The 57671-nt window shown below is 72.1% G+C and carries 46 protein-coding genes, 1 tRNA gene and 2 pseudogenes (2 of these 49 cut by a window edge); 19 read left to right on the top strand and 30 right to left on the bottom strand.

What is annotated here, in order from left to right:
* The 8 genes from ABH925_RS08330 to ABH925_RS08295 form a co-directional block, all read right to left on the bottom strand.
* Positions 1-181: the beginning of an LCP family protein gene (locus ABH925_RS08330; protein ID WP_370146496.1), read on the bottom strand. 938 nt of this gene lie to the left of the window's left edge; only the first 181 of its 1119 coding nucleotides appear in the window; it begins with the start codon at positions 179-181; its stop codon lies off the left edge, out of view.
* 183 nt (positions 182-364) lie between these two features.
* Entirely contained in the window at positions 365-2518 is a 2154-nt protein-coding gene (gene rho, locus ABH925_RS08325) for a transcription termination factor Rho (protein WP_370146495.1), read from the bottom strand.
* 604 nt (positions 2519-3122) lie between these two features.
* Positions 3123-4064 (bottom strand): homoserine kinase, encoded by a 942-nt coding sequence (gene thrB, locus ABH925_RS08320; protein ID WP_370146492.1) that lies wholly within the window; start codon positions 4062-4064, stop codon positions 3123-3125.
* A gap of 272 nt (positions 4065-4336) precedes the next feature.
* A complete protein-coding gene (thrC, locus tag ABH925_RS08315) occupies positions 4337-5467 on the bottom strand; it encodes a threonine synthase (protein ID WP_370146491.1) in 1131 nt (376 codons plus the stop codon).
* Positions 5468-5472: 5 nt separating this feature from the next.
* Positions 5473-6756 (bottom strand): homoserine dehydrogenase, encoded by a 1284-nt coding sequence (locus ABH925_RS08310; RefSeq protein WP_370146490.1) that lies wholly within the window; start codon positions 6754-6756, stop codon positions 5473-5475.
* A 151-nt stretch (positions 6757-6907) separates the two neighbouring features.
* Complete coding sequence (lysA, locus tag ABH925_RS08305; RefSeq protein ID WP_370146489.1) at positions 6908-8299, bottom strand: diaminopimelate decarboxylase; 1392 nt, start codon at positions 8297-8299, stop codon at positions 6908-6910.
* An 82-nt stretch (positions 8300-8381) separates the two neighbouring features.
* Positions 8382-10043 carry an arginine--tRNA ligase gene (gene argS, locus ABH925_RS08300; RefSeq protein ID WP_370146487.1) on the bottom strand — a complete coding sequence of 554 codons (1662 nt, stop codon included), beginning with the start codon at positions 10041-10043 and terminating at the stop codon, positions 8382-8384.
* Between the two features lie 247 nt (positions 10044-10290).
* Positions 10291-10716 carry a response regulator gene (locus tag ABH925_RS08295; RefSeq protein WP_370146485.1) on the bottom strand — a complete coding sequence of 142 codons (426 nt, stop codon included), beginning with the start codon at positions 10714-10716 and terminating at the stop codon, positions 10291-10293.
* Positions 10717-10907: 191 nt separating this feature from the next.
* On the opposite strand from ABH925_RS08295, the gene ABH925_RS08290 reads away from it, so the two are divergent.
* Positions 10908-10979, top strand: a tRNA-Arg gene (locus ABH925_RS08290).
* Positions 10980-11175: 196 nt separating this feature from the next.
* Here ABH925_RS08290 and ABH925_RS08285 read toward each other — a convergent pair.
* The 5 genes and pseudogenes from ABH925_RS08285 to ABH925_RS08265 all read right to left on the bottom strand — a co-directional run bounded on the left by ABH925_RS08285 (position 11176) and on the right by ABH925_RS08265 (position 14294).
* Positions 11176-11328: a hypothetical protein gene (locus ABH925_RS08285; protein ID WP_370146484.1), complete on the bottom strand. Its 153-nt coding sequence runs from the start codon at positions 11326-11328 to the stop codon at positions 11176-11178.
* A gap of 147 nt (positions 11329-11475) precedes the next feature.
* Positions 11476-11679 (bottom strand): annotated as a pseudogene (locus ABH925_RS08280) (SDR family oxidoreductase); the annotation flags it as partial.
* 24 nt (positions 11680-11703) lie between these two features.
* Positions 11704-12096, bottom strand: coding sequence for a large conductance mechanosensitive channel protein MscL (gene mscL / locus ABH925_RS08275; RefSeq protein ID WP_370146482.1), 393 nt, complete (start codon positions 12094-12096; stop codon positions 11704-11706).
* Positions 12097-12241: 145 nt separating this feature from the next.
* Complete coding sequence (locus ABH925_RS08270) at positions 12242-13009, bottom strand: SDR family NAD(P)-dependent oxidoreductase (RefSeq protein WP_370146481.1); 768 nt, start codon at positions 13007-13009, stop codon at positions 12242-12244.
* A gap of 94 nt (positions 13010-13103) precedes the next feature.
* A complete protein-coding gene (locus ABH925_RS08265) occupies positions 13104-14294 on the bottom strand; it encodes a fatty acid desaturase (RefSeq protein WP_370146479.1) in 1191 nt (396 codons plus the stop codon).
* A 195-nt stretch (positions 14295-14489) separates the two neighbouring features.
* Between ABH925_RS08265 and ABH925_RS08260 the strand changes: the two genes are divergently transcribed.
* Complete coding sequence (locus ABH925_RS08260) at positions 14490-15257, top strand: GntR family transcriptional regulator (RefSeq protein WP_370146478.1); 768 nt, start codon at positions 14490-14492, stop codon at positions 15255-15257.
* On the opposite strand, the gene ABH925_RS08255 is transcribed toward ABH925_RS08260, so the two are convergent.
* A complete protein-coding gene (locus tag ABH925_RS08255) occupies positions 15252-15839 on the bottom strand; it encodes a phosphonate degradation HD-domain oxygenase (protein ID WP_370146477.1) in 588 nt (195 codons plus the stop codon). The two genes, ABH925_RS08260 and ABH925_RS08255, sit on opposite strands and share 6 nt — an antisense overlap.
* Positions 15836-17065 (bottom strand): TauD/TfdA family dioxygenase, encoded by a 1230-nt coding sequence (locus ABH925_RS08250; RefSeq protein WP_370146476.1) that lies wholly within the window; start codon positions 17063-17065, stop codon positions 15836-15838. Before ABH925_RS08250 ends, ABH925_RS08255 begins: the two co-directional genes overlap by 4 nt.
* Before the next feature lie 188 nt (positions 17066-17253).
* Between ABH925_RS08250 and ABH925_RS08245 the strand changes: the two genes are divergently transcribed.
* From ABH925_RS08245 to ABH925_RS08235, 3 genes are all read left to right on the top strand, one after another.
* Entirely contained in the window at positions 17254-18018 is a 765-nt protein-coding gene (locus tag ABH925_RS08245; protein WP_370146475.1) for a protein phosphatase 2C domain-containing protein, read from the top strand.
* A 166-nt stretch (positions 18019-18184) separates the two neighbouring features.
* Positions 18185-19315 (top strand): hypothetical protein, encoded by a 1131-nt coding sequence (locus tag ABH925_RS08240; RefSeq protein ID WP_370146806.1) that lies wholly within the window; start codon positions 18185-18187, stop codon positions 19313-19315.
* Between the two features lie 83 nt (positions 19316-19398).
* On the top strand, positions 19399-20595 hold the full coding sequence (locus ABH925_RS08235; protein ID WP_370146474.1) for a phosphotransferase family protein: 1197 nt from the start codon (positions 19399-19401) through the stop codon (positions 20593-20595).
* A 7-nt stretch (positions 20596-20602) separates the two neighbouring features.
* Here the strand turns inward: ABH925_RS08235 and ABH925_RS08230 are convergent, their stop codons facing one another.
* From ABH925_RS08230 to ABH925_RS08215, 4 genes are all read right to left on the bottom strand, one after another.
* Positions 20603-22279, bottom strand: a complete 1677-nt coding sequence (locus tag ABH925_RS08230; protein WP_370146473.1) for a mucoidy inhibitor MuiA family protein — start codon at positions 22277-22279, stop codon at positions 20603-20605.
* Between the two features lie 2 nt (positions 22280-22281).
* Complete coding sequence (locus ABH925_RS08225) at positions 22282-24558, bottom strand: DUF4139 domain-containing protein (protein WP_370146472.1); 2277 nt, start codon at positions 24556-24558, stop codon at positions 22282-22284.
* Positions 24559-24689: 131 nt separating this feature from the next.
* Complete coding sequence (locus tag ABH925_RS08220) at positions 24690-26519, bottom strand: DUF885 domain-containing protein (RefSeq protein WP_370146471.1); 1830 nt, start codon at positions 26517-26519, stop codon at positions 24690-24692.
* Positions 26512-27213, bottom strand: a complete 702-nt coding sequence (locus ABH925_RS08215) for a rhomboid-like protein (RefSeq protein WP_370146470.1) — start codon at positions 27211-27213, stop codon at positions 26512-26514. Before ABH925_RS08215 ends, ABH925_RS08220 begins: the two co-directional genes overlap by 8 nt.
* Positions 27214-27361: 148 nt before the next feature.
* On the opposite strand from ABH925_RS08215, the pseudogene ABH925_RS08210 reads away from it, so the two are divergent.
* Together ABH925_RS08210 and ABH925_RS08205 are read left to right on the top strand one after the other, a co-directional pair.
* Positions 27362-28275 (top strand): annotated as a pseudogene (locus ABH925_RS08210) (diiron oxygenase).
* Positions 28276-28324: 49 nt separating this feature from the next.
* On the top strand, positions 28325-29137 hold the full coding sequence (locus ABH925_RS08205) for a TetR/AcrR family transcriptional regulator (RefSeq protein WP_370146468.1): 813 nt from the start codon (positions 28325-28327) through the stop codon (positions 29135-29137).
* A gap of 125 nt (positions 29138-29262) precedes the next feature.
* Here the strand turns inward: ABH925_RS08205 and ABH925_RS08200 are convergent, their stop codons facing one another.
* From ABH925_RS08200 to ABH925_RS08185, 4 genes are all read right to left on the bottom strand, one after another.
* Positions 29263-30126 (bottom strand): fumarylacetoacetate hydrolase family protein, encoded by an 864-nt coding sequence (locus ABH925_RS08200; RefSeq protein ID WP_370146467.1) that lies wholly within the window; start codon positions 30124-30126, stop codon positions 29263-29265.
* 181 nt (positions 30127-30307) lie between these two features.
* Positions 30308-31006 carry a FadR/GntR family transcriptional regulator gene (locus ABH925_RS08195; RefSeq protein ID WP_370146466.1) on the bottom strand — a complete coding sequence of 233 codons (699 nt, stop codon included), beginning with the start codon at positions 31004-31006 and terminating at the stop codon, positions 30308-30310.
* Between the two features lie 120 nt (positions 31007-31126).
* Positions 31127-31735, bottom strand: coding sequence for a GNAT family N-acetyltransferase (locus ABH925_RS08190; RefSeq protein ID WP_370146465.1), 609 nt, complete (start codon positions 31733-31735; stop codon positions 31127-31129).
* 86 nt (positions 31736-31821) lie between these two features.
* Positions 31822-32607, bottom strand: a complete 786-nt coding sequence (locus ABH925_RS08185; protein ID WP_370146463.1) for a DUF1684 domain-containing protein — start codon at positions 32605-32607, stop codon at positions 31822-31824.
* A 133-nt stretch (positions 32608-32740) separates the two neighbouring features.
* Between ABH925_RS08185 and ABH925_RS08180 the strand changes: the two genes are divergently transcribed.
* Together ABH925_RS08180 and ABH925_RS08175 are read left to right on the top strand one after the other, a co-directional pair.
* Positions 32741-33442: an HAD family hydrolase gene (locus ABH925_RS08180; protein ID WP_370146462.1), complete on the top strand. Its 702-nt coding sequence runs from the start codon at positions 32741-32743 to the stop codon at positions 33440-33442.
* 152 nt (positions 33443-33594) lie between these two features.
* The gene (locus ABH925_RS08175; protein ID WP_370146460.1) at positions 33595-35898 is read left to right on the top strand and encodes an FdhF/YdeP family oxidoreductase; all 2304 of its coding nucleotides are present in this window, start codon (positions 33595-33597) and stop codon (positions 35896-35898) included.
* A gap of 119 nt (positions 35899-36017) precedes the next feature.
* On the opposite strand, the gene ABH925_RS08170 is transcribed toward ABH925_RS08175, so the two are convergent.
* Complete coding sequence (locus ABH925_RS08170; RefSeq protein ID WP_370146458.1) at positions 36018-37490, bottom strand: NlpC/P60 family protein; 1473 nt, start codon at positions 37488-37490, stop codon at positions 36018-36020.
* A gap of 311 nt (positions 37491-37801) precedes the next feature.
* On the opposite strand from ABH925_RS08170, the gene ABH925_RS08165 reads away from it, so the two are divergent.
* Positions 37802-38971, top strand: coding sequence for an anion permease (locus ABH925_RS08165; protein ID WP_370146456.1), 1170 nt, complete (start codon positions 37802-37804; stop codon positions 38969-38971).
* A 22-nt stretch (positions 38972-38993) separates the two neighbouring features.
* Positions 38994-39209 carry a hypothetical protein gene (locus ABH925_RS08160; protein ID WP_370146455.1) on the top strand — a complete coding sequence of 72 codons (216 nt, stop codon included), beginning with the start codon at positions 38994-38996 and terminating at the stop codon, positions 39207-39209.
* 43 nt (positions 39210-39252) lie between these two features.
* Here the strand turns inward: ABH925_RS08160 and ABH925_RS08155 are convergent, their stop codons facing one another.
* The 3 genes from ABH925_RS08155 to ABH925_RS08145 form a co-directional block, all read right to left on the bottom strand.
* Positions 39253-40296 (bottom strand): ABC transporter permease, encoded by a 1044-nt coding sequence (locus ABH925_RS08155; protein ID WP_370146454.1) that lies wholly within the window; start codon positions 40294-40296, stop codon positions 39253-39255.
* A 211-nt stretch (positions 40297-40507) separates the two neighbouring features.
* Entirely contained in the window at positions 40508-41680 is a 1173-nt protein-coding gene (locus tag ABH925_RS08150) for an ROK family protein (RefSeq protein WP_370146805.1), read from the bottom strand.
* Positions 41681-41806: 126 nt separating this feature from the next.
* Positions 41807-43306, bottom strand: a complete 1500-nt coding sequence (locus tag ABH925_RS08145; RefSeq protein WP_370146453.1) for an FGGY family carbohydrate kinase — start codon at positions 43304-43306, stop codon at positions 41807-41809.
* A 124-nt stretch (positions 43307-43430) separates the two neighbouring features.
* On the opposite strand from ABH925_RS08145, the gene xylA reads away from it, so the two are divergent.
* Positions 43431-44690, top strand: a complete 1260-nt coding sequence (gene xylA / locus ABH925_RS08140; RefSeq protein ID WP_370146451.1) for a xylose isomerase — start codon at positions 43431-43433, stop codon at positions 44688-44690.
* 157 nt (positions 44691-44847) lie between these two features.
* On the opposite strand, the gene ABH925_RS08135 is transcribed toward xylA, so the two are convergent.
* Positions 44848-45687, bottom strand: coding sequence for an enoyl-CoA hydratase/isomerase family protein (locus tag ABH925_RS08135; protein ID WP_370146449.1), 840 nt, complete (start codon positions 45685-45687; stop codon positions 44848-44850).
* Between the two features lie 99 nt (positions 45688-45786).
* Between ABH925_RS08135 and ABH925_RS08130 the strand changes: the two genes are divergently transcribed.
* From ABH925_RS08130 to ABH925_RS08115, 4 genes are all read left to right on the top strand, one after another.
* The gene (locus tag ABH925_RS08130) at positions 45787-46623 is read left to right on the top strand and encodes a polysaccharide deacetylase family protein (protein ID WP_370146448.1); all 837 of its coding nucleotides are present in this window, start codon (positions 45787-45789) and stop codon (positions 46621-46623) included.
* Entirely contained in the window at positions 46623-47867 is a 1245-nt protein-coding gene (locus ABH925_RS08125; RefSeq protein ID WP_370146444.1) for a hypothetical protein, read from the top strand. The genes ABH925_RS08130 and ABH925_RS08125 overlap by 1 nt, the downstream gene beginning before the upstream one ends.
* A gap of 1060 nt (positions 47868-48927) precedes the next feature.
* Entirely contained in the window at positions 48928-49341 is a 414-nt protein-coding gene (locus ABH925_RS08120; RefSeq protein ID WP_370146443.1) for a hypothetical protein, read from the top strand.
* Positions 49342-49430: 89 nt separating this feature from the next.
* Positions 49431-50759 (top strand): VanZ family protein, encoded by a 1329-nt coding sequence (locus tag ABH925_RS08115; RefSeq protein WP_370146442.1) that lies wholly within the window; start codon positions 49431-49433, stop codon positions 50757-50759.
* A gap of 174 nt (positions 50760-50933) precedes the next feature.
* Here ABH925_RS08115 and ABH925_RS08110 read toward each other — a convergent pair whose 3' ends face one another.
* Together ABH925_RS08110 and lon are read right to left on the bottom strand one after the other, a co-directional pair.
* The gene (locus tag ABH925_RS08110) at positions 50934-52406 is read right to left on the bottom strand and encodes an FtsW/RodA/SpoVE family cell cycle protein (RefSeq protein WP_370146441.1); all 1473 of its coding nucleotides are present in this window, start codon (positions 52404-52406) and stop codon (positions 50934-50936) included.
* Positions 52407-52564: 158 nt separating this feature from the next.
* On the bottom strand, positions 52565-55030 hold the full coding sequence (gene lon, locus ABH925_RS08105; RefSeq protein ID WP_370146440.1) for an endopeptidase La: 2466 nt from the start codon (positions 55028-55030) through the stop codon (positions 52565-52567).
* Positions 55031-55194: 164 nt separating this feature from the next.
* Between lon and ABH925_RS08100 the strand changes: the two genes are divergently transcribed.
* From ABH925_RS08100 to ABH925_RS08090, 3 genes are all read left to right on the top strand, one after another.
* Entirely contained in the window at positions 55195-55941 is a 747-nt protein-coding gene (locus tag ABH925_RS08100; protein ID WP_370146803.1) for a spermidine synthase, read from the top strand.
* A 193-nt stretch (positions 55942-56134) separates the two neighbouring features.
* On the top strand, positions 56135-56863 hold the full coding sequence (locus ABH925_RS08095; RefSeq protein ID WP_370146439.1) for a response regulator transcription factor: 729 nt from the start codon (positions 56135-56137) through the stop codon (positions 56861-56863).
* Positions 56860-57671, top strand: the 5' portion of a protein-coding gene (locus ABH925_RS08090) for a sensor histidine kinase (protein WP_370146438.1). It continues 310 nt past the right edge of the window; 812 of the gene's 1122 nt are visible here — the first part of the coding sequence; the start codon lies at positions 56860-56862; its stop codon lies off the right edge, out of view. The genes ABH925_RS08095 and ABH925_RS08090 overlap by 4 nt, the downstream gene beginning before the upstream one ends.

The raw sequence follows: 57671 nt of genomic DNA, 5'->3' as shown, positions 1-57671 counted from the left end.
TGCTGTTGAGCTTCCAGTAGAGGAAGCCGCCGACCGCGGCGCAGAGCACGACGACGGCGGTGACCCCGCAGACCGCGCCGACCAGGACGCGCCGACGCCTGCTCCAGGGCCGTCCGCGGCCGGGGCCCCCGTTCGGCGCACCGGTCGCCGACCCGTCGTTCGGCCTCGCGTCGTCCGTCATCGGCGCCCAGTCCGTCCTTTAGTCCAATTTTCTTACCTTTTGCGACCTTTGCTGAGGCTACGTGATCTCCCGTCGGAACGCACAGCCTCCATCAGTAAGCAGCCTCCCTCCGGAAACGCAGACGCCGCCGCCCCGGGCGGTGGCCCGGGGCGGCGGCGAGGTGACCGGTGGAACGGCGCTGGATCAGTCCTGGCCCGGCGTCGTCTTGGCGATCTGCATCAGGAACTCGGCGTTGCTCTTGGTCTGCTTCATCTTGTCCAGCAGCAGCTCGATTGCCTGCTGGCCGTCCAGGGCGTGCAGCACCCGGCGCAGCTTCCAGGTGATCGCGAGCTCCTCCGAGCCGAGCAGGATCTCCTCCTTGCGGGTGCTGGACGCGTCCACGTCCACCGCCGGGAAGATCCGCTTGTCGGCGAGCTTGCGGTCGAGCTTGAGCTCCATGTTGCCGGTGCCCTTGAACTCCTCGAAGATCACGTCGTCCATGCGCGAGCCGGTGTCGACCAGCGCGGTGGCGATGATGGTCAGCGAGCCGCCGTTCTCGATGTTGCGCGCGGCACCGAAGAACTTCTTCGGCGGGTAGAGCGCGGTCGAGTCGACACCACCGGACAGGATGCGTCCGGAGGTCGGCGCCGCCAGGTTGTAGGCACGGCCCAGGCGGGTGATCGAGTCCAGCAGCACGACCACGTCGTGGCCCAGCTCCACCAGCCGCTTGGCACGCTCGATGGCGAGCTCGGCGACGGTGGTGTGGTCCTCGGCCGGACGGTCGAAGGTCGAGGAGATGACCTCGCCCTTCACCGAACGGGTCATGTCGGTGACCTCTTCCGGACGCTCGTCCACCAGGACGACCATCAGGTGGCACTCGGGGTTGTTGTGCGTGATCGCGTTGGCGATCGCCTGCATGATCATCGTCTTGCCGGTCTTCGGCTGGGCGACGATCAGACCACGCTGACCCTTCCCGATCGGCGCCACCAGGTCGATGATCCGGGTCGTCAGCACACCCGGATCGGTCTCCAGACGCAGCCGCTCCTGCGGGTACAGCGGGGTCAGCCGGTTGAACTCCGGACGGTTGCGGCCCGAGTCCGGCTCGCTGCCGTTCACCGAGTCCAGACGCACCAGCGCGTTGAACTTCTCCCGCCGCTCACCGTCCTTCGGCTGCCGCACCGCGCCGGTGATCGCGTCACCCTTACGCAGACCGTTCTTGCGAACCTGGGCCAGCGACACGTACACGTCGTTGGGGCCGGACAGGTAGCCGGAGGTCCGCACGAAGGCGTAGTTGTCCAGGATGTCCAGGATGCCGGCCACCGGGATGAGCACGTCGTCCTCGTTGACCTGCGGCTCGGCCGGGCCCTCGAAGCCGTCACGGCGGTTGCGCCGGTTGCGGTCGCGGTAGCGGCCGCGGCGACGGCCGCCGCCGAACTCGTCGTCGTCCGGGTAGCCGCCCTGGACGTTGCCGCCCTGGCCCTGACCCTGGCTCTGGCCGCCCTGGACGTTGCCGCCCTGACCGGCCGCACGGCCGCCCTGGCTGCCGGCGCCGTCCTGCTGCTGGCCCCGGTCCCCGCGGTCGCGACGGTTGCGGCGCTCGCCGCGCTCGCCCCGCTCGGCGCGGTCGCGGCGGGACTCGCCGCCCTCGGACTCGACCACGGCGGTGCCCGCGCCACCGGAGGTGCCGGTGCCGGCGGTGCTGTCCTGGGCACGGTCACGGCGCTCGCGACGGTCCCGACGGCCGTTCTCGCGGACCTCGGAACCGTCCGTGCGGCCCTGCTCCTGCGCCGGACGCTCGCGCACCTCGGTGGCCACCGAGGCGGCCGGCTCGGCAGCAGGGGCGACGGTGTCCTGCGGCGCGGCCTCGGCCGCGGTGGTGAGCGAGGTCACCGGGGCGGTGGCCCGGCGGCTGCGACGCGGAGCCCGCTCGGCGGCCGGGGCGTCGGTCGCGGACTGCACCGGGATGTCGATCTGCTGCTGCTCGGCGGCGCGGGACCGGGCGGTGCGGCGGGCCGGGGCGGGAGCCTCGGCCGACTCGGCGGCCGGGGCGGCAGCGGCTTCGGCGCCGCTGTCCGGGGTGGCCTTGACGGCCCGGGAGGCGCGCTTGGCGGCCGGCGCCTCGGCGGCGAGCAGCGGGTCCCCGCCGTTCTTCGCCTTGATGGCGTCGATGAGGTCGCTCTTGCGCATCCGGCCGGTGCCGCTGATGCCGAGGCCGGTGGCGAGCTGCTGCAGCTCTGCGAGCACCATGGCGTTCAGCCCGGTGCCCGTGGTCCGACGGCGCTTCGGCGCGGGGGCCGTGGTTGCGTCCGACGCGTCAGCGTCCGGGCGCGCGCCCATCAGATCGGTGGTGTCGCTCACGAAGGGTCCTTCCCTGGAGCGGACGTCGGCCTGTCTGGCTCGGCGACCGGTTGTGCTGTCCGTCCCTGCGCTCGTTTTCACAGGTACGGGGCGGTGGTCCGCCGGATGGCGGTCATACGAACTGTTGCGGTGCTGTGTGCTGACGCACACCGCTTACCGGGCCCCCGTCGCGTGTCACGACACTCCATCCCCAAACTGCAGTCTCAGCACGGCTGCGTGGTCTGTTGCAGGCCATGTGCGTCACATGCGGGCTGAGGCACCGACACGGCTTCGGGATGCGGTCACACTTGCGCAGGCAGGCTGCGTACGCGCTGTGGCGGGCTCCCGGAGAATTGCTGTCCCGGAACGGTCACCCCGCTGGGCGGAGCGGACCGGGATCGGGACGCGGCGCACCGGGCCCCGTAGGGCACCTGGTGCAGACATGAGATTAACACTACTGGACCCAACAAACATTCCCCCACTGTGTGTCTGCCAATCGTGTCCCCGATCGCACCCTCCGCTCAAGCCCGCCGCACGGTCCTGTGCAGGTCCCGAGGGGATTCCCCAGGCGATGCGCGCCGGTGCCGCGGCGGCGGTGCGGGTGCGATCGGTGGTCATCCGGCGGTCACTCCGCCCCCGGAGCCGCCAGGGGCCGAACCCCGGCGCCGTCCAGATCCAGGCCGAGCCGGTGCGCGGCCCAGTCCGGGCCGGCGAATCCGAGCGCCTTGTCGGCGGTGCCGGAGTCGGTGAGGGCCAGCACGGTGGGTCCGGCCCCGGAGATCGCCGCCGGGATCCCCTCCGCGCGCAGGCGGGCGACCAGGGCGGCGCTCTGCGGCATGGCCGGGGTCCGGTAGTCCTGGTGCAGCCGGTCCTCGGTGGCGGCCAGCAGCAGTTCCGGGCGGCGGGTGACCGCCTCGACGAACAGCGCGGCGCGGCCCACGTTGGCGGCGGCGTCGGCGTGCGGCACGGTGGCCGGCAGCAGGCCCCGGGCGACCTCGGTGAGCACCGGGTTCGCCGGGACGAAGACCACCGGCACGACCTCGGTGGAGGGGGTGAGGGTGATCGCATGGGCACCGTGGCCGCTGTGCTCGGAGTCGGTCCAGGCAATGGTGAAGCCGCCGAGGAGGCAGGCGGCGACGTTGTCGGGATGGCCCTCGATCTCCGAAGCCAGCGTCAGCATCGCGGCGTCGTCCATGAGTTCGGCGCCGCCGACGGTCACGGCACGGGCCGCGACGATACCGGCCACGATGGCGGCGGAGGAGGAGCCCAGGCCCCGGCCGTGCGGTATCCGGTTGGCGCAGACCACTTCCAGGCCCCGGGGCTGGCCGCCGAGCCGGTCGAAGGCGGCCCGCATCGCCCGGACCACCAGATGCCGTTCGTCGCGGGCCAGCGTGTCCGCGCCCTCGCCGGCGATGTCGACGTCCAGACCCGAGTCGGCGACCCGGACCACGACGTCGTCGTAGAGGCCGAGGGCGAGACCGAAGGAGTCGAAGCCCGGGCCCAGGTTGGCGCTGGTCGCGGGCACGCGGACGCGGGTCGCGGCGGCGCGGAAGGCGGGGGCGGGCATGTCGCGGTCGCTCCTGGATCTGATTCTGGGGGTCACCTCAGCGTATCGAAGAACAGTTCTGAGGAGATACACCCACGCTGGTGGTCGGCGGCGGAAAGCCGCCGGGATCCGCGATGCGGGACCCGCCGGTCGGGCGGGCCCCGCACCGGGACCGTGGTCGAGAGGCCCGGACGAACAGGGACGGACATGGCCGGCCCTTGGCCGTGGGCCGCCCACCCGTTGGTGGCGCGGCGCCCACCGGGTTGACGGCCGACCCTCGACCCAGGTCTCCGTTACGCCAGGCCGAGCCGCTCCGCGGCGGCTTCGGCGTCGATCGGGATGGTGGTCGGCTGCGGCGCGCCGGCCACCGCCCAGTCCGGGTCCTTGAGGCCGTTGCCGGTCACCGTGCAGACGATCCGCTGGCCCGGGTCGACCAGCCCGCGCTCGGCCGCCTGCAGCAGCCCGGCCACGCTCGCGGCCGACGCCGGCTCCACGAACACGCCCTCGCGCGCGGCCAGCAGCCGGTATGCGGAAAGGATCTGACGGTCGGTCACCTTGTCGATGAGTCCGCCCGACTCGTCCCGCGCGGCCAGCGCGAAGTCCCAGGAGGCCGGGTTGCCGATCCGGATCGCGGTGGCGATGGTCTGCGGCTGCAGCACCGGCGCGCCGTCCACGATCGGCGCCGAGCCGGAGGCCTGGAAGCCCCACATCCGCGGGGTGCGGGTGGACACGGCGGGGAGGGTGCCCTCGGCGCCGGGGGTTGCCACCGGCGTCGGCCGGGCGTACTCGCGGTAGCCCTTCCAGTAGGCGGTGATGTTGCCCGCGTTGCCGACCGGCAGCACATGAATGTCGGGCGCGTCGCCGAGCATGTCGACGATCTCGAACGCGGCGGTCTTCTGGCCCTCGATCCGGACCGGGTTCACCGAGTTGACCAGCGCCACCGGGTAGCGGTCGGAGAGGTCCCTGGCCAGCGTCAGGCAGTCGTCGAAGTTGCCGTCCACCTGCAGGATCTTCGCGCCGTGGACCAGCGCCTGGCCCATCTTGCCAAGCGCGATCTTGCCCTGCGGGACCAGCACCGCGCAGACCATCCCGGCCCGCACCGCGTAGGCCGCGGCGGAGGCGGAGGTGTTGCCGGTGGAGGCGCAGATGACGGCCTGGGCGCCGTCCTCCTTGGCCTTCGAGATGGCCATGGTCATGCCGCGGTCCTTGAAGGAGCCGGTGGGGTTGGCCCCCTCGACCTTCAGGTAGACGTCGCAGCCGGTGCGCTCGGACAGCAGCTGGGCCGGGACCAGCGGCGTACCGCCTTCCAGCAGGGTGACCACGGGGGTGGCCTCCGTCACCGGGAGGCGGTCGCGGTACTCCTCGATCAGGCCGCGCCACTGGTGGGTGCGGGCGCCGTGGGAGTGGACGCTGGTGGTGCTCATTGGATTCATTCCCCTTCGACACGCATGATGCTGGCCACACCTCTGACCTGGTCGTGTGTCCGCAGAGCGGCGACCGTGGCGGACAGCGCGGCGTCAGTGGCGCGGTGGGTGACTACGACGAGTGAGGCGTCGCCCTCCCGGCCCTGCTGCCGGACCGTGTCGATGGACACGCCGTGCTCGGCGAAGACGGTGGCGACCTGCGCCAGGACACCTGCCTTGTCGGCGACGTCCAGGCTGACGTGGTAGCGGGTGACCACATCGTCCATGGGATTGACGGTGAGCTGAGCGTACGCCGACTCGCCCGGTCCGGTGGAACCGGCCAGCTTGTTGCGGCAGACCGCCACCAGGTCGCCGAGCACCGCGCTCGCGGTCGGCGCGCCGCCGGCGCCGGGGCCGTAGAACATCAGCTGCCCGGCGGCGTCGGCCTCGACGAACACCGCGTTGTAGGCACCGCGGACGTTGGCCAGCGGGTGGGTCAGCGGGATCATCGCCGGGTGCACCCGGGCGGTGACCGAGACCCCGTCCGCGCTGCGCTCGCAGATGGCGAGCAGCTTGACCACGCAGCCCATGGCCTTGGCGCTGGCGATGTCGCCCGCGGTGACCTCGGTGATGCCCTCACGGAACACGTCGTCGGCGGTGACCCGGGTGTGGAAGGCGATGCCCGCCAGGATCGCGGCCTTGGCGGCGGCGTCGAAGCCCTCGACGTCGGCGGTCGGGTCCGCCTCGGCGTAGCCGAGCGCGGTGGCCTCCTCCAGCGCCTCGGAGTACCCGGCGCCGGTGCTGTCCATCTTGTCCAGGATGAAGTTGGTGGTGCCGTTGACGATCCCGAGGACCCGGTTCACCTTGTCCCCGGCCAGCGACTCCCGCAGCGGCCTGATCAGCGGGATCGCCCCGGCGACCGCGGCCTCGTAGTACAGGTCCACGCCGGCCCGGCCGGCCGCCGCGTGCAGCGCCGCGCCGTCGGCGGCGAGCAGCGCCTTGTTGGCGCTGACCACCGAGGCGCCGTTGTCGAAGGCGGTGAGGATCAGGCCCCGGGCCGGCTCGATGCCGCCGATGACCTCGATCACCACGTCGATGTCGTCGCGTTTCACCAGTTCGGTGGCGTCCGTGGTGATCAGGTGCTCGGGGATGCCCGGCCGGGGCCGGTTCGCCCGGCGCACGGCGACCCCGGCCAGTTCCACCGGGGCACCGATGCGGGCGGCCAGGTCGGCCGCGTGCGTCGTCATGATGCGGGCCACGTCGGTGCCTACTACTCCACAACCGAGGAGCGCTACCTTCAGTGTGCGCATCGTCCGACTCCGCTCTGCCGACTAGCTCTCTGCCGACTCATTCATGGATTGACTGTGACGGCGTCTTGTGAGACGAGGTCCGTCGGTGACAAGTCTCGGGGACAACGTCGATAAATCTTCGTCTGTATCAGACTTTGAGACGATGATTTCGCTAGCCGATATCGAGACGCAGCAGATCCTCCTCCGTCTCGCGGCGCACGATCACCCGGGCGGCCCCGTCCGAGACGGCCACCACCGGGGGCTTCAGGGCGTGGTTGTAGTTGCTCGCCATGGAGCGGCAGTAGGCCCCGGTGGCCGGCACGGCCAGCAGGTCGCCGGCGGCCACGTCGGCCGGCAGGAAGGCGTCCTTCACCACGATGTCGCCGGACTCGCAGTGCTTGCCGACCACCCGCGAGAGCATCGGCTCGGCGCCGGAGCTGCGGGAGACCAGCGCGACCGAGTACTCGGCGTCATAGAGGGCGGTGCGGATGTTGTCCGACATCCCGCCGTCGACGCTGACGTAGGTGCGCAGACCCTCCAGCGGCTTCACCGTGCCGACCTCGTAGAGGGTGAAGGCGGTGGGACCGACGATGGCGCGGCCCGGCTCCACCGACAGCCGCGGCGTGGCGAGGCCCGCCCCCGCGCACTCGCGGCTGACGATGTCCGCCAGCTGGACGGCGATCTCGGCCGGCTCGCGCGGGTCGTCGTCGCTGGTGTAGGCGATGCCGAGGCCGCCGCCGAGGTCGATCTCGGGGAGCTCGACGCCGTGCTCGGCCTTGACCTCGGCCAGCAGCCCGACCACCCGGCGGGCGGCGACCTCGAAGCCGGCGGTGTCGAAGATCTGCGAACCGATGTGCGAGTGGATCCCGGCCAGCTCGACGCCGTCCAGGGTCAGCGCCCGGCGCACCGCCTCGGCGGCGTGACCGCCGGAGAGCGAGAGGCCGAACTTCTGGTCCTCGTGGGCGGTGGCGATGAACTCGTGGGTGTGCGCCTCGACGCCCACGGTGACCCGGATCAGGATCTTCTGCCGGACGCCCTGCTGCTCGGCGGTCCAGGAGAGCCGGGCCAGTTCCTCGTAGGAGTCGACGACGACATGGCCGACCCCGGACTTGACCGCGTACTCCAGCTCGGCCTGGGACTTGTTGTTGCCGTGGAAGGCGATCCGGTGCGCCGGCATCCCCGCGGACAGCGCGACGGTGAGCTCGCCGCCGCTGCAGACGTCGACGTTCAGGCCCTCCTCGTGCAGCCAGCGGACGATCGCACGGGAGAGGAAGGCCTTCCCGGCGTAGTAGACGTCGGCGCCGGGGCCGAAGGCGTCCCGCCAGGCGCGGCAGCGGGCGCGGAAGTCCTGCTCGTCGAGGATGTAGGCGGGCGTGCCGAACTCCTCGGCCAGCGTCTGCACGTCGATCCCGCCGACGGTGACCACGCCGTCCTGGCCCCGGGAGACGGTCCGGGCCCAGACCTTGGGGTCAAGGCGGTTGAGGTCGGCCGGAGGTGCGGTGAAGTGCCCCTCGGGCAGGACGTCCCCGTGGCGCGGACCGGCGGGGTGGGCGGAACGGCTCATCTGCGATGTCTCCAGGGGATGTCACGAGCGGTACAGCGAGGGGCGCGAAGGAGGTGGACCACCCTCGCGCCCCTCGCCCGGCTCACATACGTTCGGGAGCTGAAACGCCCAGCAGGGCCAGGCCGTTGGCGATCACGGTACGGGTCGCCTCGGCCAGCCAGAGGCGGGCGCGGTTCAGGTCGGTGACTTCGTCGTCACCCATGGGGAGGATGCGGCACTCGTCGTAGAAGCGGTGGTACTTCGCCGCCAGCTCCTCCAGGAAGCGGGCCACGTGGTGGGGCTGGCGCAGTTCGCCCGCCTTGGCGACGATCCGCGGGAACTCCCCGAGTTTGCCGAGCAGGTCGATCTCCCACTCGGTGCTGAGCAGCTCCGGTTTGAAGTCCTCCGCCGCCCCCTTGTCGATGCCGAGGTCACCGGCATTGCGAGCGACACCGCACATCCGGGTGTGTGCGTACTGGACGTAGTAGACCGGGTTCTCCTTCGACGCGCTGGTGAGCACGTCGATGTCGAGAGTGATCGTGGAGTCCGTGGACGAGCGCGAGAGGGTGTAGCGCGCGGCGTCGACGCCGATCCAGTCGATGACGTCGTCGATGGTGATGATGTTGCCCGCACGCTTGGACATGCGGACCTCCTCACCGTTCTTCAGCATCTTCACGAACTGGCCGATCAGCACCTCGATGTTGTGCGTCGGGTCGTCGCCCGCGCACGCCACGATGGCCTTCAGCCGGTTCACGTAGCCGTGGTGGTCCGCGCCCAGCATGTAGACGTTGACGTCGAAGCCGCGGTCCCGCTTGTTGAGGTAGTACGCGGCGTCGGCGGCGAAGTAGGTGGTCTCGCCGTCGGCCTTGACCAGCACCCGGTCCTTGTCGTCGCCGAAGTCGGTGGTGCGCAGCCAGGTCGCACCGTCCAGCTCGAAGACGTGGCCCTGCTCGCGCAGCCGCTCGGCGGCCTTCTCGACGGCGCCGGAGTCGTGCAGCGACTTCTCCGAGAACCAGACGTCGAAGTGCGCGCCGAACTCCTCCATGGAGCGCTGGATCTCGGCGACCATCAGCCGCAGGCCCTCGGTCCGGAACAGCTCCCGCTGCTCGTCCTCGGGCAGGCCGAGGATGCCGGGGTTGGCGGCGACGATGTCGGCGGCGATGTCGTTGATGTACTCGCCGACGTAACCGTCGTCCGGGACCGGCTGCTTGTTCGCGGCGGCGAAGAGCGAGCCGCCGAACTTGGCGATCTGCACACCGGCGTCGTTGATGTAGTACTCGGTGGTCACCGCCGCGCCGGAGGCACGCAGGATCCGGCCCAGCGAGTCACCGACGGCGGCCCAGCGGACCCCGCCGATGTGGATCGGGCCGGTGGGGTTCGCCGAGACGAACTCCAGGTTGATCCGCTGGCCGGCGAAGGTCTCGTTGTGCCCGTACGCCGCACCGGCGGCGACGATGGTGCGGGCCAGCTCGCCCTGGGTGGCGGCGTCGAAGGTGATGTTCATGAAGCCGGGCCCGGCGATGTCGACCCTGGCGACCCCGGGCAGCGTTCGCAGGCGGGCGGCGACCAACTCGGCCACCTGGCGCGGGGGCGTCGCCGCCGCCTTCGCCAGCTGGAGGGCCACGTTGGTGGCGTAGTCGCCGTGGTCCCTGTTCTTGGGCCGCTCGACGGTCACCGTCTCGGGGACGGCGACGGTCAGCTCGCCCGCCTCAACGACGGCACGAACCGCGGACTGGACTGCCTGGGAAAGCTCTGCGGGTGTCACGGGTGCAAGCCTAGGCGAGAAGGGGGCCTGGTCCGCCACAGCGTTTAGGGGCTGAGACGTTCATGTCCAGCGCCGGATGGCCCGATGTTCGCGCACAGCGAAATGCCTGCTCGGGCGGAGGCAGGTACGGCGGCGATGGGCACGGCCCGGCAACGACGTTCAGCCCGGGTCGACGTGGGGTGAAGGCCGACGCCCGCCGGCAACGTCAGCCCGGTCGAGGCGGGGTGACTGTGGCCCGTCGACGACGTCAGCCCGGCCGGCCCAGGTACCCCGGCAGCTCGGTCGGCCCGTCCACGGCGCCCCGCTGCGCCAGCCGACGCACCAGGGCGATCAGCTCCATCGGTTCGAACGGCTTGCCGAGATAGCCGTCGACGCCGACCGACTCCCCCCGTTCGAGGTCCAGCTGCGTACACGCGCTGACGATCGCTATCCGCAGATGACTGGTCCGCGGATCCGCCCGCAGCCGCGCCGCGGTGCGCAGCCCGTCCAGCCGCGGCATGACGACGTCGAGGGTGATGACGTCGGGTCGTACCTCATGGACGACGTCCAGGCACTCGGCACCATCGGCCGCGGTCACCACCTCGAACCCCTCAAGTTCCAGGTTGACCCTGATCAGTTGGCGGATCACCTCGCTGTCATCCACCACGAGGACCCGTCCCGACGAGCCGGACATATCACTCAGGGTAGGCGGACGGGTGACTCCCTGTCCCCGCTTTCCCCCGATCCACCCACGGTCGCCCACCAGCCACCGGCCACCACACGGACCCGACCGACTCACCCCACGCGGCGACACGACCGCACGGAAAACCTGTGCACGAGCACCAGCCGAGGACTGGTAGTGTTCACCACGTCGCAAGACAGTGCGCCCCCGTAGCTCAGGGGATAGAGCACCGCCCTCCGGAGGCGGGTGCGTAGGTTCGAATCCTACCGGGGGCACTTCGCAGTAAGCGCCACAAAGGCCCAGGTCGACGGGATGATCCCGTGACTCTGGGCCTTCGTCATGTTCGAGGGCCCATCGGTCATGTGCCCCACCCGACACTGGCTTACTGACGGCCAGCCAGGAGGTCGCCCCAACCTTTGCGAACAGCACCCGAAAAGGCATCGCCCGTTCCCGCCGCAGCCGGAGCCGCGGTCAGAGGATGCGGTCTGGCTGGTCGGGGTGGACGATGCCGACCTGGTGTTCGCCCAGGGCCTCGCGGTGGGCGAGCATGTCGTCCAGGTCGGTGCTCACCACCAGAGTGCGTCCGTGGTGCGCGGCCACGACCATGACGAGGGCGTCCACCACGTCGAAGGACTTCTTCGCGGGCAGCTTGACCGCGCGGCGAGCGCCCCGACCCGTTTGCCGTCTCGCTCGGTGTACCCCGACGAGCACGGCAGGCACGGACGGGCGGAATCGTCCCAGGTCTTGGCGTCGAAGTACGGCGGTCGCGGGTCACGCGCAGCGTAGACCGTGCATCCGGCCCCGGTCAGCGAGTGATGAGGCCGCCGGAGATGTCGGCGGTGAGCCGGTGAGCCTGGAACTGGCGTCGGAGAAGAGGAAGAGGGCCGCGGCAGCGCAGTCCTCGGGAGTGCCAAGGCGGGCCATGGGGTGGCGGGCGGGGACCGTCTGCTGCACCCCCGTCGCGGACGGCGCAGCATCGCTCGCCGGGAGCGTGGTGCGTCAGGGGCGGGAGGGGTTGCGCATCAGGTCGCGCATCTCGGTGAGCAGGTCCAGCTCGGTGGGCGGCTCCTCGATCGGGGGGAGCCCGGCGTTGCGACGCTTGCGGTCGGCCATCGCGTTGAGCGGCGCCACCACGAAGAAGTACAGGGCGGCGGCGATCAGCACAAAGGAGATCAGGGCGTTGATGAACGCGCCGTACCGGAAGAGGCTGTGATTGAGCGTGAAGGTGAGTGCGGAGAAGTCCTGCTTTCCGAAGATCGCGGCGATCAACGGCGTCAGCAGATCGTTGACCAGGCTGTTCACCACCGCGACGAACGCGGCACCCATCACGAACGCGACCGCCAGGTCGATCACGTTTCCCCGCAGGATGAACTTCTTGAACCCGTGCAGCATCGCGGCCTCCTTGATTCACAGCTGCCTCCAGCCTTGATCCATCCGCGCTCAGCGGCTCGCCGGGCAGTCCGAACAGGTGACTGCCCGTCAGCGGTGAGCGGGGTGTGGGCGCGGCGATGCGGGTCTGCGTGCGGCGGGCCCGTCGTCAGTGGGTGACGAGGCCGCCGGAGATGTCGACGGTGAGGCCGGTGAGCCAGGAGCTGGCGTCGGAGAAGAGGAACAGGGCGGCGGCGGCGCAGTCCTCGGGGGTGCCGAGACGGGCGAGGGGGTGGCGGGCGGCGACCGCCTGCTGCACCTCCTCGGGCATCCGGGCGGCGATCTTCTCGGTGCGTACGGTCCCGGGGGCAAGGCAGTTGACGCGGACCCCGCGCGGCCCGGCCTCGGCGGCGAGGTGGCGGGTGAACATCACCACGCCCGCCTTCGCGGCCGCGTAGGCGGCGTTGGCCTGGCTGCTCTGGCGGCCCGCCGCCGAGGACATCGTGACGATCGATCCGTGGCCGCGCTCCAGCATCGAGCCGAGGAAGGTCTGGACGGTGAGGAACGTCGAGGTCAGGTCGGTTTCGATGACCTCGCGCCAGCGCGCCGGGGTGAGCGCCGCGGTGGGGGTCGGGGCACCCATGCCGCCGGCGAAGGCGGCGAGCAGGTCCACCGGACCCAGTTCGGCCTCGACGGTGTCGCGGGCGGCGGCCAGCGCCGCCTCGTCGGTGACATCGGCGAGCACCGCGATCGCCCGTCCGCCGGCCGCGGCGATGCCCCCGACGACCTGGTCGAGGGCGTCCTGGTCGCGGCCCACCACAGCGACGGAGCAGCCGTCGGCGGCCAGCGCCCGCGCGGTCTCCGCACCGATCCCGCGTGAGCCGCCGGTGACGACGGCGACCTTGCCGCCGAGTTCCGCGTAGCTGGAGCTGACCATGTCGATTCTCCCTACCGGTGAGTACCCGACGCCCCGAGTGAGCGCACACTCAGTCTGAGTGAGTGCCCACTCATTCGTCAAGCACCCTGCCTGGTCAGCCGCGCAGCTCGGCACCGACCTCATGCATGTGGCGCAGGCCCTGCCGGTAGGACTCGACCAGCCCGGTCTCGGTGTACGGCAGGCCGAGGGCGGCGCAGTGGGCGCGGATCAGCGGCTGGGCGCGGCGGAGGCTGGGGCGCGGCATGCTCGGGAAGAGGTGGTGGTCGATCTGGTAGTTGAGTCCGCCGAGGAACCAGTCGGTGAGCAGGCCACCCCGGACGTTGCGCGAGGTCAGCACCTGACGGCGGAGGTGGCCCCAGCGGTCACCGTCCGGGTCGGGCATCTCCATGCCCTTGTGGTTGGGGGCGAAGGCGCTCCCCAGGTGCAGGCCGAAGAGTGCGTGGTGCAGCGCGGCGAAGGCCAGCGCGTGCAGCGGGTCCATGGCCACCAGCAGCAGTGCGACGTAGCCGACGGAGTGGGCCGCCAGCAGCACGCCCTCGACCAGCCGCTCGCGCCGGGGCCGGTTCCGCAGGTCCTGGATGCTGGAGACCTTGAGCGCGACGCCTTCGAGCAGCAGCAGCGGGAAGAACAGCGCGGCCTGATGGCGGGTCAGCCAGCGGGCGAATCCGGTGCGTTCTGCGGCCTGGCGCCGGGTCCAGACGAAGGCGCCGACGCCGACGTCGGGATCCTTGTCGACGTGGTTGGGGTTGGCGTGGTGGCGGTTGTGCTTGTCGGTCCACCAGCCGACGCTCATGCCCAGCAGCAGGTTGCCGTGGATCAGGCCCAGCACCCGGTTCACCCGGCGGCTCTCGGCTATCTGCTGATGGCCGGCGTCATGGCCCACGAAGGCGGTACGGGCGCCCAGGACGGCGGTCGGCAGTGCCAGCGCGAGCACCCACCAGGAGCCGCCGAGCAGCAGCACGCCGGCCCAGGTGGCCGCCACCAGCAGTGCGTTCAGCGCGATGCTGCGGGCGTACCAGCCGGTCCTGCGCTCCAGCAGCCCTGCGGCCCGCACGGTCCGCAGCAGCGGGCTGAACTCGCTGGCCTGCGCCCCGTTGGTCGGCGACGCGCCGACCAACGCACCGTCGTCCTCCGCAGCGGCGTCCTCCGCAGCACTGTCCTCCGCAGCACCGTCCGCTGGAGCGTGGTCCGCCGCAGGACCGGTCGCCGCGCCGGCGGTCGCCTCCGTACTGCCGGGGCTCTCGCGGAATGTGCGTGTGCTGACGGCGGCCTGTGGTGGGGGCATCAGGTGTCTCCTGGCTTCTGCGCGGCGTACCGGGCCGGGGTTCCCCGGCCACCCCTGAAACCTATGAACCGGGGCGGGGACGAACCATGGAGTGCCCACCCGGGTGCACCGGGGGTTAGCCCCCTGCTGCGAGCCCCCCATCGGCTCCGCCACCAGCCCGGTAGGGTCGGGTCCTGACGGCTGGGAGAGGAACTGGTGGCGACGCAACAGGCGCGGTACCGGCAGGTGGCGGCGGAGCTGCGCCGGGCCATCGCCGAGGAGATCTACGGGTCCGGCGGGCGACTGCCGAGCGAGAGCGCGCTCGCGGAGCGCTATGCCGTGTCGCGGGGCACCGTACGGCAGGCGCTCGCGGTGCTGCGCAACGACGGTGTGGTCACCTCGCGGCGTGGGACCAGGCGCGTGGTGCTGGACAATCCGCCGCTGCAGGACTTCAGCGAGCTGACGAGCTTCACCGGCTGGGCCAGGTCGCTGGGCGAGCAGCCCGGCGGCAGCGTCGTCCACCAGGAGCGGCGCGCGGCGACCGAGGAGGAGCAGCACCAGCTGCGTCTGGGTCCGGACGGCGAGGTGCTGTGGGTGCTGCGGCTGCGCACGCTCTCGGGCCGTCCGGTGATGGTGGAGCGCACCTCGTACCCCCCGGCGGTCGGGGCCCTGGTGGAGGCCATGCCGACGGAGGCGGTCTCGGTCACCGACCTGCTGGCCCGGCACGGCGTCCTGCTGGTAGACGCCGATCACACCATCGACCTGGTGCACGCCGAGGCGCAGGACGCCGAACTGCTCGGCTGCGCGGCCGGCGCCCCGCTGCTGCGGGAGCGCCGGCGCGCGACCGATCCGGCGGGGGTGCCGGTGGAGTGGTCCGAGGACCGCTACCTGCCCGGCACCGTCGCCTTCACGGTGCACAACTCGTCGGCCTCGACGGTGCTGACCCGCAGCCGGACCGGCGGTGGCGCTACGTCCGCGTCATGACGCCCGGACCGGCGGCGCCTGTGCCGTGATCAGGTCGGCCAGCAGCGGCCGAAAGTGTTCGAACCCGGGCACGGCGAGGTCCGGGTCCTTGGCCGCCTCGTCCCAGCGGCGCAGCCGCACGGCGTCTGCCGCGTAGGGGCCGGCCGCGAAGGCCGTCGCCTGCTCGGGGGTCATCGGGCCGCCCTGGACCGACAGGGTGTGGACCGAAGCCTCGGAGAGCCTGCCGAAGTAGTCGGGCTCGACGGCACAGAGGTAGCGCTTGGCCGCGACATGCAGCCGCACCGGCTCGGTGACGGCCGGTCCGAACCATCCGGCCAGCCACTCTGCCCCGGTGACGCTGTGACGGTTGTCGGTCCCCGACATCAACTCGGCTCCACTGGAACCGCCGTGATGAGCAGTCAGAGTCTCGAAGTGGCCGATGTCATGGAGCAGGGCGGCGGCGACCAGGGACGCGGACGCGCCCTCGCCCTGGGCCAGGAACGCGGCCTGGAGCATGTGCTGGGCCTGGGTGACGGCCTCGCCGAAATACTCGGCGGCGCCCTCTCCGTCGAAGAGCGCGGCCAGGGTGTCCAGCGGATTCACGCCGCGCCTCCCTCGGTCCGGACCTCGCCGGCGCGGACCTCGCCGGCGCAGACCGCTGCCGCCGTCCGGCGGAGCACCGCGCGGGTGCTGTCCAGGGCGTCCAGGTCCGCGTAGCAGCCCTGGAGCCGACGGCTGCCGCCGGCCTCGAACGCGGTACGGGCGTGCAGCAGCCGGACGTTGTCGAAGATGAGGCAGTCGCCCGGCTCCAGCCGGAACTCCAGCTGCCTTCCCGGGCGCTGGAGCAACTCGCCGAAGGCGCGGTAGGCGGCGTAGAACGCGGCGGTCTCGGCCACCGGCAGCCGCAGCGTGCCGATGGAGCGGTTGTTGAAGCGCACCTCGCGGATCCGGCCGCGCGGGTCGACGCCGATCAGCGGCCGGTCGGCGCGCAGCTCGGTCTCCCCGTCGGCGAAGCGGAACGGCACCGGGGTGCGGGTAAGCACGGCGAAGCCCTCCGGGTCCTCCGCCCGGAACAGCGCCGCCGCCGCGAAGCCGTCGACCAGGCCGGAGTCGCCCCCGGGCGAGCTGTTGTCGAGACAGTGCAGCAGTTGCAGCGTGGGCACCGGGTCGCGGTAGGGGTTGTCGGTGTGCGGGGTGATCGCGACGCTGGTGAAGGCCAGGTTGTTCGGCTGCTCCTCGACCCGCACCTCGAAGATCCGGCCGTAGTTGGTCTCCCGGACGTAGCCGAAGGTCTCGGTGACGGCCAGTACCTGGCCCTCGCGCACCGGCACGTCGCGCAGCAGCGCGAAGCCCAGGCGGGCGACCGAGTCCAGCAGCCGCAGCCGCTCGGCCGGGTCGGCGAGGTAGTCGGCCCAGCGGGCCTCGGGCAGCCGGTCGGCCAGGTCGGGGGCGGTCCACAGCTGCTTGGCGTCCTCGGTGCGCCCGTCGCCGTGGTCGGACCGGGCAGCGGGGTCGGTCCGCTCGCCGGCTTCAGCGGCAGTGCCGGCGTCGGCAACGTCGTCGGCACCGACGAAGGCCGCCGTGCCGCCGAGCCAGTCGGCGCCGTAGCGGGAGCGGTGGCCGTCCGGGAGCCAGTGCACCTCGTGGACGGTGCGGCCGTTCCACTCGACGGTCTGCTCGGAGCCGACGGCCAGGTCGGCGGGCAGATCGGTGATCTGGAACAGCTTCTGGCCGGTCGCCGGATCACGGCATTCGCCGCAGTCGCAGTTGTCGCGCAGCCAGACGGGCGGGAACTCGGTCAACGGCGGGTGGAGCGGCGCGGTGGTCACAGTGCCTCCAGGATCGAGATGACGCTCTCTGCAAAGTTGTATAGCCAACTTTTCCTAGGAGGAACCTGCCAGCGAAGAATGGCGCGCGGATGTGGGGTCGATGGCCGACGGGTGTCGCACGCACGGCGAAGCGGTGTCGGTCCGCCAGGGAAGCAGCGTGTGCGAACGGCGCTGGCATGATGGGCAGCGTGCAGATCAGCCACGCCAGCCTGCCCAGTCCCGACGCCGCCACGAACGAGGACTTCGTCATCGCCTCGGAGTGCTTCGTGGCGGTCCTCGACGGCGCGACCGCCAGCGGACTGCCCAGCGGCTGCGTCCACGACGTCGCCTGGCTGGCACGCCGGCTCGGCGGCCGGCTGGCACTCGCCCTGATCGAGGAGCCCGGACTGCCCCTGCGCGAGGCCCTGCGCACCGGCATCGTCGGCACCGCCGCACTGCACGGCAGCGGCTGCGATCTGCGGAACCCGGACAGCCCGTCGAGCACGGTGGCGGTCGCCCGCGAGCACGAGGGCATGCTGGACTTCCTGGTTCTGGCGGACTCGCCGGTGGTGGTCGAGACCGTGGACGACGAGGTGATCGTCCTGCATGACGACCGGGTCGACCGGCTGCCCGCCTACGACCGGGAGTCGGTGAGCCGGCTGCGCAACAGCGACGCGGGCTTCTGGGTCGCCGGGGCGCGGCCGGAGGCCGCCGACCGGGCACTGGTGCGGAGCCTGCCCAGTGCGGGGGTGCGGCGATTCGCGGTGGTCACCGACGGGGTGTCCCGGCTGGTCGAGCGCTACGGGTGGAGCTGGGGACAGCTGCTGGACGCCCTGGAGAAGCAGGGCCCGGCCGCAGTGGTGCAGGCCGTACGCGAGGCCGAACTGGCCACGCCGGCCGGCCGGTACGGCGGCAAGCGCCACGACGACGCGACGGCGGCCTTCGCCGTCCCGGGCGCCGGACCCCGCCCGTAGCGGCTGGCGCGGCGAACCGGCTGGGTTCATCCTCTGGCTCGGCGGCCATCTCTGACGTACCGTCAGATGCTGCTGATCCCAGGGAGGTCCCCCCGTGTCCCGACGCCCGGCCGCGCAGCGGCCCGTCCCGCTGGACGAGTACCCGGTGCACCAGGTGCCGCTGTCCATGCGCCACGTCGCCACCGGCGACCGCAACGCCTACGACCGCTGCATCTTCCACGTCTTCGACCACAGCGGCCGGGCGCTGCTCATCGCCGGCCTGGGCGTCTACCCCAACACCGGGGTCATCGACGCCTATGCGACCCTCAGGACCGGCGGCAGGCTGCACGCCGTTCGGGCCTCGGACGCGCTGGGCGACGACCGGATGCAGCTGCGGGTGGGACCGTTGCGGATCGAGGTTCAGCACCCGCTGCGGCGACTGCGGCTGGTCTGCGAGCCGGAGCCGGACGACGGCCGGGGTCACGAAGGCGAGCAGGGGCAGGGCCTCAGCTTCGACCTGACCTGGGAGGCGGCATTCCCCGCCCTGTGGGAACCGCACCACGTCGCCCGTACCGGCGACCGGCTGACGCTGGAGGGGCGCCGCTTCGTCCAGGCCGGCACCGCGAGCGGGACCATCCGCGCCGACGGGGTGGAGCACACCGTCACCCCCGCCGACTGGACCGGAACCCGGGACCGCAGCTGGGGCGTGCGCCCCATCCCCGGGGAGCAGCCCGGGCGCGCGGCCGAGGAGCAGCGGCCCGAGGGCTTCCACTGGGTCTGGTGCCCCATCAGGTTCCAGGACCGCTTCGTGATGGTGCTGCTGCAGGAGGACGCCGACGGCTTCCGGACGCTGAGCGACGCGGTGCTGGTGCACCCGCACTCCGATGCGCAGGACGCGCCGGCTCGCCCGGACGAGCAGCTCGGCTGGCCGTATGTCGACATCGACTACACGCCGGGGACGCGGACTCCGCGGGCGGCGGTGATCCACCTCACCGACTCCGCCCGCAAGCAGCTGGACATCCACGCTGAGGTGCTGACCAGCAGCCCGCTGGCGGTCGGCGCCGGATATCCACCCGCGCAGGGATGGCAGCACGGGACCTGGCAGGGGCGCGACTGGAGCGAGCGGCTGGTCTACCGGCTCGACGACCCCGCCGACCCCGCGCACGCCGCCGTCGCGAGCGCGATCGCGTACGGGGTGACCGATCACGCGGCGCGCTTCACCCTCGACGGGGAGGTCGGGTACGGGATCTTCGAGCACGGCAGCTTCGGGCGCCACGACCCCAGCGGATTCACCGACTTCTCCTCCGTCGCGCCCTGAACCCCCGCCCGAGCGGTCCGCCGGCCCGAGCCCGTCCCACCCGTCCGCACCTCGCCGCCCACCGCCGCTACGGAGGCCAGCCGATGGCGACACCCAGCACCCCTCGCCCGCGTACCACCACCCGCGACCCCGCCGTCCTCGAACAGCGGCTCGCCGCCTGGGTCGACGCCGGGGAGCCGGGGGCCCGGATCGGCGGGCTCAGCGTGCCGCCGTCCAACGGCATGTCCAGCGACACGGTGCTGTTCGACCTGCTCCCGCCCGGTGGCGGACCCGCGCGGCCGTGCGTGCTGCGGCTGGCCCCCGACCCGGACGCCTACGCGGTCTTCCCCGTGTACGACATGGAACGGCAGTACCGGACCATCCGGCTCGTCGCGGAGCGGACGAAGGTGCCGGTCCCCCGGCTGCTGCGACTGGAGACCGATCCCGGGCCACTCGGGGCGCCCGGGTTCCTGATGGAGCGGGTGGAGGGACGGGTGCCACCGGACGTGATGCCGTACACCTACGGCGGCAACTGGCTGTTCGAGGCCGGCGCGGCGGATCGCGCCTCACTGGAGCAGGCGACGGTGGAGGTGCTGGCCGAGCTGCACACGGTCGCGGCCGACGAGGCGACGTCGTTCCTCACCCCCGGTCGCAGCAGTACGAGCAGCGTTACTGGTGGCGGTACGGATGGCGGTACGGGTGGCGATGCGAACGGCGGTACGCCTGCGGTCGGGTACGTCGCCGGTGACGCGTTGCGGCGGCACGTCGAGGAGCAGCACGCGTACTACACCTTCGTGGTGGCCGGCCGCCCGCGCTCACCGCTGATCGAGCGGGCCTTCGCCCGGCTGGAGGAGCTGTGGCCGGAGGACAGCGGCCCCACCGTGCTGAGCTGGGGTGACGCCAGGATCGGGAACATCCTCTACCAGGGCTTCACCCCGGCTGCCGTGCTCGACTGGGAGATGGCCTCACTCGGTCCGCGCGAGCTGGACCTGGCCTGGCTGATCTTCCTGCACCGCTTCTTCCAGGACCTCACCGAGGGCTCCGGACAGCCCGGCATGCCGGACTTCCTCGACCGCGGGCGCACCTGCGCCCGCTACGCCGAGGCCACCGGCCACCCGCCGCGCGACATGGACTTCCACCTCCTGTACGCGGCACTGCGGCATGCCGTGGTGATGCTCAGGATCGGCTACCGGCAGCTGCACTACGGCGAGACGGCCGCGCCCGCCGACCCGGACCAACTGATCCTGCACCGGGCCACCCTGGAGGCGATGGTCGAGGACCGCTACTGGCAGGGGATGTGACCAGCCGTCAGAGCGCCACCGCCCGCGCCGCCGTCAGCTCGTAGCCGAGGGTCAGCGTACGGCGCTCGTCCGGGGCGAGGCCGAGCTCGTAGCGGACTATGCCGTCGGCGTCGGTGGCGTCGGGCTGCGGAGCACAGCGCTCCTTGTCGAGACGGACCTCGACCGCCGAGATCTCGGACACCGGCAGCCGCTCGCGCACGGTGACGGTGACCGGCGGGGCATCCGGAGGGGCGAAGCGGGAGACCGACAGCCGCACGGTGCGGCGGATCACCGTCCGTCCGCTGATCGTCGCGGTGTCGCGGGACTCCTCGACGCTGCGGACGATCCGGAAGGTGTCCTCGCTGCCGAAGGACAGCTCCACCGGCGCGCCCTCGGCGGTGAAGCGCAGCTCGCCCCGGCCCACGAAACCGCTGCCGCGCACCAGTTCCACCGGGCCGGAGAGCAGCACCTGACCCGTGCCGTTGCTGAACCGGACGGTCTGGGTGACCAGCGTGGACAGCTCCGGCGCGGCGGAGTACCCGGTGCGGACCGGCAGCGTCGAGGACCCGAGGCCGATCCGGTGCGGACGGCCGTCCGAGCGCAGCGTGACCGGGTCGGGGACGGTCAGCAGGCGGGCCTCGCCGCCGTCGTCGACGCCCGGGAGCGGCGCGCCGCCTCCGGTCGGCCGGTCCGAGGCGTCGTCGACCGGACCCACGGTCTGGATGTCCACCTCACGCAGGTCCACCTCGATGGTGCGGCGTTCCTGCGGCGTCCGGTCCACCAGGCGCAGGACGTCCTCGGCGAGCTGCGGGGGTTCGGCGGCGAGGGTGGTGCGCGCGGTGGACAGTGCCACCCGCACCCGGGACCAGTCCTCGCCGGTGCGCTGCCAGGCGACGGCCTCGCGTTCCAGCAGGAGCGACGTCCCCTCCGCGGCGAGGGTCGCCCGGTAGGCGGGCCGCCACAGCGCGCAGGGGGTGAGGTGCAGCACCCGCAGTGATGCCCCGGCCGCGGGCTGCGCCGCCTCGATCACCACCTCGACGAAGGCCGAGAGAACCAGCGGCCGCTCCTCGGCCTCGTCCCGGGCCCGGGTCGCCTCGGCGAGTTCGGTACGCAGCCGGGCCATCAGCCGCGTCGCGACCCGGAGTTCCTCGCCGTGACGGAACCGGGCGTCCTCGGCCCGGTCCAGCTGCGCCGTCCAGCGCTCCGGGTCGGCCTCGCCCGCCCCGGAGCCCTCGGCGATCTCCCGGTACAGGTCGGCGACCAGCTGGTCCAGGATGGCGACACGGCTGGCCAGCCGCGCGCAGTCGGCCTTGACCCGGAGGATGCGCTCGTCGAGTTCATGGATGCGGTGCTGCAGCTCGGACGCCGCCGGGTCGGGGCCACCGGCCGGTGGCGGGGTGTAGAGCCGGACCAGGCGGACGTCCAGGACGCTCGCCGTCGGTGCGTTCAGCAGTTCCGCGCGCAGCGAGCGGTCCACCGCGAGCGGGCTGACCGGGCCGAACCGCAGCTTCTGGACGCCGCCGCCGAGGTCGAGCACGGCCAGGCGCTCGACCTCGGCACGGTCCTCCAGCAGGGTGACCGCCGTGACCGGGAGCAGGGTGGCCGGAGGCGGGGTGACCGCGTCGTCCGAAGGGGCGGCGCTCTCCGGAAGGGCGCCGGGCAGGGTGCCGGCCGGGTCGTCCGTGTGGGCCGTGTCGTCCGCCATGGTCAGTGCCTCCGGTTTCCGTCGGACAGGGCCTTCGCGGCCGGGATGCGGATGTCGAAGCCGCCGGAGAGCCGGGTGGTGGCGCGCGGCTCCAGGGTGACCAGCCAGACGCGCATCCCGCGCCGGTGCGTCACGTCCTGTTCCGGCGGGACGGCGGTCCACGGCGGGGTGGCCGCCTGCTCGTCGACCCTGGCGTCCTTGTCATCGCTGACCGGCACCCGCTCGCGGACCTCGACGGTGACCGGGTGACCGAGCCGGTTCGCGAGCTCGACCTCGACGCGGTGCTCCAGCACCAGCGTTCCGTTGCGGAGCCCCGCCGTGGTCTCCCGCATCTGGGTGTTCCGCGCGACCTGGATGCCCTCGACCACACCGATGCCGACCCGGCGGCTCTGGCCCGGGGCCAGGGTCGGCAGTTGGGTGGTCATCAGGTAGTCGCCGTCCAGGGAGACCTCGGCCGGACCGGCGAGCAGCGCGTGCCCACTGGTGTTGCCGACGCGCACCGCCGCGTAGACCCGCGGGTCGGCGGAGGGCACGCAGACGTGCTCGGGCGCGAGGGTGACCGGGAAGGCCTGGACCGGGACGGTGTGCCAGCCCCCGTCCGCCGGGACGTCCACGGGGGCGGCGGTGTCGTAGCGGTAGTCGAAGGAACCGGCGGAGAACCGGACCGGCGAGCAGTGCTCGGGAAGAGCGAGTCCGGCCACGGACTCGGCGCGGCGTACGTATTCGACGGTGACCGCGTCCAGCCCGGCCGACGCGGGGAGCAGCCGGCCGCGCTCGCCCCGCGTTCCGTCCGCCCCGGTGACCGCGAGGTCGTTGAAGTCGCGTGGGGGCTCCGCGAGTTGCTGGAACTGACGCGGCGGCGGCCCCGACGGCGGCGGCGCGGCGGCCATCAGCGCCTGGGGGACCATGTCCTCGGCGACGGCACCACGCGCCACTCCACGTGCGGCTCCGCCGACGGCGAAGGGTGCCGCACCCGGCGCACCCGGTGCGGCACCGTAGCCGCTCGGCACCGGCGCCGAAGCGTAGGCCGCGGGCTGCGGTGCCGACGGCACCGGCTGCGCGGAACCGGGCCCGGCAGCCCGGGATGCGCGCCTGGCGACACCGGCTGATCTGACGGTGCCGGCACCCGCGTCGGCGCTGGCCTCGATGTCGGCACTGGCACTGGCACCGGCGACCTCCGGTGCTCCGCCCAGGAGCTGCCACTCCTGGTGCGCCCGTGCTGCGGCGACGGTGCGCGGCACGGGCTGCGCGCCCAGGAAAGCGTCATAGCCCGCGAACAACTCCGGGAGGCCCGACGGCGGTTCGCGGTGCGCCGGCGCGGGTTGCTCCGCCTGCCGCCGTCCGATCCGCAGCGAGCGCAGCTCCGGTGCGTCGGTCCGTCGCCGCAGGTCGGCGGTGGAGAGACCGAGCCGCACGCCGCGCCAGTCCTCGCCGGTGCGCTGCGCGATCACCGCCCGCATGGCCAGGGTGGCACCGGGGGCGTCGCCGTGGATGCCGGTCAGTCTGAGGTCGTAGACCGGCGCCCAGGTCGCCCCGGGGACGCCGTACTCCAGCTCCAACTCCAGCTCGACCCCGGGCTCGGCCGCCGACCCGGCCTCGGGCGAGGGCTCGGGTCCGGGCAAGGGCTGGGGTCCGGGCGAGGGCTCGGGTCCGGTCAAATGCTCCGCGCCGAGATCCAGGGTGACCAGCACGCTGCTGGTGGTGCGAACCGTCTGCGTGGGCAGTGCCCCCGACGCCTCGCGCAGCCGTCTGCGGGCGATCTCCACCCGCTGGTCGGCCTCGGTGCGGGCGTCGCCGGCAGAGATCAACCGGCCGTGCAGCGCGTCGAGCCGGCTGTCGACGAACTCGGCCAGCGTCAGCAGTGCCTCGGCGGGGGCGAGGCGGTGCGGATCGCCCCGACGTGTGGGCGGCGGCACCGCCCGTACCCCGGCGACCCGTTCCACCTGCTCGGCCAGGGCGCTCTGGACGGCCCGGGCGGCGTCGGCGGCCTCCTCGGCGGCGTCCAGCGCGCGCTGCAGCGGCGCGAGGTCGGCGGGCTCGGAGATGTCCGCGGCGACCTCGCGCCGCACGTCGACCACCCGGCTGCCGGCCGGACCGCCGTCGATCCGGGCGCGCAGGCTGCGGGCGTCCATCGTCAGCGGCAGCCCGTCCAGCCGCAGCCGGATCCGGCGGTCCGGCCGCGCGCCGAGGCGCACCCGGGCCCGCCGGGTGCACAGCGCGCCCGAGGCGTACACCACCACGGAGTGGAGTACCGAGCTGGTGGTGAGCGGTGCGGGCATGGCCCCTCCCTGGCGGAGTCGTCGGGGCCACGTTAGACGACCCCGCCGACAATCCTCAGCCGTCTGCGTGGATCTTCCGCGCCGGTCCGGCGGGTGGCCGGACACCCGGGTCCGGCACGCCCGGAGCAGGGTCAGAGCGAGGCGAGCTGCGCGGTGAGGTCGTCCAGGCCGAAGGCTCCCTGCGAGAGCGCCTTCATGTGCCACGCCTTGAGGTCGAACGCGGCCCCGTGCGCCTTCCTGGCCTGGTCGCGACCGCGTCGCCAGGCGCGCTCGCCCAGCTTGTAGCCGATGGCCTGGCCGGGCCAGCCCAGGTAGCGGACGATCTCGCTCTCCCGCATCTCGGCCGGGCTGCCGTTGTAGGCGGCGAAGAACTCGGTGGCCGGCTCCGGCGTCCAGCGCTCGCCGGGGCGGAACGGCGAGTCCGCCGGGATCAGCAGGCCGTTGTGCATGCCGATGTCGATGATGACGCGGATGGTGCGCAGCATCTGCTCGTCGAGGAAGCCGAGGCGGCGGCCCGGGTCGCCGAAGAAACCGAGCTCGTCCATGAGGCGCTCGGAGTAGAGGGCCCAGCCCTCGGTGTCGGCGCTGACGCTGCCGATGGTGCACTGGTAGCGGGAGAGCCTTCCGGCAGAGCGCATCCGCTGGGCGAGGTGCAGGTGGTGGCCGGGGACGCCCTCGTGGTACCAGGTGCTGACGAGCTGCCAGGTCGGGAACTCGGTGCGGTCCAGGGTCGGCAGCCAGGTCCGGCCGGGACGGGTGAAGTCCAGGCTGGGGCGGGTGTAGTAGGGCGCGGCCGCACTGCCGGCCGGGGCGATCATGGCCTCGACCCGGCGCAGCGGCCCGTCGAGGTCGAAGTGGGTGCCGTCGAGCGCCTCGATGGCCTCCTGCATCAGCTGCTGCAGCCAGTCACGGATGGCGTCGACCCCGCTGACGGAGTGTCCGTGCCGCTCCAGGTGCTCGATCGCCTCCAGCGGTACGGCCCCCGGCAGGACCCGGCCCGCCTCGGTCCGCATCTCGGCGTCGAGCCGGTGGAACTCGCTCCAGGCCCACTGGTAGGCCTCGTCCAGGTCGAGGTCGGCGCCGGTGTTGAAGCGGGCGGCGCGCCGGTAGAGCTCGCTCCCGGCGGTGTCGGACGCGCCCGCCGCGGCGGGTCCGTACTCGTCGCGGAGCCAGTCGCGGAAGACCGCGACGGCGGCGGTGGCCTGGCGGGCGGCGGCGTCGAGTTCGGGACGCTGCCGGTCCGGACCGCCGGCCACGAAGCCGGCGAACCAGCTGCGGCCGGCGTCCGGGCCCAGCCAGCCGGCCAGCTGCCCGAGCACGGTCTCCACCTGGCGCGGCCCGCTCAGCAGCCCACGGCGCACGCCCTCGGTCAGGGTGGCCCGGTAGCCCTCCAGCGCACCGGCGACGTTGCGGAGCCGTCCGGCGACCACCGACCAGTCGTTGTCGGTGGCGGTCGGCATGATGGTGAAGATCTCCCGGACCGGGTGCAGCGGGGAGGCGATGTTGCGGAGCGAACGGAAGTGGTCGCCCGCGTCGTGCACGGCGAGGCGGGCGGTGAGGCGCTCGCGGATCAGCCGGGCACAGGCCGCCTCTGCGGCATCAAACAAACCGGCATCAAACAAACCGGCATCAACCAAACCGGCATCAACCAAACCGGAGTCGAACAAACCGGCGTCGGTCAAAGCGCGGTCGGTCACAGCGGGGTCGTCCGAGACGGCGGCGGCGACGCGGGCCAGGGTGTCGCGGGCCAGCGCGGCATCGGCCGCGAAGCCCTCGGGCGACAGGTCGACGTGCCGGTCGTCGTCGAGGTTGACCCCGAGACCGGCGGCGACGCCCGGGTCGAGCGCCGCCAGCGCGTCGACGTAGGCGTCGGCGATACGGCGCGGAGTGTCGGTGCGGGCGACGCCGGGGGCGGCGGCCGGGGAGTCGGGTGCGTCGGAACTCGCTGCGTGATCAACCATGCGGCCCATCCTGGCGCACCCCGAACCGTGGTGGCAGTACGCCCCTGGTGGACCGGGACCGGGTGAGCGGATAGCAGGCGAGGCCGAGCAGGAAGGCGGTGAAGTGCCCGAGGTTGGTGAAGTCCCGGTAGCCGATCAGCAGTGCCAGGAAGAACGCGCCGGTGACGCCGAGGTAGTACCAGCGCACCGGGCGGGCGAAGAGCCAGGTCAGCACGCCGACGGAGCCGGAGAGGGCGTAGCTGACCCCGATGTCGATGGTGCGGGTGTCCCGGTGGGGCAGGGCGCCGGCCCGGATCAGCAGGTCGACCGTGCCCTCGCTGACGAAGGTCGCGCCGACATGGGCGATCACGATGACGACCAGCCAGCGCAGCGTGCCCAGCCAGCGCTCCGCCGGCACATGGAAGAGGTTGAACAGCACGAACCAGATCAGGAAGCTGGGCGTCTGGGTCCAGAACGCGCTGGTGATCAGGACCTTGACCGGATGGTGGCCCAGCTCGGCGAGGTTGGTGCTGTTGGTGCGGAGGAAGTACTTCCTGACCCTCGGTGACATGTGCACCAGGGCGAAGGTGTTCGCTCCCAGGATCAGCAGGTAGACGAACGTGCCGGGGGCGTCCAGCACATACGCCCAGACCCGGGCGACGACCCGGCGCGGCCTGGAGGGCGGGCGGTTGCCGGGCGGCGCTTCCGTCGTCATGCGGGCCATTGTGCTGGTTCTGCTGGATATGTCATAGCCGGGGTTCACCCGGTGCGGCAGTGCGGGTCAACCAGGCATTGACGGTGTTGCTGACATGGAGTCTCATAAGAGCAGAGCGCGCGGGCATCGCGACCACGGGAGGGCGGCCATGCAACCCAGAGCCGGAACGACACTGCTGACGGATCGTGAACGGGTGGCCGACCGGCTGCTGGAGGCCTCCGCCAAGCACTCCTACGACCCGGACACCGAGCTGGACTGGGACGCGCCACTGGAGCCCGGCAAGTGGTTCCTCCCCGAACGCATGGTCTCCCTCTACGGCACCCCGATCTGGGACCGGCTCTCCGAGGAGCGCCGGATCGAGCTGTCCCGGCACGAGTCGGCGAGCCTGGCCTCCGCGGGGTCTGGTTCGAGATCATCCTGATGCAACTGCTGGCGCGGCACATCTACGACCTCGACCCGCGCAGCAGCCATGTCACCTACGCGCTCACCGAGATGGCCGACGAGTGCCGGCACTCCCGGATGTTCGCCCGCATGGTGACCAAGCTGGGGACCCCGTACTACCGCCCCGGCGGTGTCACCCGCTTTCTCGGCCGGGTCCTGAAGACCACGGCGACCACCCCCGGCGCGTTCACGGCCACCCTGCTGGTCGAGGAGATCCTCGACCGCTTCCAGCGGCAGACCTTCCCGGACGAGACGGTCCAGCCGCTGATCCGGGGCATCACCCGGATCCACGTGGTCGAGGAGGCACGGCATGTGCGCTACGCCCGCGAGGAGTTGCGCCGGCAGATGGCCGAGTGCCCGGCCTGGGAACGGCAGTTGACCCGCACCGTGTCCGCGGAGGCCTCGGTCGTGGTGGCCCGCGCACTGATTCACCCGGGCGTGTACGCGGCGGTCGGACTGAAGGTGGAGGAGGCGCTGCGGCAGGCGCGGCAGAGCGAGCACCGCAGGGAGACCATGCAGTGGTCGGCGGAGAAGCTGACCTCCTTCCTGCAGGAGACCGGAGTGATCCACGGCCCGCTGGACCGGGCCGGCTGGCGCCGCTCCGGTCTTCTCCCGCGCTGACCGTCCGCTTACGCCGGATCCGCCCGGCCGCTCTGGTTAGGGTGGGCACATGGATCCTGCCGCGACCGCCGGGACTGAGCCCGCCACCGACAGCACCGCGGGGCACGGGCGGGCGCCCCGCGCCCGGCGGGGGCCCTACCGGCGGCTGCCGGTGGAACAGCGGCGGGAGCAGCTCATCGCCGTGGCACTGGAGCTCTTCAGCCGGCACGCTCCGGAGGAGGTCTCCCTGGACGACGTGGCCGTCGCCGCCGAGGCCTCCCGCCCCCTGGTCTACCGCTACTTCCCGGGCGGGAAGCAGCAGTTGTACGAGGCCGCGCTGCGCACCGCCGCCGACGAGCTGTCCGCGCGCTTCGTCGCGCCCGTGCACGGTACGCCGACCGAGCGCCTCGGACACGTCCTGGACCAGTACTTCGCCTTCGTCGACGACCATGCCGCCGGGTACGGGGCGCTGCTGCGCGGTGGCTCCGTGGCGGAGACGGAGCGCACCACCGCGATCGTGGACGACGTCCGCCGCGCGGCACACCTCAGCATCGTGGAGCAGTTGCTGGTCAAGGAGCCGGGGCCGCGGCTGACGCTGCTGGTCCGCTCCTGGATCTCCGTCGTCGAGACGGCCGCGCTGACCTGGCTGGACGACAGCCGGCGGGTGCACCCGGGCGCGGGCGTCGGCGCGGCGGCCGAACTGCGGGACTGGCTGGTGGACGAGTTCGTGGCGATGTTCGCGGTGACCGCGCTGCACGACGCGCAGGCGGCGCGGGTGCTGCGGAGCATGCTGACCGCCGCGGGGGCGCAGAGCGCGGGCGTGGATCTGGTCGCCCGGCTCGGCGGACTGCTGCGGGAAGCTACTCCCCAGTCACCGGCCTGACGGCCGGATACATCGGATCTATTCGCCCTTTTGGTTGAATCTCCAATGGACAGGGCGACGCTCCAACGGACGAGAACGGCGGCCCCGCGTCCATCGCGGAACCGCCGTTCGGGTCGCTGCCGGGGTCAGGCCTTGCCGAGCACCTGTCGCTGCCGGCCGAGCCCGTCGATCTCCAGCTCCATGACGTCGCCGGGCTGCAGGAAGGCATGGCCGCCCTTGCCCATGGCCACGCCGGCGGGGGTGCCGGTGTTGACCACGTCACCGGGCTCCAGCACCAGGAACTGGCTGAGGTACCAGATCACATGGTGCACGTCGAAGATCATGTCGGCGGTGCCGCCGTCCTGCCGCGACTCGCCGTTCACGCTGAGCCGCAGGCCCAGCCGCTGCACGTCGCCGACCTCGTCCGCGGTGACCAGCCAGGGCCCGAGCGGGTTGAAGGTCTCACAGGACTTGCCCTTGTCCCAGGTCCCGCCGCGCTCCAGCTGGAACTCGCGCTCGGAGACGTCGTTGCTGATCGCATACCCGGCGATCACCCCCGCGGCGTCGGCCGGGGAGTCCAGGTAGCGCGCGGTACGGCCGATCACCACGGCCAGTTCGACCTCGTAGTCGGTCTTGAGGCTGTTCCTCGGGACCAGCACCTCGTCGTCCGGGCCGACAACGGTGTTGCTCGCCTTCATGAAGACCACCGGCTCGGACGGGATGTCCGCACCCGTCTCGGCCGCGTGGTCGCGGTAGTTGAGGCCGATGCAGACGACCTTGCCGGGACGGGCCAGCGGCGCGCCGATGCGGCGTCCGGCCAGGTCCAGGACCGGCAGCTCACCCCGCTCCAGCAACGCGGTCAGCTCGCCCGTGCCCTCGTCGAGCAGTCGGGTGAGGAAGGCCCCGTCGATCTCGTCCGTGTAGCCGGAGAGGTCGTAGGCCGTCGTCTCGTCGCTGCCGAGCAGGGCGGGCCGTTCGGCACCCGCAGGACCTGTGCGCAGGAATCGCACCTGCCATCACCACCTTCGCGATCGGGACGGTCCGGTCGTCCACCGCCGCCAGGAGATCCGATGTATACCAATCCCCGGCGCGCCCCGTCCAGTACCGCCCAGCATCCGGACCCGTCCCCCGTGCCCGATCGCCTGACCCAAAGCACTACGCCGGGCGCTCCACCGGGCGCCGGTCCGGGCACTACGCCGGGGGCTGGTCCTCGACGGCCTGGACGGAGGCGCGCAGCCACTCCTCCACGCCCGCGATGTGCACCAGTGCGCAGGCGTGCGCCAGATCCCCGCGCCGTGCGCTGAGCGCGGCGACGATTCCCCGGTGCTCGGCCAGGGTCCTGGCCTGCGCACCGTCCTGGGTCAGTCCGCGCCACACCCGGGCGCGCACCGTCGGCGAGTTGAGCTGGGTCAGCAGCGCGGCGAGCACCTGGTTGCCGGCCGCCGCGACGATCATGCGATGGAACTGGAGGTCGTGCTCGACCAGTTGCTCCAACGTCTCGGCCGCCTCGGCCCGCTGCATCTCCAGCTCCAGCTCGGCCAGTTGCTCCGCGGTGATCCGCTCCGCCGCCCGGGCCGTCGCCGCGGGCTCCAGCAGCCGCCGTACCTCGAACACCTCCAGCAGCGAGGAGTTGTGGCGCAGCTCCACCATGAAGCCGACCGCCTCCAGCAGCCGCTCGGGCTCCAGGCTGGTCACGTAGGTGCCGTCGCCCTGCCGTACGTCCAGCACGTGGATCAGCGACAGCGCCCGCACCGCCTCGCGCAGCGAGTTGCGGGACAGGCCCAGCAGCGCGGCGAGGTCGGCCTCCTTGGGCAGCCGGTCACCCGGCTTCAACCGACCGTCGGCGATCATCTCCCGGATCCGGGCGATCGCCTCGTCCGTGACCGACACGCGGCCACCTCCCTCCACCCGAACCAGCCGCCACCGGAGCCGTCGAAGTCACCGAAGCCACCGGAGGCACCGCCCGGGAAATCCCCGGAACCGCCCGACACGGAGCGCCGAGCGCCCCAATTATGCGCGACCCGGCTGCTCCTGGTGCCCACGGTGCCGCTCCCACTCGTCCGCCAGGATCGACATCACCACCGCGTCGACCCACTCGCCCTCCCAGTACAGCGCGTCGCGCAGCACACCGTCGGCGACGAAGCCGGCCTTCTCGTAGACCCGGCGCGCCTGCGGGTTGAAGGCGTAGACCTGCAGCGATATCCGGTGCAGGCCGAGTTTCTCGAAACCGTAGCCGCAGATCAGCCGGGTCGCCTCGGTGCCCAGACCCCGGCCCTGGGCGGAGCCGGCCAGGGCGATCCGAAAGTTGCAGGACTCGTTGTGCCGGTCCCACTCGTTCAGCGCGGCCTCGCCGACGCAGGCTCCGGTCGCCCGCTCCAGCACCGCCATGTCGAGCCGGTCGGGCTGGCCGATCCGGGTGGCGTACCAGGCCCGCAGCCGGGCGTCGTCCGGGGCCGCGCTGGTGCTGCCGGTGAGCCGGGCCACCTCCCGGTCCGCCAGCATCGGCCGCAGCGCGGGCAGGTCGGCTGCGGTGACCGGGCGCAGGGTCACCAGCTCGCCGTCGAGGGTGGGCTTGGTGAGGAAGTCCGGCCGGGGCAGGGGCTGTCGCTGATCGTTCACGCCCCTACCCTGCCCCGTCCCACGCTTCACAAGCGCGGTCAGTGGTCGAGGCAGTCAGTGGTCGAGGCGGTCAGTGCGTGACGCGGTCAGTGCCTGAGTACGCGCCGTTCACCCGCCGGGACGGCGAAGGGGAGGGTGTTGCCCGGCGGCGGGAACGGGCAGACGAAGTGGTCCGCGAAGGCGCAGGGCGGCAGGTGGGCGCGGTTCAGGTCGAGCAGCGTCGTCCCCTCCGGGTCCGGCGCCGGCAGCTCGACGAAGCGGAACGGGAAGGAATCGGCACCGCTGGACGCGTCCGCGACGACCGCGCTCAGGGTCCCGTCCTCGGCCAGGCTGACCCGCAGCGCCGACTCCCCCGCCGCGCCGGGCGCGGTGAACGCCACCGTCCCGGCCAGGGCCAGCCCGCGCTCGCGACCGTCCGCGTGGCCGACCCCGACAGTCCTGGCCCGCGGGTAGGGGGTGAACCGCGCGGGCAGCACCCAGGCGGGGTGATACGGGTGGGTGTCGATGCCGGCGAAGGAGGCACGGGTGGGCGAGGCGGGGTCGTAGCTGCGTACCGCGTAATCGCCCTCACGCAGGATCAGCACCAGCAGCCGGCCGCCGTGGGTGATCAGCGACGGCTCGGGCGCGGTGTCCGGCGTGAGCCGGACCGACCCGTCCAGCGCGACGTGGTCGACCTCCAGCCCGTCGTGCCGCCGCGCGGTGAGCACCACGCCGCCGCCCTGCGGCTCCCAGCGGCCCGGCACCCCGGGGACCCCCTCGCGCAGATCGGCCAGCCAGTGTGTCCCGGTCAGGGCCAGCGGCCCGTGCGGGGCCCGGGCCTCCACCACGCGGGCGTCACGCCAGTGCTTCCACTCGTCCAGGCTGCTGCTCAACTGCGGTACCTCCGGTACGGGAAGGGAGCGGCGCTGACGGATTCGCGCGCTACGCCGAAGGTCTCATGCCCAGTACCGGCGCCGGGCATGGCTCCGTTGCCCGGCACCGGTCCGGTGCGGCAGCATCGTCGGCATGATCAAGGGTGTGATGTTCGACTTCTCCGGCACGCTGTTCCGCATCGAGTCGGTCGAGGAGTGGTTCGCCACCCTCGGCTCGGCCCTCGACGCGCTGACCCCGGCCGAGCACGCCGAGTGCGCCCGCCGGCTCACCGAGTACGGGGCGCTGCCCGGCGGTCCGCCGCCGCTGGCCGCGCCGCCCGGCTGGTACGAGCGCGACGTGGACGCGGCCCGCCATCGCGCCGCGTACACCGCGCAGACCAGGGCGGCGCTGCTGCCGGCGCTCGGGCCGGAGCGCACCGAGGCCTGGGCCACCGAGCTCTACCAGCGCCATATGTCCCCCACCGCCTGGCAGCCCTACCCCGACGCCGAGGCGGTGCTCAAGGAACTGCGCCGCAACGCCGTCCCGGTCGCCGTGGTCAGCAACATCGGCTGGGACCTGCGCCCGGTCTTCGTCAAGCACGGGCTGGACGCGTATGTCGACGCCTATGTGCTCTCCTTCGAGCTGGAGATCCAGAAGCCCGACCCGCGGATCTTCCGGACCGCCTGCGAGCTGCTCGGCCACGCGCCCGCGGAGGTGCTGATGGTCGGCGACGACCTGCCCGCCGACGGCGGCGCGGTCGCCCTCGGCTGCGCGTTCCACCAGGTCGACCCGGTGCCGGTGGACCAGCGCCCGGATGGCCTGACCGCGGCCCTGAGGCGGGTGCTGGAGAGCTAGGGCCTTGCCCGGCCGGGCTCCTGCCCTGCTGCTGCCCGGCGGGCGGTGCTCGCTGTCAACCTGCCCGCCGGGCAGTGGAATGATGGCCACCGAGGACAGCGGCGTCCGGCAGTGAAGCCGGGCCGCGCCGCACGACCGGAGGTGTGAGGACCATGGCCAGGCAGGCACCCGCAGACGATCCCGCGCAGGACGCCCCCCAGGTGGCCGCGCCCAAGCACGCCGCCGCCGGGCTGCCCGCGCTGCTCCACACGACGAAGATCGCCACCGCGCAGATGGGAGCGGCCCGTTCGGTCCGCACCCTGACAAAGCTCAACCAGCCGGACGGTTTCGACTGCCCCGGCTGCGCCTGGCCCGAGCCGGAGCACACCCACACCGCCGAGTTCTGCGAGAACGGTGCCAAGGCGGTCGCCGAGGAGGCCACGCTGCGGCGGGTGGGACCGGAGTTCTTCGCCGAGCACTCCCTCGCCGACCTGAACGGCCGCTCCGGCTACTGGCTCGGTCAGCAGGGCCGGCTCACCACGCCCATGCTGCTGGAACAGGGGGCCACCCACTACACCCCGATCAGCTGGGACGCGGCGCTGGACCTGGTCGCCGACGAGCTCAGGGCACTGCCCAGCCCGAACGCCGCCGCCTTCTACACCTCCGGGCGCACCAGCAACGAGGCCGCGTTCGCCTACCAGCTCTTCGCCCGGCAGCTGGGCACCAACAACCTGCCGGACTGCTCCAACATGTGCCACGAGTCCTCGGGCTCGGCGCTGACCGAGACCATCGGCATCGGCAAGGGCAGCGTCCACCTCAAGGACCTCTACCAGGCCGACCTGATCATCGTCGCCGGGCAGAACCCCGGCACCAACCACCCGCGGATGCTGTCCGCGCTGGAGCGGGCCAAGCGCGCGGGCGCGAGGATCGTCAGCGTCAACCCGCTGCCCGAGGCCGGGCTGGAGCGGTTCAAGAACCCGCAGCACGCCCGGGGCCTGGTCGCCAACGGCACCAAGCTCACCGACCTGTTCCTGCAGATCCGCCTCGGCGGCGACCTGGCCCTGTTCCGCGCGCTGAACCTGCTGCTGCTGGAGGCCGAGGAGAAGGCCCCCGGGACGGTCCTCGACCGCGCGTTCATCGACGAACACTGCCACGGCTACCAGGAGTGGGCCGCCGACGCGCGGAACACCGACTGGGACGCCGTTCGGGAGGCCACCGGTCTGCCCGAGGCGCAGATCCGCGAGCTGGCCGAGCTGGCCCTCGGCTCCGAGAAGATCATCGTCTGCTGGGCGATGGGCCTGACCCAGCACAAGCACTCCGTGCCGACCATCCGCGAGGTCGTCAACTTCCTGCTGCTGCGCGGCAATGTGGGAAAGCCGGGCGCCGGCGTCTGCCCGGTGCGCGGCCACAGCAACGTCCAGGGCGACCGCACCATGGGCATCTTCGAGCGGCCCGGCGCCGCCTTCCTGGACGCGCTGGGCAAGGAGTTCCGCTTCGAACCCCCGCGTGAGCACGGCCACGACGTGGTCGACACCATCCGTGCCATGCGCGACGGCGCCGTCTCGGTCTTCTTCGCCATGGGCGGCAACTTCGTGGCTGCCTCGCCGGACACCGAGGTCACCGAGGAGGCGATGCGCCGCTGCCGGCTCACCGTCCACGTCTCGACCAAGCTCAACCGCTCGCACGTGGTCACCGGCGCGCGGGCGCTGATCCTGCCGACGCTCGGCCGCACCGACCGCGACCTGCAGGCCAGCGGCCCGCAGCAGGTCACCGTCGAGGACTCGATGGGCATGGTGCACGCCTCACGAGGCGCGCTGAAGCCGCCGGCCGACGACCTGCTGTCGGAGACCGCGATCGTCTGCGGCCTGGCCCGGCGCACCCTCGGCGCGAGGAACACCGTGCCGTGGGAGGAGTTCGCCGCCGACTACGGCACCCTCCGCGAGCGGATCGCCCGGGTCGTCCCCGGTTTCGAGAACTACAACGAGAAGATCAAGCAGCCCGGCGGCTTCGCGCTGCCGCACGGCCCGCGCGACCGCAGGGCCTTCCCCACCGCGACCGGCAAGGCCAACTTCACCGTCAACCCGTTGACCGCACCGGAGGTCCCGGCCGGCCGCCTGCTGCTGCAGACGCTGCGCTCGCACGACCAGTACAACACCACGGTCTACGGCCTGGACGACCGCTACCGGGGCATCACCGACGGGCGCCGGGTGGTGCTGCTGCATCCGGACGACGCGGCCGAGCACCGGCTCGCCGACGGCGCGTACGTCGACCTGGTCTCCGAGTGGGCCGACGGCGTCGAACGGCGCGCGCCGCACTTCCGGGTGGTCCACTACCCGACCGCCCGGGGCTGCGCCGCCGCGTACTACCCGGAGACCAACGTGCTGGTCCCGCTGGACAGCACGGCCGACACCAGCAACACCCCGACCTCGAAGTCCGTGGTCGTCCGCATCGAACCGGACTCCGGCCCCGTCGCCTGACCGCCCGTGCCGACCGGCCGCCCCGCCGACGCATCCCGCGTCAGCACGACGACCGGTCGGCACGCTGCTGCTCCGGCACGGTGCTGCTCAGCACCGCTTCGGCGCATCGCCGCTTCGGCTCAGGGCGTGGCCGAGGGGGACGGGGTGGACGGCACGGACGGGGTGGACGGGCCCGCCACGGCCGCGCTCGGCGAGGCCGAGGGGGTGGTCGTCGGCGACGGCGTCTGGCTCGGGACGGTGGTGCTGGGGGTGGGTGTCGGCGTCGGGGTCGGCGTCGGCTTGGTGGACGGGGTCCCGGTCGGCTTCGGGGTCGGCCGCGTGGTCGGCGGAACCACCGGCGGGGTCAGCACCGGCGGCGTCACCGGCGGGGCGATGGGCTGCGGGCCCTGCGCTCCGGTCGGGATCGTCGGGGCCGTGTACGCGCCCAGCGACGGGCTGGACGGGTCCGGCCGGACCGCCCCGAGGATCGGGTTCTGCGCGATCGGCGCGACGTCCACGAACGCGCCGGGGCGCGGCGCCTGGATCACCAGGCCATCACCGATGTAGATCGCGACATGGCTGGCACCGGCGAAGTAGATGATCAGATCACCCGGGCGCAGCGCGCTCAGCGGGACATGGGTCAGCTGCGCCCACTGCTCCTCACTGGTGCGGGGGATCGGGACCCCGGCGTGCAGCCAGGCCTGCGAGGTGAGTCCGGAGCAGTCGAAGACGTCAGGACCGGCGCCGCCCCAGACATAGGGCTTGCCGAGCTGCTGGAAGGCGAAGGACACCGCAGCCGCCCCGGCCGCCGACGGCTTCGTGCCGTCCTTGCCGAGGATCCCGGAGGCGAGGAAGGCCAGCTGTGCGGCGTCGGCCTCCTTCTGCTCCAGCAGCGACAGCTCCTGCTGCTGGGCGCCGGTGAGCGTGGACACCTGCTGCTCCACCGACTGCAGCTGCTTGTTGATCGCGTCCCGGGCGACGGCCTGGGCCGCCAGCAGCTGGGCGGCGTGCCCCCGGGCGACGGCGGCGGCGCTCTGCGCCTGGGTCAGGTTCACCCGGTCCGTCTTGAGCTGGTCGAGGAACTCGGCCTGGGACTTGCCGACCATCGCCAGCAGTTCCTCCGCGTGCAGCGCGGCCTGGGGGTCGTTGGCGAAGAGCAGCTCGCCCAGCTGCGAGTTGCCGCCGTTGCGGTACTCGGCGGCCGCGAGCTGACCGGCCACCACGTTGCCGGCCTCCACGCCGGCCTGCGCGTTGTCGACCAGGACCTGCAGCTCCGCCTCGTCGGTCTGGGCCTGCTGCAGCTGCTCGGCCAGGGCGTCGTACTTCTGCGTGGCGGCCTCGGCCAGCTGGTAGGTGGCGTGCAGCTGGTTCAGCACCGGCAGCAGGACCTGCTCGGCCGAGGTGAGCGACTGGGCGGTGGTGGGGATCGTGGTGCCGGTCACCGGGGTGGCCGCTCCGGCCGCGAGCGCCGGTCCCGCCATCGGCAGCACCGCCAGCGAGGCGGCGGCGAGCGCAATGCCGCAGCGCAGCACCCCGCGCAGCCATGGCCGGGTGGCGCTCAGCGCCGTCCGCTTACCGCTGCTGTCCCCTGAGCCCCACACCGCTGTCCCCATCCCGTCACACTCCCCACCCTGACCCACCGGGGTGATCCTTCCACGGACTACCCCGGGCGCGGCAGGGGGCCTGACGGATTCTCATCCCGAACTCAGCCAAGCACTCCACGGTGAATGTGACACAGCTCTCACGGGAACCCGAGCTGAACGGGAGCGCCCCAGCGTGGACCCGGGCGATCCATCAGCAGCTGTTCCGATTTGTTAGCATTGCGCAGCTCCGGCAACCACAGATCGATGGTGAGTTCACCTTCCGTTCACTCAACATCCCTACGGTCGGCCACGACGATTCCGCTGAGACGATTGTTTGGTTAATGGAACACATCTCGTTCCTGGTGACTGTCGTGATCATCACGGCCCTCGCCTTCGACTTCACCAACGGCTTCCATGACACCGCCAATTCGATGGCCACCTCCATCGCCACCGGAGCTCTGCGTCCCAAGGTCGCCGTCGCGATCTCCGGAATGCTGAACCTGGCGGGCGCGTTCCTCTCGGTCCAGGTCGCCAAGACGATCTCCAGCGGCATCATCGACGAGAAGTCGGGCCTCAAGCCCGAGGTGGTCTTCGCCGCGCTCATCGGCGCGATCCTGTGGAACCTGGTCACCTGGCTGCGCGGGATCCCGTCCAGTTCCTCGCACGCCCTCTACGGCGGGCTGATCGGCGCGACCCTGGTCGCGGTCGGGACGCACGGCGTGCACTTCGACGTCGTGGTCACCAAGATCCTGATCCCGGCCGTGGCCTCGCCGTTCGTGGCCGGCATCGCCGCCTGGGGTGCGACCAGACTGGCCTACCGGATCACCCGGAACAGCAGCGAGGCCGCCACCGGCAAGGGCTTCAAGGCCGGACAGATCGCCTCGGCCTCGCTGGTCTCGCTGGCCCACGGCACCAACGACGCGCAGAAGACCATGGGCATCATCACGCTCACCCTGGTCACCGCCGGCGTGGTCGCCCCGGGCTCCAACCCGCCGATGTGGGTCATCGTCAGCTCCGGTCTGGCCATCGCGCTCGGCACCTACGTGGGCGGCTGGCGGATCATCCGCACGATGGGCACCGGCATCGCCGACATCGCGGCCCCGCAGGGCTTCACCGCGCAGACCGCCGCGGCGACCGTCATCCTCACCTCCTCGCACATGGGCTTCGGCCTCTCCACCACCCAGGTCTGCTCCGGCGGCATCATGGGCGCGGGCAAGGGCCGGACCGGCGGGGCCGTGCACTGGTCCACCGCACGCCGGATGGCCTACGCCTGGGGCCTCACCCTCCCGGCCGCCGCCGTCATGGCGGGTCTGGGCGCGCTGCTCACCGGCCAGGGCACCTGGGGCGTGGTCGCGCTGGCGCTGATCGGCGCGGGCGCCTCGGCCTGGATCTACCTGATCTCGCGCCGTCGCACCATCGACCACACCAACGTGGTCGCAGACACCACCGCCGAGGATGCCCTCGCCCCACTGACGCCGGTTCCGGCGGCCACCACCACCGTCGCGGCCTGACCCGCGTCTCCAGGAGCAGACCATGACCATCAACTGGGCCGCACTCGGCAACACCTTCGGCGTCAGCCTGCTGATCACCCTCGGCGTGGTAGCCGCGTTCGCCCTCGGCATCTCCGCGCTGTCGCGCCGCGAGGCGCTCGCCGGGGGTCCGCGTGGCGCGGTCGCGCTCAGCACCGCCGTGCTCTGCTTCGGCGCCTGCGCCGCCGCGGTGGGCTACGGCCTCTACCTGCTCAGCTGACAGGCCGTCCGACCCGTCGGCCGGTCGGCGGGTGGACCGGCCGTTACGGCAGCGCCGGGCGCCCGCCGCGCGGGCGGATGCTGGTCACCACCAACGACACCACCACCCCGACCACCGCCCAGCCCGCCAGCACCAGCAGCGGCCCGGTCATCGCCGTCCCGTCGAAGTAGGCGATGGACCGCGCCGCACTGGTCCCCGCGCCGTTCGGCAGCCAGGGGCCGATCACCCGCCAGAACGGCGGCATCAGCGGCGGCGGGAAGACACCACCCGCGCTCGGGTTCCCCAGCACCACGAAGAGCAGCACCGCGAGACCGATGCCGACCACGTCGAACAGGCACTCCAGGGCCATGGTGACCGCGCCCACGCCGAAGACGACCAGCGTGCCGACGCCCCAGAGCGCCCAGACGTTCCCTGGCAGCGCGTGCAGGATCGGGACGACGATCAGCGTGCCGCCGATCCCGGCGGCGACGGAGTACAGCGCCAGCGTGCCCAGCCGGATCACCGCCCGCTTGCGGTTGGCCGGGCGGGCACCGGCGCTGATCCCCAGGATGGACGCGACCAGGTAGCCGCCGACGCACCAGCCGACCGCGAGGTAGAAGGAGGTCAGGCCCTCGGCGTCGCCCGGGTCCAGCGGGACCACGTCCTCCACGACCACGGTGCGGCCCTGACTCCGCTCGACGCCGGTGATGATCTGCTGCATCGCCGTCGACAGGGCCGGGCCGGAGGCGCTCGCGACCAGCATGGTGTCCCGGGTACCGGCCGGCTCGATCAGCAGCGCCGCGTAGACCTTCTGATCCCTGATCTGCTGCCGTGCCGCCGCCTCGTCGGTCACCGCCCGGGCGTCGAGCACCTGCTTCGGCAGCGCGTTGAGCTGGCCCACCACCTGGTCGCTGGCCTCCGGGGGCGCCACCACGGCCAGCGCGGCCCGGTGCGGGTACGGGTGATGCAGCGCCCCGACGTAGGAGACGATGAAGCCGAGCTGCAGCAGCAGGACGCCGACCACCAGCAGCGCCGCGCGTAGCGTCACCGCGTCCCTGAGTTCGGCGGCGAAGCCGCGCCCGCCCGCTCCGCCAATCCCACTGGCCATGGTGACCGACCGTCCGTTCGCGCCTTGGCAGCAAATCAGACAATTCATACCATCGCCGACAGTGCACACCATCGCCCCACGCCGCGCCCCGGCCTCCGCTTCCGTCAGGCGGAGCAGGCCGGGCAGGCCAGGGGCAGCAGAGCAGGCGGAGCAGGCGGAGCAGGCGGAGCAGGCGGAGCAGGCCGGGCAGGGCAGGCCAGGGCAGGTCCGCTCAGGCGGACTGCGCGGCAAGCCGGCCCGGGTCGGCCAGGATGCGACGGACCGTCACCAGGGCGGCTCCGAGCAGCGGTCCGCGTCGCCCCAGCGCGGACACGACCAACCCCTCCGGCTCCCACGGGCGGACCGTCACCCGAGCCGCGAGCTCGCGGCGTATCGCGGGCAGCAGCCACTCGCCCAGCTCGGCATAGGCGCCGCCGAGCACCACCGACTCCGGGTCGACCAGGTTCACCGCACCGGCCAGCGCCGTGCCCAGCGCACCGCCCGCCTGTTCCAGCGCGGCCAGCACGGGCTCCGCGCCCCCGGACGCCCGGTCGGCCAGCAGTGCGACCCAGTCCCCCGGTCCTGCCCCGGGCGCGTCGGACGGCCCGACCGGCATCCCCGCCGCCGCGAGCACGGCCTGCTCCCCCGCGTACTGCTCCAGGCAGCCGCGCGCGCCGCAGGCGCAAGCCTTTCCGTCCGGGTGCACCGGGACATGGCCCAGCTCACCGGCGAATCCCCGCGCGCCCCGGAACAGGCCGCCGTCGACCACCAGCGCCGCGCCGATCCCGGCCTCCGCCGAGACATGGACGAAGTCGGCCGGGCCCGCGCCCTGCCACAGCTCGGCCAGCGCACCGAGGTTGGCCTCGTTCTCCGCACCGAGCGGCACCCCGAGCAGATCCCGCGGCAGCGCCACATCGCGCCAGCCGAGGTTGGCCGCGTGCACCACCCGTCCTGACGCCGCGTCGACCAGGCCCGGTACCGCCAGCACCGCCCCCACCGGCCGCAGACCGGCCGCGCCCGCCTCCGCCAGCACGCCCTTCGCCAGCGCCGTGAGCTCGGCCAGAGCCTCGGCCGCCGGCCGGCCCCGGTTCACCACGGCCACCCGGGCCTGCGCGCGGACCGCGCCGCCCAGGTCGACCACGCAGGCGGCCAGGTGCTCGACTCCGATCTCCAGGCCCAGCCCTGCCGGGCCCTGCGAGCTCAGCACCAGGGCGTTCCCGGGACGGCCGACCCGACCGTTCGGGGCCGGGCCCAGCTCGACGACCAGCCCCGCGGCGGCCAGTTCCACCACCAGGCTGGACACCGCCGCCCTGGTCAGCCCGATCCGGGCGGCGACGTCGGCGCGGGACAGCGGCCCGTGCTCCGCCACCGAGCCCAGGACCAGGGCCAGGTTCTGCCGGCGCATCCCCTGCTGGGACGCGGGGCCTCGGTCGGTGCTCGGCACAGTCGGACCTCGTGCTCTGGGTGTCGGTAACCCCCGGGGGGCGCCCCGGTGGTGGAGACCGACCGGCAACGAGTGCGGCGGTTGGTCTCACTGCTCGAACATTCTCCCGGATCTCCGCAGGGTCTCCGCGATGCGCTCCAGCGCCGCCTCGTCCCGGGGCAGCGGTTCCAGCAGCGGGCCGTGTGCCGTGCCCCAGCGGCGCGCGACCTCGTCCGCGCGCTCCCCGGTCAGCAGCGCCGCCGCCTGAGCCGCCGCGCCCAGGGCCACCAGCTCACCGGCCTCCGGTATCCGCACCGGCCGTCCGGAGAGCCGGCGGACCGTGTCCTGCCAGGCCCGGCCCCTGGCCCCGCCGCCGATCAGCAGCAGCTCGCCCCGGCCTCCGGCCGACACGTCGCCCCCCGGCCGTCCCCCGGCCCCCGCCTCCTCGGCGAGCGCTGCTCCGGCCCCTGCTGCTCCGGCCCCCGTCTCGCCATCCGCCGCTTCGCCGCCCGCCGTCAGCACCTGGTCCAGTGCGGCGAGCAGCGAGTACGCGGCCCCGTCGTAGGCGGCCTGGAGCACCTGGCCCCGCGTGGTGTCGTGGCGCAGACCGTGCACCAGCCCGGAGGCACGGGGCAGGTCCGGGGTCCGCTCGCCGTCGAGGTACGGCAGCACGACGCAGTCGCCGCCGCCCTCCACCGCCTCCCGGCCCAGGCCCAGCAGCAGCGCGAACCGGTCCACGGCCAGCGTGCAGTTGAGGGTGCAGGCGAGCGGCAGCCACTGGTCCAGGGCGTCCGCGAAGCCGCAGACGGTGCCGCCGGGGTCGCCCGGGCGTCCCCGGGTCACCGCGTAGACCGTGCCCGAGGTGCCCAGACTCAGCACCGGCACGCCGGCCCGCAGGCCGAGGCCCAGCGCCGCCGCCATGTTGTCGCCGGTCCCGGCCGCGACCAGGGCGCCCGCCCGCAGCGGGGACCCGGGCAGCACCTCGCCGACGGGCTTTCCGGGCTCCGCCACCACCGGCAGCATGCCCTGGTCCAGGCCCAGCCGCTGGAGCAGCTCGCGGTCGTAGCCCTGCGGGGTCCACCAGCCGGTGCCCGAGGCGTCGCCCCGGTCGGTCACCGCCGCCCCGGTCAGACGTTCCGTCAGGTAGTCGTGCGGCAGCCGCACCGCCGCGGTGCGCCGGGCCGCCTCCGGCTCGGTCTCGCGGAGCCACTGCCACTTGGCCGCGGTGAACGAGGCCCCCGGTACGCTCCCGGCGCGCCGGGCCCACACCTCCCGGCCCCGCTCGGCGACCAGCGCCGCCGCCTGCGGGGCGGAGCGCACATCGTTCCAGAGCAGCGCCGGACGCACCGGGGCGCCCGCCGCGTCCAGGGTGACCAGGCCGTGCTGCTGGCCGGCCACCGAGACGGCGGCGATCCGGTCCGCCCAGCCGGTGAGCGCGGCGGCCTCGCCCAGCGCCCGCCACCAGTCGCGCGGGTCGCTCTCCCGTCCCGGCCCGCCGCTGACGGTGTGCGCGGCACGCCCCTCGCCGAGCACCGCGCCGCTGGCCACGTCCACGGCCAGTGCCTTGGTGGACTGGGTGGAGCTGTCGACACCCATCACGACCTGCATGAACGCCTCCTCCCTCGCCCAGGGCTTCCCCTGCCGGGCGACTGCGACTAATTTGAGCCGGGTAATTTGTTTTCTGCGATGACTAATATCCTACGGGACTGACACCGACCCCGGGAGCCCTGCCATGTCGAACCACACGCCGTCGAACCACACGCCGTCGAACCACACGCCGTCGAACCACACGCCGTCGAACCACACGCCGTCGAACCACACGCCGGCCGACCTCACGCCCACCCCCGACGACCGCTTCACCTTCGGCCTCTGGACCGTCGGCTGGCAAGGCCGCGACCCCTTCGGCGACGCCACCCGCCCGGCCCTCGACCCGGTGGAGTCGGTGCACCGACTCGCCGGACTCGGCGCCTACGGCGTCACCTTCCACGACGACGACCTGATCCCCTTCGGCTCCTCGGACACCGACCGGGACCACTGCGTCAAGCGCTTCCGCCAGGCCCTGGACGCCACCGGCATGCGCGTCCCCATGGCCACCACCAACCTCTTCACCCACCCGGTCTTCAAGGACGGCGCCTTCACCGCCAACGACCGGGACGTCCGCCGCTACGCGCTGCGCAAGACGATCCGCAACATCGACCTCGCGGTCGAACTCGGCGCCGGCACGTACGTCGCCTGGGGCGGACGCGAGGGCGCGGAGTCCGGTGCCGCCAAGGACGTCCGGGATGCCCTGTCCCGGCTCAAGGAGGCCTTCGATTTTCTCGGTGACTATGTGGTAACACAGGGCTACGACATCCGGTTCGCCATCGAGCCCAAGCCCAACGAGCCGCGCGGCGACATCCTGCTGCCGACCATCGGCCACGCACTGGCGTTCATCGACTCGCTGGAGCACGCCGACCGGGTCGGGCTGAACCCGGAGGTCGGCCACGAGCAGATGGCCGGGCTCAACTTCCCGCACGGCATCGCCCAGGCGCTCTGGCACGGCAAGCTGTTCCACATCGACCTGAACGGCCAGTCCGGCATCAAGTTCGACCAGGACCTGCGCTTCGGCGCGGGCGACCTGCGGCAGGCCTTCTGGCTGGTCGACCTGCTGGAGTCGGCCGGGTACACGGGCCCGCGCCACTTCGACTTCAAGCCGGCCCGTACCGAGGACGCCGACGGCGTCTGGGCGGCGGCGGCCGGCAACATGCGCAACTACCTGGCTCTCAAGGCCAAGGCCGCGGCCTTCCGGGCCGACCCCGCGGTGCAGGCCGCGCTGCGCGCCTCCCGGCTGCACGAGCTGGCCCGGCCCACGCTCGGCCCCGGCGAGACCCCGGCCGACCTGATCGCCGACCGCTCCGCGTTCGAGGACTTCGACGTGGACGCCGCGGGGGCCCGCGGCATGGCCTTCGAACAGCTGGACCAGCTGGCCATGGACCACCTCCTCGGCATCTGACGCAGCGCCACACCCCACCACCCCGCCACCGCCGTTCCGCCACCGGGCTGTCCCGACACGCGGCCGTTCCGGCCGAACCGCAGCCAGCTCCGTCGGCCCGCCCCTCGGCGACGCACGGCCCGCGCACGGAAGCGCCCTTCGCGCGGGCCGGGGCGGCTCAGTGGAAGCGCGGGGGGCGGCGTTCGAGGAAGGCCGCGAGACCCTCGACCACGTCCGGGGAGGTACGCGAGGCCCGCTCCCAGGCGGCGGCCACCGCCCGGGGGCCGGCAGCAGCCCCGGGGTCGGCCGCGGCCTGCGCGTCGGCAGCCGCCTGCGCGTCGGCGGCGGCGATCACCGCCTTCACCGCGCCCTGGGTCTGCGCGGAGCGCGTCGCCAGGACCCCGGCGAACTCCAGCGCGCGCTGCTCGACGTCCTCGGCCACCTCCTCGACCAGGCCGAAGGCCAGCGCCCGGTCGGCCGGCACCAGCTCGCCGGAGAACAGCAGGTACTTCGCCCGGGCCGGGCCCACCAGCCGCGCCAGCCGCATGGTCGGCACCGCCGGATAGACGATGCCGAGCTTCGCGGGGGTGATTCCCAGGCGCGCGTCCGGAGCCGCGAAGCGCAGGTCGCAGGCGACCGCGAGCTGGCAGCCGCCACCCACGCAGGCGCCCCTGACCACCGCGACCGTCGGGTACGGGAACGCCGCCAGCGCCTCCTCCGCAGCGACGTTGACGGCGTGGTAGGAGTCCGCACTCGCGGCGTCCCGGTAGACCTCGCGGAGCTCGGCGATGTCCGCACCGGCGCTGAAGGTCCCGTCCGCGCCGGTCACCAGCAGCACCCGGACGGTCGGTTCCTCGCCCAGTCGGCGCAGCAGCCCCGGCAGAGCCGCCCACATCGCGAGGGTGAGTGCGTTGCGCCGCTCGGGCCGGTCCAGGGTGAGCACCGCGATCCCGTCCTCACCCAGCGTCAGCCGCAGACCGGGCTCCCCGTACGGCAGTTCCTTGCGCCCTCGCAGCACCGCTCCACCTCTCGCCCGTCGCTGACCGTCCGCCACTGTACGGTCCACACCCGCGGGTTCACCGCGCGGGAGCCGACCGGCGGTCCTAGAGTCAGTTCGGTGACCCCCTTCGACCGTCGCGGCCTGCTGCGGCTGGCGGCCATCGGCGCCGCCGGCTCGCTCGCCTCGGCCTGCTCTGACAGCCCCGCGCCGCCGGGCCCGAACACCGGAGCCGCTGCCGCCACCGGTCGGGTGGCGACGCCTCCGGCGGCGACACCGAGCCCGAGCCGGACACCGGCCGCGAGCACCGGCAGCGGCCCGGCCGGCGCCGACGCGGTGCCCCCGCTCGTGGCCGGGCTCCCCTTCGAGATCAGCAGCGGTCCGCACGGCAGGCCGCAGGTGGCGCTCACCTTCCACGGCCAGGGGGATCCCGCGATCGCGACCGCGCTGCTGGCCGAGGCCGAACGCGCCGGCGCCCGGATCACCGTGATGGCCGTGGGCAGTTGGCTGGACCAGCAGCCCGCGATGGCGCGCCGGATCCTGGACGGCGGGCACGAGCTGGGCAACCACACCCAGAACCACGGCGCGATCTCCACCATGACCGCCGACCAGGCCTACGCCGAGATCACCGGCTGCGCCGCCCGGCTCAAGCAGCTGACCGGGGGCATCGGCCGCTGGTTCCGCCCCTCCCAGGCGCAGGACTGCACCGCCGTCGTCGCCGCGCAGGCCCGCCGCGCGGGCTACGCGCACTGCCTCGGCTACAACCTCGACTCGCTCGACTACACCGATCCCGGCGCGACCGCGGTCACCGACACGGTGCTGTCGGCGGTCGCCCCGGGCTCGGTGGTGAGCCTGCACTTCGGCCACGCCGGCACGGTCTCGGCGCTGCCCGGAATCCTCGACGGCCTGCACCGGCGCGGACTGCGCGCGGTCACAACCTCGGAGCTGCTCAGCTGATGTCCGCGTCCCGTGCGTCCCGTACCCTGTCGCGCCGCCGTCTGATCCCGCTGTCCGCGCTGGCCGCCCTCAGCGCGGCCGGCCTGCTGCTCGCCTCGGCCTGCGGTTCGCCCGGCACCGCCAACCACGCCAGGACGGGCGCTCCGGCGGTGGCCGCCGGAGCGCCCGGCAGCCCGTCCGTCGGTCCGCCGGCCACGCCGGTGAGCGCGGACGGCTACCTCCCGGGGATGCCGCCGCCGCTCTCGCCCACCGACGTGTACGCGGCCGACCGCCCGAACCAGTTCTCGCCGGTGGTCCGGGGCATGCCCGCACGGGTCTACGTGCCGAACACCCTCTCGGACACCGTCAGCGTGATCGACCCGGCCAGCTACAAGGTGATCGAGACGCTCCAGGTCGGCCACCAGCCGCAGCACGTGGTCCCCTCCTGGGACCTGAAGACGCTCTGGGTCAACAACGACCTCGGCAACAGCCTCACCCCGATCGACCCGGCCACCGGCAGGCAGGGCACCCCGGTCGCGGTGCACGACCCGTACAACCTCTACTTCACCCCGGACGGCAAGTACGCGATCGTGATGGCCTCCGCCGACCAGGCCCTGGTGTTCCGGGACGCCCACACCATGCAGGTGGTGAAGTCGGTACCAGCCCAGTGCGAAGGGGTGAACCACGCGGACTTCTCGCCGGACGGCAGGTACTTCATCGTCTCCTGCGAGTTCTCCGGCGACCTGCTGAAGGTCGACACCGCGAAGATGCAGATCATCGCCCGCCAGAAGATCCCCTTCGCCGGCTCCATGCCGCAGGACGTCAAGATCTCCCCGGACGGGAAGGTCTGGTACGTCGCGGACATGATGGCGAACGGCGTCTGGGAGCTGAACGGCGACACCTTCTCCACGCCGACCCTGCTGAAGACGGGCGCGGGCGCGCACGGTCTCTACGTCAGCCGGGATTCGAAGTACCTCTACATCTCCAACCGGGGCGAGGGATCCGTATCGGTGCTGGACTTCGCCACCGGCGCGCTGGTGCACAAGTGGCAGATCCCCGGCGGCGGCAGCCCGGACATGGGCGGGGTCTCCGCCGACGGCACCGTGCTGTGGCTCTCCGGCCGCTACAACTCCGAGGTGTACGCGCTCTCCACCAGGGACGGCCACCTCATCGCCCGGATCCCGGTCGGCGCCGGCCCGCACGGCCTCTGCGTCTACCCGCAGCCCGGCCGCTACTCCCTGGGCCACACCGGCATCTTCCGGTGACGGCCGGCCAACCACCTCAGGATCGCGGTGCCCTGCTAGATCAGCCGCGTGAGCGACGAGCCCGTTACGCAGGGACCCAGCGACTTGCGCGTCTGTCCAGTTCATCCCCCACCGGAGGTGATTTGCCAGCGGGCTCGACTCTTGATGATCTTCCAGTTCTCCATGCCAGATGATCTATAAGCAGCCATGTTCGTGGCCATACCTGTCCCGCCCAACCCCCACTCTTGACCAACTCGTCGATCTGGCGCCGCGGGAAGCGGAGCTGGGTGGCGACGCCGATCGACAGGAAGCCGGCGCTGCGACGAGAGGCCGACCCGGCGCCAGATGGGCGTGCGCGGCGCGCGGCGCCCTCCAGGGGGCCCGGAGGCTGAACACATACACGACGCTGTCAGTCGGCAGCGACGGCAATCTGGCCACCGACTATGCCGAGACACCCACGGCATGGACGGCGTCTGGACCGCGTGGAGATCGTCGTCAGCTTCGCCCGCCAGCCCCACCAATCTCAACCATGCCGAGCATCTGCACTGGCTAGTGAGAACCAGCTCCACTGGGTCGCGGTGGGATCTGCCACGAAGACCTCTCCCAGCTCAGGGCCGTACCGCTCCTCAAACTCTGGCCCACTTTCGCGACCTGGGGATCGGCGCTTTCCAACTGGGCGGGGCGCGCCAACATCACCCACGGCTGGCACGACCCCTTCCAGCACGATGGACCCGCCCTTCAGTGATGACCAGCCAGTTGCCAAACGGGACAGCCCCAGGACGCAACGCACCTGACCCCGCACCCCACGTCTTCTCTTACGCTTCACCCCACTGTTCGTAGGCACCCCTTCACCTGGCCGAACCCGGCGCATCACCTCATACGCCATACGCGTCATGCGTCGAGCGCCGACCGTAACACCCCCTCAGGGTCGCATTATCACACTCCCGACCATTGGTCAGGTACATGTCTATATTTGACTGTGATGATCCACACGCCGCCGCCACCTGGCCCAGCGCAGCCATCTCAATCAAAGTAAGTAGGCGACCTTCCTGGCCGTCAATTGACAAGCAGGACAAGAGAGATGAGAAATTTCATGCGCGTTCGACGCAGTTTTGGGGTAACAGCTGGCGCACTCGCCCTCGTCTTGATAGCTGCGCCCGCGGCCATGGCAGGCGGCAACTGGTCCTACGGCGAATCGCGGACGGTTCTGTCGAACGGTGCCCTCTACACCAGCATTGAGCCGAACAACGACGGGACTGGCTACTGGCACCTGAACGATTGGTACGACAAGACCGGTGGTGGCACGATCTCACTCGAGTTCGGGTTCAACTACCACGGCTACTCATACGGCAGTCACTGGCAATCCGAAAGCGCCGGTGGATCTAACAGTCAAGAGTTCTACAGTCTCGGCTTCACGGACTGTGATGACGTCGTGGGCTGGATGGCCGTAGCGGGACAGAGCACGTTCTATAACGCGCCTGTGACCACCTGCTGACCTCCAGCGATTGCTGCTCGGGGCTTCGAGTTTCGAAGCCCCGAGCTCCATTTTCGGCCTCTCATCCACGATCAGGAACTCCGGTCCCCATGCTCAGCGCGATCTTCAACTCAAACCCCTTGCTTCTCTGGTCCGGGCTCGCACTCGTGTTGATCTCCGCAATCCCGACGGTCTTCCTGGCGCGGCATCGCCAACTCCCGCTACCGCTATGCCTGTGTCTCTCCAGTTCGATAGCCGTGGAACTAGTCGCCACCCTGTATCCCGTGCACCTGAGCGCCCCCGCGCCGATGATCTGCTCTGTCCAGGAGGACCTCGTCGGTGCGATCCTGGCCACCCAGGGTCTGATGAACGTCGCTCTCTACCTGCCGGTGGGCCTTTTCGCCACGCTTCTTACACGACGCCCCGCTGCGGTCTGGGCGGCTGCCACTTTGCTCTCAGCAACAACTGAGGTGACCCAAGCCCTCACTCCTGGCATCGGCCGCAGCTGCGACTCAGGTGATCTGGTGACGAACTCTCTTGGAGCTGCCTTCGGTTGCATCTTGGCAGTACTGTTCAGTCTGCTGATCAGGCCCCGCCGCCCCGGCTTCTGGTCGATGCATGTCGGCCGACGCCAGCTGCGCCTCAGTGCGATCTTCCTGACCGCCGGTGGCGCCGCACTGCTGGCTGTAGCCCTCCCTACGCTCACCTTCGTTGTCTCAACCGTTGGGGACGACATGCTTCCAGCGTCGGCCCAGACCGCAGCAGCGGCACGCGCTGCCCACGATTTCTACGGTGCCTCGGTCTCGCCTACGCACATCCAGTACGTTCCGGGTTCGTTCGGCCAACCCGGAGTCGTTGACGTCGCAACGCCCTCTGGCAATCTCACACTTGCGTGGCCCTCGGGAGACGTCACTTCCGGCCTCGTCAGCTCACTGTTCAAACCGGACAAGCAGTTCCCAGGGATTTCGAACACGGAAGCCCTCACCGCAGCGACCTCCTTCGCCCGCCTGCATTTCCCTTGGGGACTGCACGACAGCTTCACACGGGTGGAAGCAGGACCGCCCAACACCGGATCAAAGGTCATCGAGTGGCGCTCCACGGTGGACGGGGTCCTCATGCCCATGCGGCTCGACATCATTGTCGAAGCCAATGGCAAGGTCAGCTCTTTCGCAGCGACGGACGTGCCACCGCCTGTGCTCCCCAAGGTCAAGGTCACCATGGCGCAGGCCACCGCAGTAGCACTCGCTCGGGCACCGGGGGACACAGTCGTCGGCAGCGTATTGCTCGCTCAGCAGGCGAGTGACGGCTCCTGGCACGCCAGGTGGCTGTTGGCCCTCGGATCCGCTGCACCGGTAGCCGGCAGGGCTGCACCTCCTGCAAAGGAGATGGAGATCGATGCTGTGACCGGCAGCATCGTCACCCCGGCCACTCCGCGTTAGCCTCGATCGTTGATGAGTCCTCGTCGGTTCGCTGAAGGGGACTCTGGGCTGATGGGTTGGTTTCTCGCCGTCGGCAGGATGAGGGCGCGGCTGTCACGTCGAGTGGGCATGCAGTTCCACTGGCTTTCCTGCCATCCGTCGGACCGCCATCATCGTGACAGCGTGAGGTTGGCCCTAGAGCTCCATCTCGGCCCGCGCCTGGGCGATCTCCTCAGCCGAGATCGTCAGGGTCTCGGCGGGATCGGGCGCGGGCTCCAGGTCCACCCGCCCGGCCGCGTCGCTCACCTTGATCATCACACCCACCATCAACCAGTTCGCCACCATCGACGAACCACCGTAGGCGAGGAACGGCAGCGCCTTCCCGGTCTCCGGGATGAGCCCGATCGACCCACCGGCGACGACGAAGACCTGCAGCATCAACGCCGCTCCGAGGCCGCCCGCGAGCAGCTTGCCGAAGGGGTCGGTGAGCCGGATCGCCGCCCGCATGCTGCGCTCCGCCATCAAGAGGAACAGCATCAGGATCACCATGAGACCGGCGGTGCCCAGTTCCTCACCGAAGGTGGCGAAGATCCAGTCGCTCTGACCCGCGAAGCCGACCAGCCAGGGCTGACCCTGGCCCAGCCCGGTGCCGAGGAAGCCGCCGTGTCCGAGCGCGAACAACGCCTGGGCCGGCTGGTCCGAGATCACCCCGGCGTGGCGCTGGGCCGCGGGGAGGAAGATGTCCATGGGGTAGAGCCAGGCCGCGACCCGGCCTCCGACGTGCGAGGAGGTCGCTCCCACGACGAAGGCGCCACCGGCCGCCAGCAGCACGCCGATGATCACCCACCCGGTGCGCTCGGTGGCCATGTACAGCATCACGATGAAGATGCCGAAGACGATCAGCGAGGTACCCAGGTCGACCTCAAAGATCAGCACCATCATCGAGACCGCCCAGATCGCGATGATCGGGCCCAGGTTGCGCCCCCGCGGCAGGCTGATCCCCCCGACCTTCCGCCCGACCAGTGCCAGCGCGTCCCGGTTCGCCATCAGGTAGCTGGCGAAGAAGACAATGATGGCGATCTTGGTGAACTCGTCCGGCTCCATACTGAGCGAGCCGAAGCGGATCCAGCGCTTAGCGCCGTAGGTGGCGTCGCCGGCGAAGAAGGCGGGGGCCATAAGCAGCACGAGGGACGCCGCCATCAGGACATAGGTGTAGCGCTGCAGAACGCGGTGGTGCTTGATCAACGCCAGGAACGCGATGAACACCACCAGTCCGATGACCAGCCACTGGATCTGCCCGGGAGCCAGCGGCGCATAGTTGTCGATCTTCTTGTACGAGTAGTCCAGCCGGTGGATCATCACCAGGCCCGCACCGCCGAGCAGCACCGTGATCGGCAGGATCAGCGGGTCCGCGTACGCCGCCCACTTCCGCACCGCGAGATGCGCGACCAGGCCCAGCGCGCCCAGGCCGAGCACCTGCACCACGAACCCGCCCGGCAGCGTGCCGTGCAGGGCCAGTTCCGCGCTCGCGTCGCCCAGCGCACAGACGGCGACCGCGAACAGGATGAGCAGCAGTTCGAGGTTCCGCCGCTTCGCGGGGGGGCCGCTGAATCCGGACGCCCCTGGGGCGGCACCGATGCCACCCGCCGCTGCTCGCCGTGCGCCCATCGTCCGCACCCACCCACCCAACCAGCTCGCCGTCAGAACCGTCGCATTCTCGCAGGTCTCGTCCCGAACAGGGACGGCCCCCCGGAATGCGACGGTTCCGTGACCGCGGCCACACCCGCCGAAACGGCGGGTGTGGCCGGGCGGGTACTCCCGGGCGCTTAGGCGACCTGCACGTGGCCTCCGGCGGAGAGGTCGACCGGCTTGGTCAGCGTGACCGCCGGCTCCAGGGCCAGCTCCAGCACCTTGCGGACGTCCGAGACCGGGTGGACGGTGAGCCGCGCCAGCACCTCGGCCGGGACGTCGTCCAGGTCGGCCTCGTTGCGGGAGGGGATGAGCACCGTGGTGATCCCGGCCCGGTCCGCCGCCAGCAGCTTCTGCTTGACGCCGCCGATCGGCAGCACCCGGCCGGTCAGCGAGACCTCACCGGTCATGGCCACGTCGGTGCGGACCTTGCGGCCGGAGAGCAGCGAGGCCAGGGCGGTGGTCATGGTGACCCCCGCGCTGGGCCCGTCCTTGGGCACCGCTCCCGCCGGCACGTGGACGTGGATACCGCGGTCCCGGAGCGAGGTGACCGGGAGCTCCAGCTCCGCGCCGTGCGAGCGCAGGAAGGAGAGCGCGATCTGCGCGGACTCCTTCATCACGTCGCCCAGCTGGCCGGTGAGCGACAGCCCGGTCGAGCCGGTCTCCGGATCGGCCAGCGACGCCTCGATGTAGAGGACGTCGCCGCCCGCGCCGGTGACGGCGAGACCGGTGGCCACCCCGGGCACCGCGGTGCGGCGCTCGCCCGGCTCCTGGGCCGCCTCCGGGGTGTGGTGCGGCCGGCCGATCAGCCCGCGCAGGTCGCCTGCGGTGACGGTACGGGGCAGCTCGGCCGTCCCCAGCTCCTGCTGGGCCGCGACCTTGCGCAGGATCCGGGAGACGGCGCGCTCCAGGCTGCGCACGCCCGCCTCGCGGGTGTACTCGCCCGCCAGGCTGCGCAGCGCGTCCTCCTCGACCACGACCTCGTCCGCGCCGAGACCGGCCCGCTCCAGCTGCCGGGGCAGCAGGTGGTCGCGGGCGATGACGACCTTCTCGTCCTCGGTGTAGCCGTCCAGGCGGACCAGCTCCATCCGGTCCAGCAGCGCTTCCGGGATCGCCTCCAGGACGTTCGCCGTGGCCAGGAAGACCACGTCGGAGAGGTCCAGCTCGACCTCCAGGTAGTGGTCCCTGAAGGTGTGGTTCTGCGCCGGGTCCAGCACCTCCAGCAGCGCGGCGGCCGGGTCGCCCCGGTAGTCCGAGCCGACCTTGTCGATCTCGTCGAGCAGGACGACCGGGTTCATCGAACCGGCCTCCTTGATGGCGCGGACGATCCGGCCGGGCAGCGCGCCGACGTAGGTGCGCCGGTGCCCGCGGATCTCCGCCTCGTCGCGGACGCCGCCGAGGGCGACCCGGACGAAGGAGCGGCCCATGGCCCTGGCGACGGACTCCCCGAGCGAGGTCTTGCCGACCCCGGGCGGGCCCACCAGCGCCAGCACGGCACCGCCGCGGCGGCCGCCGACCAGCCCGAGACCGCGGTCGGAGCGCCGCTTGCGCACCGCCAGGTACTCGACGATGCGGTCCTTGACGTCGTCCAGACCGAAGTGGTCGGCGTCCAGGACGGCGCGGGCGCCGGCGATGTCGTACTCGTCCTCGGTGCGCTCGTTCCAGGGCAGCTCCAGCACCGTGTCCAGCCAGGTGCGGATCCAGCTGCCCTCGGGCGAGGCGTCGGAGGACCGCTCCAGCTTGTCGACCTCCTTGAGCGCGGCCTCGCGGACCTTCTCGGGCAGGTCGGCAGCCTCGACCCGGGCGCGGTAGTCCTCCTCCTCGTTCTCCGGGTCGCCGTTGAGGTCGGACAGCTCCTTGCGGACGGCTTCGAGCTGGCGCCGCAGCAGGAACTCCTTCTGCTGCTTCTCCATCCCCTCCTGGACGTCCTTGCGGATCGACTCCGCGACGTCCTCCTCGGCGAGGTGGTCCCGCAGCAGCTGCAGCGACAGCTTGAGCCGGGTGACCGGGTCCAGCTCCTCCAGCACCTGGACCTTCTGCTGCCCGGTGAGGAAGGGGGCGTAGCCGATGTTGTCGGCCAGCTCGGAGACGTCCTCGATCTGGGCGACCCGGTCGACGACCTGCCAGGCGCCGCGCTTCTGCAGCCAGGTGGTGGTCAGCGCCTTGTAGTCGCGCACCAGCTCGGCGACCGCACCCGGCAGCGGGTCGGGCACATCGGACTGGTCGAGCGGGGTGGCCTGCACCCACAGCGCGGCGCCGGGCCCGGTGGTACCGGCCCCGATCCGCACCCGGCGGACGCCGCGCACCAGTGCGGCCGGGTCGCCGTCGGCCAGGCGGCCGACCTGCTCGATGGAGGCGAGGGTGCCGATGGCGCCGTAGGAGCCGTCGATCCGGGGCACCAGCAGTACCCGGGCCTTGCGGGCGTCGGCCACGGTGCGGATGCCGGGTACGTGCGCCCCGCTGTCCCGTACCGCCGCCTGCGCGGCCTCGATCGCGGCTCGGACGTCCGGGTCGGAGAGGTCGAGCGGGACGACCATGCCGGGGAGCACTGCCTCGTCGTCGAGCGGCAGTACCGGCAGAGTCAGGGGGGAGGCAGTTGCCATGATCGCTCCTCAGTAACCAAAGTTGAGTTACCTGGACTAAAGGAGATTGACCCCCCTGGTGTTCCCCTGGCCTGTTCGCTCTGAGCGATCACCCTGCACCGGCCCGCCCCTGCGGCAGGATGGACGCCGACTCCGCCCCCTACAACGCTGAGGAGCAGCGCACCATGCCCCACCCGGACACGATCCGCGAAGGCGCCGCAGTACTGGACCGTCGCGACGGCCCCCACGGCGAGGTCGTGCTGCGACGCCGCGGCGAGCAGTTCGAGATCATCGCCAACGGCTGCTTCCTGATGGACACCTCGGACGGCCGCTCCGAGCGCCTGCTGGTGACCGCCGCGCTCGACGCCCTGGGCAGTTCCGGCAGCACCACCGTCCCCGGCCGCCCCGCCACTCCCGACATCCTCACCACCCACGCACCACATCTCCTCATCGGCGGCCTCGGCGTCGGCTTCTCGCTCGCGCAGGCCGCCGCCGACCCCCGTCCGGGCCGGATCACCGTGGTCGAGCGGGAGACCGCGGTCATCGACTGGCACCGGACCGGCGACGCCCCGCTGGCCCGCTTCGCCGGCACCGGCCACCGGGACCCGCGCACTCGGATCGTGCACGAAGACCTGCTGCTCCACCTGCGCTCCGGCACCGATCGCTATGACGCGCTGTGCCTCGACATCGACAACGGACCGGAGTGGACCGTCACCGAGGGCAACGACGGCCTCTACACCGACGAGGGCCTGACCGCGCTGCGGGGCGCGCTCGCGCCGGGGGGCGTGCTGGCCGTCTGGAGCGCCGCACCCGCGCCGGCGTTCGAGCGTCTCCTTCGCTCCCGTTTCCACCGGGTTGAGCAGATTCAGGTCACCGTGAAAGTGGAACGCGGACACCCAGATGTGATCTACCTGGCAACGCGCGAGCCATGACAAGCCGGTAGGGTCTACGCCCATGCCTCCCCCCAAAGGTCGGTTTATAGAAGACTGACCACTCGGGGGCGCCGTCAGTCCGTAGGCTTCGACTGGCGGGTGGGGCAGCACAGGCAGTGACGGACGACAAGACGATGCGGCCGGCGGCGACCACCGCCACCGGACCGCGAGCCCTGGGGGCGGTGGCGTGACCGTGACGGATGTACAGCAGCAGGACACCAGCGGGTCGGCGGGACAGCGGCGGGTACTGGTGGTCGAGGACGAACCGACCATCGCCGAGTCCATCGCCGCCCGGCTGGGCGCCGAGGGCTTCCGGGTCGCCGTCTCCCACGACGGCCCCACCGCGGTGGACTGCTTCCAGACCTGGCAGCCGGACCTGGTGGTGCTGGACGTGATGCTGCCCGGTTTCGACGGCCTTGAGGTGTGCCGGCGGATCCAGGCGCACCGCCCGGTCCCGGTGCTGATGCTCACCGCCCGTGACGACGAGACCGACATGCTGGTCGGGCTCGGCGTGGGCGCGGACGACTACATGACCAAGCCCTTCTCCATGCGGGAGATGGCGGCCCGGGTCAACGTGCTGCTGCGCCGGGTGGAGCGGGCCCAGCTCGCGGCCCGCACCCCGGTCGGCGGCACGCTGCGGCTCGGCGACCTGGAGATCGACCACGTCCAGCGCCGGGTGCGGGTCGGCGGCGGCGACATCCACCTCACCCCCACCGAGTTCGACCTGCTCGCCTGCCTGGCCCAGCAGCCGCGCGCGGTACTGACCCGCGAGCAGCTGCTGGCCGAGGTCTGGGACTGGACCGACGCCTCCGGCACCCGCACCGTCGACAGCCATGTGAAGGCGCTGCGCCGCAAGATCGGAGCCAACTGGATCCGCACCGTGCACGGCGTCGGCTACGCGCTGGAGGCCCCGGCACCGTGACCCCGGCGGCGAACGGCGAACCTCCGGCCACGGGCCGGTTGCAGCGCGCCGCCGGCCGGATCTGGGCCGACCTGCGACCACTGGACCCGCTGCGCTCCATCAAGGCCAAGCTTGCCGTGCTGGTGCTGACCTCGGTCTGCATCTCCACGCTGATGGTGGTGCTGGCGCTGAACTCGGACACCCAGATCCGGATCGTCATGATCTTCTCGGTGGTCGCCTCCCTGCTGATCACCCAACTGCTGGCACACGGCATGACCGCCCCGCTGCGCGAGATGACCGCGGCCGCGCGGGCGATGGCGGCCGGCGACTACAGCCGCGAGGTCAGGGCCAGTTCCCGGGACGAGGTGGGCGAACTGGCCACCGCCTTCAACACCATGGCCGCCGACCTGGAGGCCGCCGACCGGCAGCGCCGCGAGCTGGTCGCCAATGTCTCGCACGAGCTGCGCACCCCCATCGCCGCGCTGCGCGCCGTGCTGGAGAACGTGGTCGACGGGGTGGTCCGCCCGGAGCCGGCCACCATGGCGGCGGCGCTGGAGCAGACCGAGCGGCTGGGCCGCCTGGTCGCCCACCTGCTGGACCTGTCCAAGATCGCGGACGGGGTGGCCTCGCTGGACGCCCGCAGCTTCGAGGTCGAGCCGTTCCTCGCCGGCGTGCTGCGCGGGCTCACCGTGGACGGTTCCACCTCCGGCGGGGCCAGCCGGCGCCGCCACGACGTCTCGCTGGAACTGGCGGTCCCGCCCGGCCTGGCCGCCGTCGCCGACCCGGAGCGGCTGCACCAGGTGGTCGCCAACCTGGTCGACAACGCCTG

It is taken from the genome of Streptacidiphilus sp. EB129 (assembly GCF_041262645.1).
GTDB lineage: Bacteria > Actinomycetota > Actinomycetes > Streptomycetales > Streptomycetaceae > Streptacidiphilus.
The sequence above is the reverse complement of the archived record's forward strand: the minus strand, read 5'-3'. Positions and strand labels throughout refer to the sequence as shown.

What these genes read in the sequence shown, in the direction of transcription:
- ABH925_RS08230 (WP_370146473.1), bottom strand. Translation starts at nt 22,279, where the DNA reads ATGGCGGACGACACGGCCCACACGGACGACCCGGCCGGCACCCTGCCC.
- ABH925_RS08310 (WP_370146490.1), bottom strand. Translation starts at nt 6,756, where the DNA reads ATGCGCACACTGAAGGTAGCGCTCCTCGGTTGTGGAGTAGTAGGCACC.
- thrC (WP_370146491.1), bottom strand. Translation starts at nt 5,467, where the DNA reads ATGAGCACCACCAGCGTCCACTCCCACGGCGCCCGCACCCACCAGTGG.
- ABH925_RS08115 (WP_370146442.1), top strand. Translation starts at nt 49,431, where the DNA reads ATGCTCAGCGCGATCTTCAACTCAAACCCCTTGCTTCTCTGGTCCGGG.
- ABH925_RS08150 (WP_370146805.1), bottom strand. Translation starts at nt 41,680, where the DNA reads ATGCGCCGGCAGAACCTGGCCCTGGTCCTGGGCTCGGTGGCGGAGCAC.
- ABH925_RS08160 (WP_370146455.1), top strand. Translation starts at nt 38,994, where the DNA reads ATGACCATCAACTGGGCCGCACTCGGCAACACCTTCGGCGTCAGCCTG.
- ABH925_RS08125 (WP_370146444.1), top strand. Translation starts at nt 46,623, where the DNA reads ATGTCCGCGTCCCGTGCGTCCCGTACCCTGTCGCGCCGCCGTCTGATC.
- ABH925_RS08235 (WP_370146474.1), top strand. Translation starts at nt 19,399, where the DNA reads ATGGCGACACCCAGCACCCCTCGCCCGCGTACCACCACCCGCGACCCC.
- ABH925_RS08175 (WP_370146460.1), top strand. Translation starts at nt 33,595, where the DNA reads ATGGCCAGGCAGGCACCCGCAGACGATCCCGCGCAGGACGCCCCCCAG.
- ABH925_RS08225 (WP_370146472.1), bottom strand. Translation starts at nt 24,558, where the DNA reads ATGCCCGCACCGCTCACCACCAGCTCGGTACTCCACTCCGTGGTGGTG.
- mscL (WP_370146482.1), bottom strand. Translation starts at nt 12,096, where the DNA reads ATGCTGCACGGGTTCAAGAAGTTCATCCTGCGGGGAAACGTGATCGAC.
- thrB (WP_370146492.1), bottom strand. Translation starts at nt 4,064, where the DNA reads ATGCCCGCCCCCGCCTTCCGCGCCGCCGCGACCCGCGTCCGCGTGCCC.
- xylA (WP_370146451.1), top strand. Translation starts at nt 43,431, where the DNA reads ATGTCGAACCACACGCCGTCGAACCACACGCCGTCGAACCACACGCCG.
- ABH925_RS08240 (WP_370146806.1), top strand. Translation starts at nt 18,185, where the DNA reads ATGCGCCACGTCGCCACCGGCGACCGCAACGCCTACGACCGCTGCATC.
- ABH925_RS08170 (WP_370146458.1), bottom strand. Translation starts at nt 37,490, where the DNA reads ATGGGGACAGCGGTGTGGGGCTCAGGGGACAGCAGCGGTAAGCGGACG.
- ABH925_RS08295 (WP_370146485.1), bottom strand. Translation starts at nt 10,716, where the DNA reads ATGTCCGGCTCGTCGGGACGGGTCCTCGTGGTGGATGACAGCGAGGTG.
- ABH925_RS08265 (WP_370146479.1), bottom strand. Translation starts at nt 14,294, where the DNA reads ATGCCCCCACCACAGGCCGCCGTCAGCACACGCACATTCCGCGAGAGC.
- ABH925_RS08145 (WP_370146453.1), bottom strand. Translation starts at nt 43,306, where the DNA reads ATGCAGGTCGTGATGGGTGTCGACAGCTCCACCCAGTCCACCAAGGCA.
- ABH925_RS08165 (WP_370146456.1), top strand. Translation starts at nt 37,802, where the DNA reads ATGGAACACATCTCGTTCCTGGTGACTGTCGTGATCATCACGGCCCTC.
- ABH925_RS08120 (WP_370146443.1), top strand. Translation starts at nt 48,928, where the DNA reads ATGAGAAATTTCATGCGCGTTCGACGCAGTTTTGGGGTAACAGCTGGC.
- ABH925_RS08215 (WP_370146470.1), bottom strand. Translation starts at nt 27,213, where the DNA reads ATGACGACGGAAGCGCCGCCCGGCAACCGCCCGCCCTCCAGGCCGCGC.
- ABH925_RS08110 (WP_370146441.1), bottom strand. Translation starts at nt 52,406, where the DNA reads ATGGGCGCACGGCGAGCAGCGGCGGGTGGCATCGGTGCCGCCCCAGGG.
- ABH925_RS08180 (WP_370146462.1), top strand. Translation starts at nt 32,741, where the DNA reads ATGATCAAGGGTGTGATGTTCGACTTCTCCGGCACGCTGTTCCGCATC.
- ABH925_RS08155 (WP_370146454.1), bottom strand. Translation starts at nt 40,296, where the DNA reads ATGGCCAGTGGGATTGGCGGAGCGGGCGGGCGCGGCTTCGCCGCCGAA.
- ABH925_RS08270 (WP_370146481.1), bottom strand. Translation starts at nt 13,009, where the DNA reads ATGGTCAGCTCCAGCTACGCGGAACTCGGCGGCAAGGTCGCCGTCGTC.
- ABH925_RS08220 (WP_370146471.1), bottom strand. Translation starts at nt 26,519, where the DNA reads ATGGTTGATCACGCAGCGAGTTCCGACGCACCCGACTCCCCGGCCGCC.
- ABH925_RS08100 (WP_370146803.1), top strand. Translation starts at nt 55,195, where the DNA reads ATGCCCCACCCGGACACGATCCGCGAAGGCGCCGCAGTACTGGACCGT.
- ABH925_RS08205 (WP_370146468.1), top strand. Translation starts at nt 28,325, where the DNA reads ATGGATCCTGCCGCGACCGCCGGGACTGAGCCCGCCACCGACAGCACC.
- lon (WP_370146440.1), bottom strand. Translation starts at nt 55,030, where the DNA reads ATGGCAACTGCCTCCCCCCTGACTCTGCCGGTACTGCCGCTCGACGAC.
- lysA (WP_370146489.1), bottom strand. Translation starts at nt 8,299, where the DNA reads ATGAGCCGTTCCGCCCACCCCGCCGGTCCGCGCCACGGGGACGTCCTG.